The organism is Candidatus Auribacterota bacterium (assembly GCA_026392035.1).
Lineage (GTDB): Bacteria > Auribacterota > Tritonobacteria > UBA1439 > UBA1439 > JAPLCX01.
The window spans coordinates 1-57671 of record JAPLCX010000013.1; the positions used below are offsets into that span (position 1 = coordinate 1).

Here is a 57671-nt window from a genome sequence, read left to right on the forward strand (position 1 = left end):
GCCCCATCACCCCCAACCTGTCCCGCTCCTTACGGCTCATCTCCAGTATCCCCTCTCTCATTTCCACCCCCTTGTCGGGGGCTATTATAGGGGACATTTCTACTTTGGCAGATAGGGGACATTATCATTTTGGTATGACATCAAGCTGGCGATATGATGGAGCCCCACGAGCGCGCGGTTCCTTACCTAATAGCGGCTTTCCACCACGCTCTTGCGCAGAGTAGACGTGATAGAATGCTCCGGGAAATTGTATTCCTATTCTCATTTGTAAAGAGGAAAGATTTGCCACCGATGTCATATTGAAAGTTTATTCCACATAGTATTTGATTTTCGTCTGCCTTTTTGTTTGAATGTCCCTTGCCCTTCGAAGGGGCTTATACACCGCAAAGGAGGTCGCAATGCTCAGAGAACCACCGGAGAAAGTATCACAGGAGAAAATCACATTTGACGTGCGCGAGCTCGAGCCGCTGCTCAGCCCGCCACCCTCCACGATGCCCCCCTACGAGCCGAGCTGCGTGAAACTCAAGGACGGTTCGGAGATGCTGATCCGCGAAGCCCGGCGGGAAGAGGTCCCAAAGATGCTTGAGTTCATCAAGAAGATGCTCGACGTTGACCACGACTTCTACGACATCGTCGGCGTGAGGGTCTACGCGGAGATTCTGGGCTGGTACAGGAACAGGCTGAAAGACCCCTATCAACTCCTCGGCCTCATCAACGGGGAGTGGGTCGGCTTCGCGAACGGGCGCATGTGGAATGATGATATCTCGATCAGCCTTCACTCCCTCGCCATGAAACGCGGTCTCAGGATAGGCGCCATCATGTACTACGCCAAGGCCGAGTATGCCTTTGAAGTCCTTGGGCAAAAAGAGTGGTGGGCGACGTATGAGAGCTACAACGGCTTCAAGCGCTGGGCAATCGGGATGGCACAGCCGTCGTACCCCTGGCCCGAGTACCAGCACGAGCTCGGCGGATCACGCGTCTTTTACATGACGAAGAAATACTGGGACACGGTCGTGAAAAAGTATCTCCTCGATCTCATCGGCGGGACGCTGAAGCGCCCCGTGGCGGCGAAGCTCCTCAAGGCGAACGAGAAGATGACGCTGCCGAAAGAGGTTGAGGTATAAGCCAGCCTGTAGTCCGGCAAGAAATCGCCCCTTCAGAGATGGAGGGGCAACTTTCTAAAATCCCAAATCCCAAGACCCAAATCCCAAAAAAGAGGATCCTATTTTCCGGCCCTATCCCTCGCGGCAATAATCCTGATCGCCTCGACAGCCGTCTTTATCATCTCCTCGATCCCTACCTTCTTGACAATCATCTCTCCCGTGATGGTGGAGCCGATGACCGCGAGGATTTCCGCTGCCCTGAGCCTTCTGAATGAGGAGATCACGAAGATTGCAGACGACTCCATCGAGCTCGCCAGCACGTTCGCCTTCTGCCAGGTTTTCCACCTGGCGCGGATCTCGTCGTACTGCGGCAGGCGCGGGTCGTCCTCCTCGGTGAAAAAGGCGTCCTTGGTCTGCGTGATGCCCAGGTGCGTCTTGTAGCCGAGCTTTTTGGCCGCTTCCCAGAGCGCCATGGTGAGTTGAAAATCGGCAACGGCGGGGTAGTTGAGCGGTACGTACTGGAGGGAGGTCCCGTCCTCCCGGACGGTGGCCGTGGAGATGACGAGGTCACCGAGGCCGACGTTCGTCTGGAGGCCGCCTGCCGTCCCGACCCTGATAAAGGTGTCAGCCCCGATGCGTGCGAGTTCCTCCACGGCGATCGCCGCGGAGGGGCAGCCGATCCCGGTGGACGTCACCGACACTTTGATGCCGCCCACCTCTCCCGTGTATGTGGTGTATTCCCTGTTCTGCGCCACCTTCTCGGCCCTATCCAGAAAACCCGCGATCAGGGGGACGCGCCCCGGGTCGCCGGGGAGCAGCACGTACCGCCCGACATCCCCCTTCGCCAGTTGTATGTGATATTGCTTTTCTGACATTGCTTCCCCCCTGCCTCGTGAGGCATTACATACATGGGCTTGATAAAACTTGTCCTGAGCGAAGCCGAAGGATCAAGCCCCTACATCAGCAAAAAATCCGCCCCATCCGCACAATCCGCGGTCATACACTCCTAGCTCATATCGAATGCCACGATCCGGCAAATTGATGACTCCCCCCCGACCCAGCGCCAGGGGAAGCAGCCGATGACCATCCGGCGGTTGAGCACCTTGTCGATGTCTCCCCCCAGATTTTCAGCGTGTATGATATCAAGCGGGAACAGGTCAATGTGCATGAGCTGGTAGTGGTCGGGAGGAAACATTTCGTCGATCGTCTTTTTGAACCTCTTTTTGAAATAAATCTCGCATTCTGCCGCTTGCTTCGGCATCCACTCGCGAATCTTCGTGTTCATCGGGTGGTCAGCGGAGCCGCAGTCAACGCCGATCCATTTGATCTTCATTTTCTTGCACCAGTTCGCAAACTCCCGCTGCGGTCCTGGGTGTTTAACCATGTAGCGCACCTCATCCGCCTCAGGCTGGTCCCATGAGTATTTGTGATAGCCGGTGTTGATGACGAGGATATCTCCCTCTTTTACCTCCACGCGGTTGGTGATATCCTTTGAGGTGTAAATGCCGTAGTCCTCGGCGATATCACTCAGGTCGACGATCGCCCCTTCGCTCACGAGCTCCTCGAGCGGGATGGACGCGACGTCGCGCCCGTGCGTGCAGAAGTGGAGCGACCCATCGAGGTGGGTGCCCACATGGTTGCTGTGCGTCACCAGCTGGCCGTTCGCGCCGTTCGGCGCCAGGCGCTTGAAGAACTTCACCTGGAGCGGCTCATACGTCGGCCATGCCGGAGTGAGATCGCTCAGCGGCTGCGTGAGATCGTACATTTTGAATTTCACAATTTACCTCCGTGACTCGTTTCCCGTGCCTCGTTTCTCGTGACCCGTCTAAGCTTACTGTGTCAATCTACGCGCCACGAGCGACAAGCGAGTCTTTGCAATTTCATATCCAAGGGCCATGCCATAAATCAGATCCACCCCCGACGTGGCGCCATATTCTAGCACCCGCTCGCTCGCTCTTTCCACCCTTTTCTCATCAATGGCGAAAATCGCTTCCAGCAGCTCCTTCACCCGCTCCGCGAACCGCCCGCGCCCCGCCGCAGAGAGGAAATGAGCCGATACCGGCGTCGTTCGCTCCGCCGGCGATTTCATCACCTCCCCGAGCCGGGTGATCATCCTCCGGGCATACGCCTCCAGGAATGGAACACGCCGCGCGCCACACAGGAAACCCACCAGCCCCACGAGCAGGTCGTCGCACGAGGGCGTGAGCCCCTCCCCCAGCCCGATGATCCGCTGCGCCGCTTCTCTAACTTTTATCTCGCAGCCCCTCGTGAGGGCGGCTGCGAGCGCGTACACCTTCTCATGTACCACGAGCGCGGTGTCAGATATCTGCGGGTTCTGTCTCTGGCGTCCATGGCTGCAGCGATCTTCGAGCCTGCCGATGAGCGAGCCGAGGACGCCGCGAGCGCGCGATTTAGCGATCTCACGTGCGATTTTCAAACAGGTTTCCAGTTCGCCCAAGCGATGCGTTCCCGTCGGCGCGAAGGAAGGATCCCATGTAGCCGCACGAACCGCCTCGACAATGATCCTCTCTTCCCCAATCTTCACCAGCCCCTTCTCGCATTCGAATCGCTCGTCGGGATAAAAAGATGGATATCCGTTCTTCAGGGAGCCCTCATGCTCAACGAGAATAAATCCCGGCCCATTGCCGACATCCATGTGTGCGATGACAAGCATTGCTCCCTTGAGCGTTCGTAGATATACCACGCGGTCATAGACCGCGAATGTCGCGCCCGTGACCCTTCCTCTGAGGAGCACGTCTCTGAGCTCTCTATCAATTGATAATGCTCTCAGGCGCATATGATCACCATGATAGCATATGGCTTCTCTCTCATCTTGTAAGAAGAGCGTGACCGGAGCGGACCCAGGATCTCACCTATGCCGGAGCGCACCCACGCCGCTGTTGACATGCCTACGCAACATGCTATCGTAATAGCAGTTTCAGACCTTCAACCGCAACAAGGAGGATTTTTATGAACGTGAAGAAGCTCATGGTTCTCCCTCTTGCGCTTCTCATCTTCGCGTGGGGGGCTCAGGGCCTTTCACCTGTCCTGGCGCAGGAGAGCGGTCAAAAAGTCAAGGTTGCCCCGGCAGCCGGGCAACCCAAACAGGAGAGTGTGACGGCACCCGCAGCAACGCAGGTTCAAGAGCGGGCGCCTATGGAAAAGGTCGGCCATGCCGGCGCGACATTCGGGAAGGGCACGGGAAACTTCTTCGCGAAATTCGGGAAGGGCTCCGGCAGATTCTTCAAGAACGCCGGTGTCGGAACGGGCCGCTTCTTCAAGCGGATCTTCGCCGGGAAATAATTTCTCAATTCTTCAGTCCAGAGCGCGGCACGCGTCTCGGATAACACCGGATCCTGTTCCACCGGAGCTCTGGGGTCAGGTACTATTGCTGTAGGCCCGCGAAAGTCGGGCCTCTTCGGCACATTGCCAAGGCCGGTACCCTTCCACTTCCAACTGCACAGCCATGCCGATGAAGGTACGAATCAGTACGATCAGGACGTTCTTCAGTGTGAGCGCAATGACAACCGTTCGAATAATATCGCCGGCGATGAGGAACTCAAGCCCCCGCAGGATGGCCCGTCCCCAATCTTACCGGTAGAACTGATACGATTTGCCGGTCTCCTCCTGCCGACGAACAAGGAAGCGGCCGGTGGCGAGGAGCGCGCCTTAACGCGTCGCCTTGAGCTCCTTGTTCGATTCCGTTTTCGTCAACATGATAGTGTGCCAGTTTTATCATTAGCTAAAAGGAGGTTGTAAACAGTTATGGGTTTGTCATGATGTTTACCTTCATATGTTAAACCGAATCCTTTGAAGGAGCCTTGATCAGATCTCCATTTTTTGAGAACCTTTAGAACCTCTTTAGAAGAACCAAGTTGATTGATAAATTGTGACGCATATTTTGAGGGTGGAATCCCTGTCTCAAGATGCGACTTTTTTATTGCATGTATCGCCAAACCGGTTTGATATTCACCTTTTTCATCTATATTCTCTTTCGTGATGAAACAACTGTAGATCCCTTTTTTGAATTCGCTCTTGAAATGCCAACCATCAGGTACAAGAAAGATGCCTTTGATATCCTCAATGTGCTTCCAGGAAAAACCCTTGGGGGCAGATGGCCGCTTGCTTTGTCCTGCAAGGCATAAAGATATGGGCACAATGACAAATAATGCCATGAATTTTCTGAACATTTTCGTACAAGTCCCCTTTCTTTATTAATGGATTTACTTTCTAACGACGGAATTGAGCGGCAATCCCGCTGAGCGGGACGCGGGGAGGAGCGAACGCCCGCGCATCCGCGCCGGCAAGGCGAAGCCCCGCAGGGGGCGCCCGCTCGAATGACTTGTTCGCGCCGCCAGGCGCGGCAAGTCATGAGAGCTTGCTCAATTTCGTCGTTCGCGCCGCTTTGGCGGCGCGCGAACGTGAAGCTCACCTGCCCCGCCTCTGCGGGGTCAGGTGCAGCGACTTGATAGGCTTTACCTAGTATTTCTGCCTGCCTTTTTGGTCTCTTTAGGTGCTTTAATAGTTGCAGACCATCTACCTGATTCTGGAGGAGCATATTCAGCTTCGAGGAACAAACTGCCATCAGTTTGTGGAGTCAATTTTACTTTGGAAAATTTTGACCAATCGAAATTCAAACCCTTTCTTTCAGTGAATGCACGAAGTTCCTCTTCGTTGTTAGGCCACCTATTGTTCTCTATCCAATAACGGTTGTTATGCAAAACAAGCGTAGTGAATTCGGTACCATGCTTAAAAATGTTACATGAAGTTAAAGCTAAACTAATCAAAAGTCCAATTGATATAAATAACATTCTAATGTCCTTCATTTCTTATCACCTCCTTAAGAAGTATAACATAAAGCTCACACATAAGTTTCCCAGGCGTTTTCGTTAATTCTTTCGCCAGCAGTAAGATGAGATGAAGAATGTCCAGGACATTCCCGGTTATAACTCTTTAGCATGGGAAAAATAAGGAAAATGTCTGCGATAGCACCCTTGTGTTATCCGATGGCCACTGGACGATACTCGCCGAAACCGGGCGGCATCCAGCGCATGCGGGTCGGGATGATTTCGATGAGCACGAACTCCGGGTTATTCTCGTCCGTGAAATGTTTTTTCACATTCGGGTTGAGAGCGAGCAGCTCGCGCTTCTTCTCCGGCCCTCCTGAGACGTCCGCGCGCCCCTCCACTCTCAATTGGTATTTGCGCCCGTCCACGAAACAGATCTCCACTCGCGGGTTCCGTGCGAGCTCTTGCACCTTGCCGCTCCGTTTGAAGGTGGAACTCAACAGCCTGAAATCATCGGTGACCACGAACGCCATCGGACGCACCCGCGGCTGCCCCTCAACGTCGGTGGCCAGAACCCCATAGCCCGCCCCTCTGATAATCTCCATCGCCTCACATGCCGTCATGTGCTCCCCCTCTTTCATTTAGTTTATTGTTATTTTTTATCTAATTTCTCTGTTAATAGTTCAAGTCATGGATTTCGGCCGTCATCCTCTCCGTGTCGAGAATGGCGACGGTGCACCGCCCCGTGAGCCAGCCGCCGCATTCTCCCGGATTGACCACGAGCGTCTTCCCTTTCCGGACCACCACTTCGTGCGTGTGACCGTACACGATGAGGTCATAGGCGCCGCTCGCCGCGAGGGCGTCAAGCATGTCGGGGACATGGATCAGCAGCACCCGCTTGCCGCCGAGCTCCCCCTCCCACTTCCGCTCGTGGATTTCGCCGATCCCCTTTAACTTCTCCCTCAGAAAGAACTTCTCGCCGTCGTTGTTCCCGAAGACGGCGATGAGCGGCATCTTTAACTTCGCGAACTCCTTCGCGGTGATCGGCGAGATGATATCACCCGCGTGCAGGACTACCGCCACCCCCTCACGGTTGAAAAGCTCAACCGCCTTCGCGATCGCAGGCATGTTCTCGTGTGAATCAGCCATCAACCCGAGCTTCATAATTACATCCCCATCAAAGCGCCACGCTAGAAGTCCAGGATGTTCTCAAACGACTTCTCATCATACTCGTGGATCATGGGTATGTTCGTCACGTCCCTCGCGAGCGGAGTGAGCGAGGCGAGGTCTTCTCTGCTTATCAGGTCGAGCCTGAACTTCTTGCAGCCCGCGATGAGCTGTTGGAGCCCCACCCTGATCCTGTCGAAGTAGGTATAGACGCCCACTGCGGCCCAGGGGAGCTCTTTGCCGATCGCCTTGCCGAATCGTGATTTCAACTCGGTCATGGTGATGAAGAATTTCGCCGGATCGTCGCTGTACCTATCCCTGAAGGCGTGCGGGAGATCCTCTGCCTCGGCGAGCTTGGTAAAATAGTCCGCTTTCATCGCCGCGGTAATCGGCGCCCGCGCCATTGCGACCCCCTTCACCACGGGTCCCTCACCGTAGTTGCTCATGGCGATGGCCTTAAAGATCTGGGTTTCGTTGATGAACCCGCCCGCGATGACGATATCCGGGATATACTTTTTCCGTTTCTTGAGAATCCGGACCGCGTCGAGCACAATGGATTCAAGATAGATCGTCGGCGTTGAGCACTCCTGCATCATCGGCACCGGTGACATCCCGGTGCCGCCGCCCGCGCCGTCAAGGGTGAGTAGATCGACCTTCGCCGCGGACGCGCACTTCAAAATGAACGCTATGGCATAGGGGTTCGGAGAACCTGTCTTCAAGAATACCTTTTTCGCGCCCTCGCTCCTGAGCCACTGGATGTCCTCGACAAACCCCTTCCACTCGGGCATCCCCACTCGCGAATGGCGCTCGAAGGTGTCGAACACCTTTTTCCTGAAGGCCTCCTCTACCGCCGGATCTTCCGGATCAGGGATGACCACATAGCCCCGCTTCTTGAGCAGGAGGGCCTTTTCGAGGCTGTGGATCCTCACCTCGCCGCCGATATTCTTCGCCCCCTGCCCCCACTTCCTTTCAATTATGTTCACCCCGAGCTTCCTGATCGCGTACAGCGCCACGCCGCACCGCTGGTCCTCAACGTTTGTCTGCACGCCGATGTCTCCAAACTCACCGTCCCAGAACACGCGATACTGGTCAATGCGGAACCGCAGCTGGGGAGAGTCAACGACCATCCCTTTGGAATCGAATGTGGCCTCCTCATCCATACCGCATACATTTTCCCCTATCACATCAATAACTCCCGAGATAGCCGCTCCCATGGAGAGGCCGAGCCAGTTCCGCCTCGCCACATCGGTCGACCCCAGGCCGGGAATGATCACGGGTATCTTTACCTTGATGCCGCCGAGAGTCTGGGCGACATCGACATTGGGGAAGAGCGCCTTGTCGGGATCTTCCGCAATCCCCTGCGCTCCCCTCACCTCAACCATTATCTGGAGGTCCCTCCAATGAAGGCCGTAATCCTTATTTGAAGCCGCGGTCGATTCTCCAAACCGTTCCGGCTCGGGATACAGGACATCCCTGCCACGGAAGGCGCTTTTCCCTATTTCACAGAGCACCTTGCACTCCCGTATACAGAGAGGGCACATCCCGCTTGATGGGGAAACGTCCCTCACCCTCGCGCTGGTCCCCGTTGTTGAACGCGCGTTTTCCTTCATTTTGTGTGGCTCCTTTCTCTCCTATGGCAAAATAACGTCACACATACTACAATAAGCCTTGTGTTCACGTAAGAATCATTATATCAGTTGGATGCGGTCTTTGGAAAAAATCCTACAGGAGGTATGAGCATGGCCAATCAATATCTTGCCGAATCAGCATGGGATGTAGCTCTCGAGCAGCTCGATGAAGTCGCAGAAAAGATCAATCTAGACCCCTACGTGCATGAACGGCTGCGCCACCCCCAGCGGGAACTCACCGTCTCCATACCCGTGCGCATGGACGATGGCACCCCGCGGGTCTTCACCGGCTACCGCGTGCAGCACAGCCTCATCAGGGGCCCCTCAAAGGGAGGCATACGCTACCATCCAGATGTCACCCTCGAGGAAATCCGTGCGCTCGCCATGTGGATGACCTGGAAATGTGCGGTGGTCAACATCCCCTATGGCGGCGCGAAGGGAGGGGTCATCTGCAACCCCAAAGAAATGTCGATGAGGGAATTGGAAAACCTCACCCGCCGATATGCCGTTGAGATCAGCATCATCATCGGCCCCACAAAGGACATCCCCGCCCCGGACGTGTACACGGACGCCCAGACCATGGCATGGATAATGGACACCATAAGCATGACTACCGGATGGTGCGTGACGGGTGTGGTGACGGGGAAGCCGGTCGACATCGGCGGTTCGCTGGGCCGCAAAGAGGCGACAGGGCGCGGGGTGATGGTGACCGCCATTGAGGCGATGAAGTACCAGGGCATTCCGGTCAACGGCGCACGTGTGGCAGTTCAGGGGTTCGGCAATGCCGGATCAATATCTGCCCTGCTCCTCCACGACGCAGGAGCGAAGATCATCGCGGTCTCCGACTCGAAGGGGGGTATCTTGAACACGAGGGGTCTCGATCCGCACAGCGTGCTCGAGCACAAAATGAAAACAGGTTCAGTCATCGGCTATGAAAACTCGGGCACAATAACTAATGCTGAGCTCCTTGAGCTCGAATGTGATGTCCTCATCCCCGCCGCTCTGGAAAACCAGATTACGGAGAGGAACGCGCCGCGAATAAAGGCCAAGATCATCGCTGAGGCAGCCAATGGGCCTACCACTCCATCAGCGGACAAGATTCTCCACGAGCGCGGAATATTTTGTGTTCCCGATATACTCGCGAACGCGGGCGGTGTCACGGTGTCGTACTTCGAATGGGTACAGGATTTGCAGGCCCTCTTCTGGAGCGAAAATGATATCAACGAGAAGCTGCGCACCATCATGGTCAATAGCTTCGACGCGGTGCTCAGAACCGCCGAGAAGCACAAGGTTGATATGCGCACCGCGGCGTTGATCCTCGCCGTGGGGCGCGTGGCCAGCGCCATGAAAATACGCGGACTGTGGCCTTAAAAGCAGTTACTGGTCACTAGTTACTGGTTTCTAGTGGTATTAAATGAGTTCGCATATAACCGCAACAGCTCGCCTCATGCGCACCCCCCAGAGATCAAAAGAGCGGTGTTTCAAGAAGCTCCTTGTGCGCTATAGGGGGAAGCAGGGGGCGCTGATCCCCCTCCTCCAGAAGACGCAGGAGCTCTTCGGCTACCTCCCTGAAAAGGCGCTGCGGCGCATCGCACAGCAGCTCGGCCTCTCCCCCGCCCAGGTGTACGGCGTGGCGACATTCTACGGGCAGTTTCGCCTCACGCCGGTCGGCAGGAACCTCATCACCGTCTGCCACGGCACCGCCTGCCACGTCGCAGGCGCCGAGCGGATATCCGAGGCGATCGAGCGCGCGCTCAAGATCCAGCCGGGCGGCACCACCCCCGACCGGCGCTTCACCCTGTGCAGCGTCGCCTGCCTCGGCTGCTGCAGCCTCTCCCCCGTCATGATGATCAATAAAACCGTCTACGGGAAGCTCACTCCCGCAGGGACTCCCGCCATTCTCAAGAAATACCGATGAAGAAGAATCCCGCCAAAAAGTTCCGGGTCACAATCGGCCTGAGCTCCTGCGGTGTCGCGGCGGGGGGCGAGACTGTTCTGGAAACATTCAAGGAGGAAATCCGCCGGAGGAAAATCCCCGCGGTTATCGGCACCACCGGCTGCCTCGGGATGTGTCACCGTGAAGTGCTGGTGGAGATCGCCTCCCCCGACGGGCGCTTCTCTCTCTACGGCGAGGTCACGCCGGAGCGCGTTCCACGGATCGTCAGCGAGCACCTCGTCAATGGCGCCCCCGTGGCGAAGTGGCTCGTGGCCGACAATGTTCCGGCGCTGGACTCACTCACCTACTTCGCGAAACAGAAGAAGATTGTGCTGGCGAACTGCGGTTTCATCGATCCCGAGGATATTGCCGACTACGTCGGGAGGGGCGGCTACAACGCGCTCCGCGCGGTCCTCACGCGCTACTCTCCCCGCGCGGTGATTGAAAGCATTTCCGCCTCGGGCCTCCGTGGCCGCGGCGGCGCGGGGTTCCCCACCGGCACAAAGTGGAAAACGACGAGCGAGGCGCCGGGCGCGGAGAAGTACATCATCTGCAACGCCGACGAGGGCGACCCCGGCGCCTTCATGGACCGGAGCGTCCTGGAGGGCGATCCCCACGCGGTGCTGGAGGGGATGGCGATCGCCGGCTACGCGATCGGGGCCACGCGCGGGGTCATCTACGTGAGAGCCGAGTACCCGCTCGCGGTAAAAAGGCTCTCGCTCGCCCTGGCACAAGCCGCAAAAAGCGGGTTCTTGGGGGGAAATATTTTCGGAATGGGCTTCGATTTTTCGATCTCCCTCATGGAGGGCGCGGGGGCGTTTGTGTGCGGCGAGGAAACCGCGCTTATAAAATCACTCGAGGGGGAGCGCGGGATGCCGCGGCTCAGGCCGCCGTTCCCCTCGACGAGGGGCCTCTGGGGGGAACCGACATGCATCAACAACGTGGAAACGCTCGCGAACGTCCCGTGGATCATCAGGAACGGCGCGGATGTGTACGCCGCGATCGGGACAGGGGGGAGCAAGGGGACAAAGGTGTTCGCGCTCGCCGGGAAGATCGCCCGGGGCGGCCTCGTCGAAGTCCCTATGGGTACCACGATCCGGGAGATTGTGGAGGAGATCGGCGGCGGCTCGGCGACCGGCCTCCCCATCAAGGCCGTCCAGATCGGCGGCCCCTCGGGGGGCTGTCTCCCCGCCAGCCTCTTCGACACGCCCATCGACTATGAGTCGCTCAAGGAGAGCGGCGCCATCATGGGGTCCGGGGGCATGATAGTCCTCGACAGCTCGAGCTGCATGGTTGACCTCGCACGGTACTTTCTCGCGTTCACACAGAACGAATCGTGCGGCAAGTGCACCTTCTGCCGCATCGGGACAAAGCGTATGCTCGAGATCCTGGACCGCATCACCAAAGGCCTCGGACGCACCGAAGATCTCGACCTGCTCGAGGAGCTCGCGGAGAAGGTGAAGGTCGCGTCGCTCTGCGGCCTCGGGCAGACGGCGCCCAACCCGGTCCTCACGACGCTCCGTTTCTTCCGGGAAGAATACATGGCCCACATATGCGAGAAGCGTTGCCCGGCAGGGAAATGCAGGGCCCTCATCAGCTACCGCGTCGATGAACTCCGCTGCACGGGGTGCGGCGCGTGCGCGCGCGTCTGCCCGGCGGGGGCGGCCGCGGGGGAGCGCAAGAAGGCGCACCGCATCGACGGGGAAAAGTGCACCCGCTGCGGGCTGTGCGTGGAAGCCTGCAAATTCGGGGCGATAGTGGTGGAATGATCGAGTGAAATCCCAAATCCCAAATCCCAAATCCAAAATAACGGCAGTGGATTACTGCACCTCGACACCGATTCACATCACCATTGACGGGAAACGGATTACGGCATACCGGGGTGACACCATCCTCCAGGCGGCACTCCGGGCGGGGGTCGCCATCCCCACGCTCTGCCACGACGAGAAGCTCGATCCTTACGCCTCCTGCTGGATCTGCGCGGTGAAGGTGAAGGGCGAGAGGCGTCTGAGGCCTGCGTGCGCGACCGTGGTATCCGCCGGCATGGAGATCGCGACTCATGACGAAGAGATTTTCGCCGCGCGCAGGCTCTGCATCGAGCTTTTGCTCTCCGATCACTGCGGCGAGTGTCTTCCACCCTGCCAGCTCGCGTGCCCCGCGGGCTGCGATGCCCGTGGGTATCTCAGCCTGCTCCTCAACAAGCGCTACGGCGAGGCGCTTCGCCTCATCATGGAAACGGTTCCGATGCCGGCGACTATCGGCAGGATCTGCCCCCACCCCTGCGAGGAGGCCTGCAGGCGCACTACTGTTGATGAGCCCGCCTCCATCTGCGCCCTCAAAAGATTCGCGGCCGAACGGGCCGCTCCGTCCACCCCGACGCCGGAGAAGAAAAAACCTTCCGGGAAGAAAGTGGCAATCATCGGCTCCGGCCCCGCGGGGCTCAGCGCCGCTTATTTCCTTGCCCTCAATGGCCACGCGGTGACTGTGTTCGAGGCGCGAGAGAAACCGGGCGGCATGCTGCGCTATGGAATCCCCGAATACCGCCTGCCGAAGGCAGTGCTCGATCGTGAGATAGACTTCATCAGGCGATGCGGCGTGACAATCAAATGCGCGGCGCCCGTCGGCGGCACAAGGACGATCGCCCGGCTGCTCGATAATGGATACGATGCCGTGCTCGTCGCCGTGGGGGCCCAGCGCAACCGGCGGATGGGAATTGAGGGCGAAGATAGTGAAGGGGTATTGGGTGGAATTGACTTTCTCGCGGAGGTGGCCTCCGGGAAGCGGCCTTCGCTCGGCAACACAGTCCTTGTCGTCGGCGGAGGCGACACGGCCATTGACGCCGCGCGAACGGCGCTCCGGCTCGGCGCGGCAACTGTCTCAATTGTCTATCGCAGGTCGCGCGAGGAGATGCCGGCGAGCAGCGCAGAAATAAAGGCTGCAGAGGAAGAGGGGATCGAGATCAGGCACCTCACGCTGCCGCTCGCAATTGCCCGGCGAAACAGCAGACTCGAGATAACCTGCTCACGCATGGCACTCGGCGAGCCCGACGAAAGCGGGAGACGGAAACCACTCCCCGTCCCCGGGAGCGAACATAGCATCGCGTGCGATTCGATAATAATGGCCATCGGTCAATCGGTTGACGCCTCCGTCCTGGATGGCTCGGGACTCGCTCCTGGCAGCAAGGGCAGAATCAGCGCCGCGGAAGATACACTCCGCACCGCGCGCGAGGGAGTTTTCGCCTGCGGCGACTGTGTCACCGGCCCTGATATCGCGATAGGCTCCGTCGCCGCTGGCCGCAGGGCTGCCCACGCCATAGATTCCTTCCTCCGCACCGGGAAACCATCTCCGCTCACCATGCCATTCAGCCCCGCCCGAAGGGAAAACAAGGAAATGGACACGCGTGAATATGCGCACGAGGAAAAGATACCGAGGATTCCGGCTGTGCGGATGAGTGTTAAGGATAGGATCGGCGGATTTTCCGAGGTCGAGCAGGCGTTCAAAGAAGAGGATGCCCTTAAAGAGGCCTACCGATGCCTGGAATGCGGTTGCGAGAAGTCAGCAGACTGCACCCTGCGGGATCTCGCGAGTCAATATGGCGTGGACGCAAACCGGTTCGGCTCACCCGGGAAACGCCGGGAGACTGACGCCAGGCATCCATACATCGTGCGCGACCCCGACAGGTGCATCAAGTGCGCCCGCTGCATACGCGTGTGCATCGAGGTCCAGGGAATCTGCGCATGGGGGTACATCGGGCGCGGTTTTAACATGCAGGTGGCGGCGCCCTTCGGTTGGCCGCTCCAGGACACCGACTGCGAGTCATGCGGGCAGTGCCTCACCGCGTGCCCCACCGGCGCGCTCCAGGAAAAAATTGCCATTCGAGGAGCTCTCCCCGGACTCACGGCAAAAACGGAAACAATCTGCGCCCACTGCGGCGTCGGCTGCCGGATCGCGCTCCACACGTTCGGCAATCAGCTGTTCAAGGTCACACCATCGGCGAACGGAAACCTCTGCGAGAAGGGGAAGTTCGGGTTTGAATATCTCAGCGGCGCGAACAGAGTCATACTCCCTTCTGTGCGAAAGGGTAACCGCTTCGTGAGAGCAGGCTGGGGCGAAGTCGCGGACAAAACTCGCGAAGGCCTCCACGGAATTCCTCCTCGCGACATCGCGTTCTTCGTCTCTCCCCGCCTCACCGACGAAGAGGCGTACGCTGCACAGAAGCTCGCGCGCGCCGTGCTGGGTACAAATAATATCTACCCGCTCGGCGGAAAGATCTTCTCACCCCTGGCCCACAGCAGACTCGGGCGTATTGTTTCGCCCTGCAGCATTGGTGACATCGAGAAGAGCGATTCAATCATCCTCATTAATCCGCTCATGGTAGAACTTAACGAGGTTGCCGCCCTGTCTGTGATCAAAGCCGTCAGGAGGGGCGCGAAACTCCTGATCATCGGGGGACAGAAAACGAAGCTGGACAGGCTCGCGTGGAAGAAGATCTCGGCTGACCCTGACTGTTTTAAGGACTATATGCAAGAGATTGATTTATCCATCAAGGGAGAACGTCATCCGACCACCGTGTATAACCGGGACTGCCTGGATGAGAAAACGATGCTTGCGCTGCACAATTATGCTGCGAAACGCGGCGTGCGGATCGTTTCCCTATGCACCCAGATCAACGAACAGGGTCTTCTCGACGCAGGGGTGTCGCCGTTCGCGCTGCCGGGACAGAAACTTATTAGCAATCGCGCGGCCCGGAAGAAATTGGAGAGGGAATGGAACTGCAGTCTGCCTGCACGGCCCGGGATGAGCTACAAGGAGGTCGTCAGTGCGATGATGCGTGGAAGGATTAAAGCCGCACTATTACTGGGGGGCACCCTGCCTGATAACAGGGAGCTGCACGGCGCTCTCCGAAAGGTGCCCTTTGTGGTAATGCAGGCGCTTGTCCCCTCTCCCCTCACCCGCATCGCAAACGTGCTTCTCCCCGCGGCAAGCTGGGCTGAAACTTCAGGGACATTCACCCATTATGACGGCGCGAAGCTCACGCTGCGGAAAGCCCTGCCTCCCCTCTGCGGTTTCAGTAATGCGGAAATATGGCAGCAGCTGATGGACAAGCTGGGGTGAGTCTACCTCGCAGGTGGAATAGGTGCGGTTCTACCGTGATTGAGCCTCGTTCAGGAATGCCTTGATCTTCTTCAGGTCCTCCTTTGCCTTGTCTTTATCCGCGGGATTTCTCAGGAGATAGGCGGGGTGAAAGGTGGGGAGTATTGTGACGCCGTGGTAGTCGTGGAAACGGCCGCGGAGCTTGCTGATCGCAGCTTCAGTTTTGAGGAGCGTCTGGGCGGCATGGCGGCCAAGGGCGCAGATGAGGCGCGGCTTCACCACTTCAAGCTGCGCGAGCAGGTATGGTTCACAACAGGCAACCTCATTCGGCAGCGGATCTCTGTTGCGCGGGGGGCGGCATTTGAGGACGTTCGTGATATACACATCCTCTCTTTTTAACCCGATATACGCGAGCATCTTCGTGAGGAGCTGGCCGGCCCTCCCGACGAAGGGGAGCCCCTGCCGGTCCTCATCCGCGCCCGGCGCTTCACCCACGAAGATCAGCGGCGCGCGGCATGCGCCCGTCCCGAATACGGTCCGAGTCCTCGTTTTCGAGAGCGCGCACTTCCGGCACGTTGAGACTGTTGTCTGTAACTCGTTGAGCGCACCGACAGGATCCACCGCCGGCCGTGCATCCGGTGTGAGTTCCCCATCGCCATCCTGCCCTTGAGCGGCAGGCTGCTCGATGGGAATATGCAGAATCCCCCCCTCGACGAGCTTCTCCACGTAGTTCCCCGTGAGCCGTACAATCTCGCTTAATTCGCTCAGTTTATCATTCATATTAAATAATATTCACCACGGAGGCACGGAGAACACGGAGGGGATTTAAGATAGCGACCACTGGATACACTGAAATTCACAGAAAACATACCATCCCTGTTTCAGTGCCTTCAGTGCCCTCAGTGGTTATTCCCAATAATCGAGGCGCTTACTCCGTGCCCCTGCCTGCCGGCAGGCAGGTCCGTGGTGAAAAACCCTATTTATAAAAATCCACCACCGCCTTCGCCACTTCCTCGATCTGCCCCTGGGCAAGCTCGGGGTGTATCGGAAGCGCCAGGGTTTCTTCGGCGGCCTTCTCGGACTCGGGCATGTCGCCCTTCTTATACCCCAGCGCCGTGAAGCACTCCTGGAGGTGGAGCGGCAGGGGGTAGTAGATCGCCGATCCTATCCCTCTGGACCCGAGGTAGTTCATGAGCTTATCGCGCGCGCTCACTCGCACCACGTACTGGTTGTACACATGGCGGACATAGGGGAGATCGTACGGGGTGACCACCGCGCTCCCCATAAAAAGCTCATTGTAGAGCCGCGCATTGGCCCGCCTTTTCTCGGTCCACTCCTCAAGATGCTTTGCCTTCACCAGGAGCACGGCAGCCTGGAGTTCGTCGAGCCTGCTGTTGTAGCCAACCACCTTATGGAAGTACCTCGGCTTCGCACCGTGCTCGCGGAGAATCCTGAGGTTTTCGGCAACCCTCTGGTCGTGGGTGAAGAGCATCCCCCCGTCTCCCATGCCGCTCAGATTTTTTGTCGGATAAAAGCTCAGGCAGCCGACGTCGCCCAGCGCCCCGACCCGCTTCCCCTTGTACTCGGCGCCGATGCTCTGGCAGGCGTCCTCGATTATCTTGACACCCCACTCCTTTGAGAGGGCGATGAGCGGCTCCATTTCAGCGGGTTGACCGTACAGGTGGACGGGAATGATCGCCCTGGTCCGCACGCTCAATTTCTTCTCAACCTTGCGGGCGTCAATATTGCAGGTGCGCGGGTCAATATCCACAAACACGGGCGTCGCTCCCACGAGCACGATCGCGCTCGCGGTGGCAAAAAAACTGTAGGCGGTGGTGATCACCTCGTGCCCGGGGCCCGTCCCCACTGCCCTGAGCGCCAGAATCAGCGCGTCTGTGCCGGACGCGCACCCGACGGCGCAGGGAACATCAAGGTACCGGGCGAGGGTCTTCTCCAGTGCGGCCACGCGCTCTCCCAGCACGTATTTCCCGCTGCGCGCGACATCGAGAATCGTCTTTTCCAACTCCGGCTGCAATTTTTTATACTGTGCGACAATATCTAAGAAAGGCACCGCCATGGCCATTCCCCTCCCCGAATAATTTTCTCACCCCTGAGCGGGCGCTCATCCCTTTAACTCGCCTTCGCGCTCGCGCGGTGCTGCGTATAGTATGCCGCCGCACGGCGCAACCCGTCTTTGAGGCTGACAGACGGCGTGAAGCCAAGCTTCTCCCGCGCCCTCGTGATATCGGCCAGGGAATGTCGCACATCCCCCGGCCTCGGCTTCCCGTAGCGCGGCGCCGCGTGAACCCCGAGGATCTCCTGTATGAGACGGAGGAGATCGTTGATCGAAATGGCCTCCCCGCACGCGATATTCATAACCTCGCCGCCCGGCAGCGCCGCCTCGCAGGCGAGCAGATTCGCCTCAGCGACATTTTTCACGAAGGTGAAATCCCTGCTCTGGTTACCGTCGCCGTCAATCACCGGCTCCCCACCCCCGCAGAGCGCGTTGAAGAAATTGGGGATCACCGCCGCGTACTGCGAGCGCGGATCCTGCCGCGGGCCAAACACGTTGAAATACCTGAGGGCGACACAGCTCAGTCCGTAGAGGCGGCTGAACACCGCGCAGTAGTACTCCCCGGCAAGCTTCCCCACCGCGTAGGGTGACAGCGGGCGCGGCGCCATGTCTTCCTGTTTCGGCAGCGCCGGGCTGTCCCCGTACACCGACGACGATGAGGCACAGACGACGCGCCCCACACCCGCATCCCTCGCCGCGAGGAGCAGGTTGAGCGTCCCATCCACGTTCACCTGATGGGCCGTGAGGGGATCGTCTATCGAGCGGACGACAGAAGGGAGGGCTGCCTGATGCAACACGCAGCCGCATCCGGATACGGCCCGGGCGACGGTATCGAAGTCCCTGATGTCGCCCTCAATGAGCTCGACCGCATCGGAAAGCCCTTCCAGGTTCTCCCTCCGTCCCGTGGAGAAATTATCGAGAACCCTGACGCGCTTGCCCGCATTGAGCAGGTGATCGACGATGTTCGAGCCGATGAAGCCGGCACCACCCGTGACCAGGTAGATATCGTTGCCCATGCAATCCCTAGCTTGATGTATTAATCAACCGCTGATAGCGCGCCTACTCGCCTTTAATGTTTTCTATCCACGGATTGCGCGGATTGCAACCACAACAAAAAGTTGAAAGCATACGGTTTAAAGCGTAACTGCATCCTTTTGCTTCCAGCTTTAAACTTTAGGCTGTTTTTGCATCCGTGAAAATCAGTGTAATCCGTGGATGCTAGATGCTCACCACTTTTTTCTTCCGCAGGCCCTTCGGTACCGCGCGCGTCGCGTTACGGGTATCAACCACAAGCGACGCGTGCCGCACAATCACATCATAGTCAAAGCAGCTGTGGTCAGTGACAATCACCACGCAGTCCTGCTGCCGGAGCACCCGGGGAGAAAGCCGCGTCGAGATGAAGCGCCTGCCGCCGAGATCGAGGGTGCGGACATACGGGTCTGCATATAAAACGCGGGCGCCATTCCTCACCAGGACGCGCATGATCACGAGCGCCGGCGACTCCCTCGTGTCGCCCACATTCCGCTTGTACGCCGCGCCGAGGATCATGATCTTCGCCCCCCTCAGGCACAATCCGCGACGGTTCAACGACTCGCTGATCACCCCGCAGACGTGTTCCGGCATGCGGGCATTGATCTCCGCCGCAACCTCGATCAGGCGCGCTTCAACGTCGTACACCCGTGCCTTCCAGGAGAGGTAGATCGGATCAATGGGCAGACAGTGGCCCCCCAGGCCGGGGCCCGGGTAAAAAGGCATGAACCCGAAGGGCTTTGTCGCCGCGGCCTCGATAACCTCCCACACGTCTATGCCCATCCTCTTGCAGATGAGCGCCATTTCGTTGACCATCGCAATATTCACGCTGCGGAAGGTGTTCTCAAGAAGTTTCGCCATCTCAGCAACGCGGGTGGATGAGACGGGGTGCACCCGTTCGAGCACCTGCCCGTAGAGCAGGCAGGCGAGCGCGGTGCACCGCCTCGTCACACCTCCGATGATCTTCGTGATATTCTTCGTCGTGTGGAGGGCGTTTCCGGGATCCACGCGCTCAGGTGAAAACGCGAGGAAAAAATCGCGCCCCACCCTCCCCCCGCCCCTCTCCAGCAAGGGGAGGACCAGCTCGTCGCAGGTGCCCGGATAAGTGGTGCTCTCGAGCACAATCAGCTGCTCCCGTCCCATCCGCGTTGATATTTCCTCGACCGCGCTCATGATGTAGGAGAGATCTGGATCTTTCGTTTTCCTCAGCGGCGTCGGGACGCAGATGATGATGGCATCAGCACGCTCAAGCGTCCCGCAATCACCAGTAACCCGGAGCCTCTGCCTCCTGATCAAGGGTTCCAGCTCCTCGCCCGGCACATCCTGAACGTAGGATTTACCCTTGCGGAGCATGGCGGCCTTCGAGCGGTCAACCTCGATCCCCGTCACCGGGAAGCCTGCCTTCGCGAACTCCACGGCGAGCGGCAGGCCGACGTACCCCAATCCAATGATGGCAACCCTGGCTCTCTTCTGCTCGATTTTCCTCTGCAGTGCCATTGCTCGGGATTTGGGCTTTGGGATTCCTTTGGGATCTGGGATTTGGGATTTGCCCTGTGGGATTTTGGCTTTGGGATTCCTTTGGGATTTGGGATTTGGGATTTGGGATTTCATACTACCTTCCTATGCTCTTATAGATAAACCCCTTCTCTTCCACCTTCTCCGGATCGAAGATATTGCGCCCATCTATGATGATCGGGTGCGTCATGAGCGCCCGGATCCTGTCGAGGCTCATCTGCCTGAACTCATCCCACTCCGTCACGATCACGAGGGCATCGCTCCCGCGGGCCGCCTCGTACGGATTTTTGCAAAATTTTACGCCTGCGAGCATCTTCCGCGCGACACCCATGGCCTTCGGGTCGTACGCCTTGATCGTCGCCCCCTCCCGCTGGAGCTCCGCAATGATATCCACGGATGGCGCGCTGCGCATGTCATCAGTGTTGGGCTTGAAGGCGAGGCCGAGGATGCCGATAACCTTATCCTTCACGATCCACAGGGCCTCCTCGATCTTCTTCACGAATCTGCTGCGCTGCTCCCTGTTGATCTTCTCAACGATCTTGAGCAGCTCAAAATTGTATCCCAACTCCTCGGTGATCTTGATGAACGCGGCCACATCCTTGGGGAAGCAGGAGCCGCCATACCCGATGCCCGCGCTGAGGAACGCCCTGCCGATCCTCTTGTCCAGCCCCATCCCCTCCACCACCTTCATCACATTCGCGCCCGACATCTCGCAGATATGGGCGAGGGCGTTGGCAAATGAAATCTTCAGGGCGAGAAATGAGTTCGATGCGTGCTTGATGATCTCAGCCGATTTTATGTCCGTCACGATCACGGGCGCCTTGAGCGGAGCGTAGAGCTCCTTGAGGAGCTTCGCCGCCCGCTTTGAGGAGACGCCGATCACGATCCTGTCGGGGTGCATGGTATCGTCCACCGCTGATCCCTCCCTGAGGAACTCAGGGTTTGACGCAATATCGAAATCCACGTTCTTTCTATTGTAGCGCTTGATCGTCTCGGCGACCTTCTCGCCGGTCTTCACGGGGACGGTGCTCTTGTCAACGATGAGCCTGTAGCCATCCATGTTTTCGGCAACCGTGCGCGCGACGATTGCCACCGAGCTCAGGTCAGCGGTCCCGTCCGCCTTCGGCGGAGTGCTCACCGCAATGAAGATGATTTCCGACGACTTCACCCCCTGGGGGATACTCGTGCTGAAGGAGAGCCTTCCCGCCCTGGCGTTGCGCCGTATGATCTCGTCCAACCCGGGCTCGTAAATCGGGACATTCCCTTTCTTGAGCATCTTTACCTTTTCCACGTCGCTGTCCACACAGACCACCTTGTTCTTCATGTCCGCGAGGCACGCGCCGGTGACGAGGCCGACGTAGCCCGCGCCGATAATGCACACTTTTTTCATTCTTTCCTCCAATCCATACGCTCGTTCACGCTCAACTCATTCGTCAGGGCCGACCACCGCCAAGGACAGACGAGCTGTCCCATTCGGCCAGGCTCCTCCAGGATGCACGCTGATGCGGGGGGTCAGAAACGGACATCGAGAGGAACATTTGGATAGGCGTCAAGGTAGAGGAGCACGAAGAAGCCCACGCTGGACTTCCTTCTCCCCTTGTACCTGACGGTAAATGCCGCTTCCCATTCATGGAGATCCCTGAAGAGGGACCACTCGCCCTCCTCAAAGGTGCCGTCGGCAGTTTCGAATCTCAGGTATGTCCTCGCCGCCCAGTCGTCATTCAGCTGAAGGTTGAACTCCGTAGTCCAGAGGTTGCTGTCATTCACGAGATACCGCTGGCCAAGGGCGAGGCTCACAAGGTCGTTCCGGTACACGTAGTAATCGGTATTGAACTCATCGAGCCGGCCCCTCACGGGGTTGATGTATGTTTCGAAATCCAGTTTCTGCCAGTCTATCGGGCGGAACTCGGCGTCAATGAAGATATCATTGAAGAGCTTCTCAAAGCCGTCCGCAACCTCCGCAGATGAGTAGTGATCGTCCGCGAACGCCCGGTGGTATTGCCCATCATAGCTGCTCTTGTTCGTCAGCATATCGAGGTATATCTTGATGTCAAAGAGATTGACATCCTCGCCCTCTCCCCGCTTGGTCTGTAACGCGTTCCGCAGCTCCAGCGTGAACATGCTCGTCTCGTTAAAGAAATCATACTCGTCGAACTGGTACACCTTGTGCGGGTAACTGCGGGTCGGCCTGCTGTAGTACTGGTAGGTCAGCGTGGGCTCAAACAGGTGCCGCAGCTTGTTGATCTTGAGCGTGCTGTTGTAGTAATCCCAGACCTTCCAGAACTTCGTGTCCGCCTGTGCGCCGAGGGTGAAGAGGCCGCGCCAGACGTTCTGGTTTTCCTCTGAGCGCACCAGCTCGGAAATTTCCTGGTCCGGGACACCGTCGCCATCGGAATCAAACAAGACCCCTGTCCCCTTATAGGCCGGATCGTCCGAGGGCGCCTTCGAATAGAATGTCTCGCGCAGTCCTGCCCACGGTTTGAAGTTGAGGAACTTGAAATATTTCTTCGGATACGAGATCTCATGGTACGTGTCGATACGGAGGCTCCGGATCGGATCGGGGATCGGATAGTTGTCAATCTCCTCTTGAGTCATGTTCTCCGCTTGATCCGCGTCGAGAGGGTCGTTTGAGAATACGTAGTTGAAGTTCGTGATCGCCGAGCGGCTCTGGTAGAAGAACGGCGTCTGGCCGATCCTCTGGTTCACCGCGTCAATGCTGAACTCGGGCAGGCGCTGCACCACCGTGTAGAATTTGTTGAAGCGGGGCTCGGCCCTCAGGCTCAGCTGGTATTTCTCCGCCGCTTTGGTTATGTCGATGTAGTTCTCCCGCTGGATATCGCCCTCGTACTCTTCCCTGAAGAAGTTGTCGATAAAATCCTCGTCGCTCTGCATATTGAAGTCGATCGTCATCTTCGTGTCTTCTGAGAAATCCTGCTGGTGCGTGAAGGTCGCGCGGTAGCGATTCTTGATGTCGAAGTCGGAGTTGAGAACCCAGTCCGGATCCTTGTCGTGCGCGAAGTAGAAGACGGTCTGGCCGCTCGCGCTGGCGCTCGGCAGGTTGTGGTCCATGGTGACACCGACGCCCAGGCCGTTTTTCGTCCGGTAATCGACGTGAGGGGTGATCCGTATGTTCTTCGTCTTGTACACGTCAAACGCGGTCAGCATGAAGAAGCCCCAGTCGCTGTTGAAGCCCGGGACGAAGTTGTAGGGGGACTCGTCGTCGGTGAGCGAATACTTCGCGTAGGGGCTCCAGAAGACCGGCGTCTCGTAGAGGTACATGACCGCATTGTGGGCGACCACGCTGTCGCCGGGGTAGATGTAGATATTCTTCGCCCGCATGCTCGTGTGGGGCTTCGAGTAATCGCAGGTGGTCACGTAGCCGTTCTCAATCTGGTACTCGCTCGCCGATATCCTGCGCACGACCTTGCCGTACCCGTACCACGGCTGGACGTAGGCGTGGCAGTCGGTGATGTTCCCCTGGCCGCTCTCGAAGTTATAGCGGAGGTTCTTCCCCGTGAGGAACTGGCCCTCTTGAAAGAGACTCACATTGCCCTCGGCGTACGCGTCACTCGTATCGAGGTACACGGTGATCTTGTCAGCGGTGAGCTTGGCATCCTTGTACTTTACCACCGCGTTGCCGGTCCCTGTGACGACGTTCTGTTCACGGTCGAACTCGACGCTGTCGGCGTCTGCGACGATCGGGAGCGCCTTCCCCTCGCGCTCAGCGGTCTCTTCCTCTTTCTCAACGGGGGCGAGTTTATCAATTACCGTCCTCCCCTCCGCTGATTCCCGCTTCATCCGCTCGACCTCCTCACGCTCTTCCCTGGCGGAATACGGCGGCGCTTCGGAGGCATCGCGCTCAGCTTCAACCGCACCCTCGTCCGCCGGCTCCGCAAACTCCTCCCCGCCCTCGAGACTCTTCACCTCTCCCGCAGCAGTGTCAGTGCCTGCTTCAGCCTCCTCGGGCGCTGCGGCAGATCCTTTCGCATCCGCCCGCGCGGCCTGCACCGCCCCACGCGCAGTCCCCTTCCCTTCCCCGCCGGTGACCGCAGCTGCTGCTTCGCCAGCCTGAACAGGCCCAGGCTCGACCGCGGGCGTGCTGCTCGCCGCAGCTGCGCGCTCCCTTTCCAGAACCTCCTGGCGCTCAAGCTGCTCCGCCTCGGGATTTCTTTTGAGATCCCCCTGGGCAAAGAGCGGAGTGGTGCTCATAAGAAAGGAAGATATGAGTAAAACGAGGGCACGCGCCATCACTCCTCCCATAGCGTCTTTGTATGCAGCTCTCGTGGCCGGGGATATTGATTGCGACGAATCCTGCACATGGTATCACACACCCACTTCATGGCCAACTCTTTTTTGCTCTTTTTGATAATACTTGCTACAATATATGTCAAGCATTTATCTTCTCAAATACTCGTGCCGCGGCGCCGATTACTCCTGCGTCTTCCCCTAAAGCCGCACGCACGATCCTGACATGCCGGGCAGGAACCTGGAGCGCTCTCTGGCGGACGATCCGGCGCGCGGGATTCAGCAACAGGTTCCCCGCGTTGGCGATGCCTCCGCCGACAACAATCACATCGGGATTGAGAAGGTTCACGATGCCTACCATGCACAAGCCGAGGTAGTAACCCGCCTTCTCCCATGCGGCCTTCGCCGCCGCATCCCCTCTCCTGGCCGCATCGGCAATGGCGATCGGCGTCAGCTCTCTCTGACGCGCGAGCATGCTCCGCTTCCCCCTCATGGCGATCCGGGCGAGACGTACAAGTCCCTCCCTCCCGATATACCGCTCGAGGCAGCCCCGGTTTCCACAGATGCAGGGCAACCCCTCAGGCTCTACCTGGATATGCCCCAACTCCCCCGCGCTCATGGACTCTCCGCGGTAGAGCTCGCCCTCAAACAACAGCCCGCCCCCCACCCCCGTTCCGACAGTGAGGCAGCACACGTTTCGCGCGCCGCGGGCGGCGCCATACCTCGATTCGGCGACTGCCATCATGTTCACGTCATTGTCCAGGATGCAGGGCAGCCGCAGCGATTCCTCCATGAAGGCCTTGAGCGGCACGGTCTTCCACAGGGGGAGATTTGGAGAGACGTGTACGACGCCCCTTGCCACGTCAATACAGCCCGCGCATCCGACGCCGACGCCGCGAATGGTGTTCTTGTCGCCCAGCCCCGTCGCGGCAGCGGCAATATTTTTGAGGAGCCTCCTCCACGGCAACCGCGGGTCACAGGGGGTGGAAGCCCGCGTGATGATTCTCGCATGGCGGTTCACCAGCGCGAGCTTGGCTGACGATCCGCCGATATCAACCCCGATAGCGTAGGGTTTCATACCATTTCCTTTCTTGATCACACATGCCGATTAATAAAGAAACTCGAAACTCGAAACCCGAAACAAACCCAAAACACAAAACTGATAAATCATATTCGCTTGTTTGGGATTTCGAGTTTTGGATTTGTTTAGAGTTTAGTATTTAGAGTTTCTATCCATACCTAATCCTCGGGTCGAGGTACGCGTAGGCGATGTCAACCATGAGATTAAACACAAGGAGCATCACGCAGTAGATGAGCGCCACGCCGAGGGCAACGGTGTGATCGCGGTTGAAGGCGCTGTTGACAAAGAAACGCCCCAGCCCCGGCAGGTTGAAGATCTTCTCCACCACCACCGAGCCGGTGAGGATCTGCGCGCTCGCCGGCCCGAGGAAGGTCACCACGGGAAGAATCGCGACCTTGAGGGCATGTTTGTAGATCACCGCAGCCTCCCCGACGCCCCTGGCGCGGGCGGCCCTGATAAACGGCTGGTTTAGGACATCGAGCATGCCCGCTCTCATGAGCCTCGCGATATACGCCGTGAAGGGCGCGGCGAGCGTGATCACCGGCATGACCAGGTGCGCGGGACCTCCCCACTGCGCCACGGGGAGGAGCCGGAGCACAAACACGAACACAATGATGAGCAGCGGGCCGATGACGAAGGTGGGGATGGAGATGCCCGCGAGGGCAACCAGCATGACGGCGTAATCAATCAGGCCGTTCTGATGCACCGCGGCGATCGTGCCGAAGAGGATCCCCAGGAAGAGCGCGAGGCAGAGGGCAAGCCCCCCGAGCGCGAGCGAGTACGGGAGCGCCTGCCAGATGATTTCATTGACGCTCCTCCCCTGAAGCTTGAGCGAAGGGCCGAGGTCGAGGCGGACGAGCCCCCACATATAGCGGAGGCACTGCCGGTGCAGCGGTTCATCGTAGTGATATTTCGCCTTCACATTCTTTTCAATGCTCGGGGGGAGCTTCCGCTCAGCGTCGAACGGCCCGCCCGGCGCCGCGCGCATAAGGAGGAAGGCGAGCGTCGCGACAATCCACAGCGTCGGAATCATCCAGAGTAGGCGCCTGATGATATATGCAATCATCTTATCTCCATCGTCGCGAAAGGGAGAAAGGGCGAATCGGCGAATCGGCGATGAAAAAGGCAATCGCCGATTCTCCGCCTCGCCGTCTCGCCGGCTCAGCGTTACGACTACCGTATGTAGATATACTTCAACGGGTGCTCGTCCAGCGGATTGGGATAGATGCCGCCGATCCGGTTAGCGTCGTAGAGGTTGATAGAGACATAGAAGTAGATCGGCATGATCGGCATTTCTTCAACCACGAGAATCCTCTCCGCCTCACGGAAGATCTCCATGCGCCTCTGCGGATTCCGCTCTCTCCCTGCCGCCGCAATCAGCTCGTCATAGCGGCCGCTGCCCCACCCGGTGCGGTTATTCCCGCCGCCGGTGATGAACATGTCGAGGAACGTGTTGGGATCGGGATAATCCGCCACCCATCCCGCTCGCGAGATAAAGTAATCCAGCTTGCTCTCGGTGTTCAAATAGGTTCCCCACTCCTGATTGTCCAGTTCGGCGTGGATGCCGAGATTCTCCTTCCAGATTGCCTGCATCTCAATGGCGATCTGCTTGTGGGCCTCGCTCGTGTTGAACAGGATGCTCACGCTCGGGAATCCCTTCCCGCCCGGGTAACCCGCCTCCGCGAGGAGCCTGCGCGCCTCCCCGGGATTATAGGCGGGCCCATCCGTGCCGCGATAGTGCGGCATTCCCGGCGGGACAAGCGTCGTCGCCGGAAGCTGCCCTGCGCGTAGAATCTTGTCCACGATCCGCTGCTTGTCGGCGGCGAGGTTGAGCGCCTTCCGCACGCGCACATCGCTGAGGGGCGGCCGGGTCACGTTGAACCGATAAAAGTACGTGACGAGGATTGTGGTTGTGTGAAAATCCGGCCGCGTCTTGAGTAGATCGATCAAGTGGAGCGGGATTCCCGCCCCGTCAACCCAATCAGCCTCGCCCGATGCGTACATGTTGAACGCCGTGCTCTCGTTTTCGGTGGGCAGCGCGTCAACCACTCCCAGCTTCACATTGTCTCTATCCCAGTAGAGAGGACTTTTAATCAGACGAATCCGCACACTCGGCATCCACTCTTTCAGAATATAGGGGCCGTTGCTCACAATATTCCCCGGCCTCGTCCAGAGGTCTCCGTAGTGCTCCACGCACGAGCGCTTGACTGGAAAGAGCGTGTAGAATGAGGTGAGGTAGAGGAAGAACGGAGTCGGCTGTTTGAGCTCAACCTCGATCGTCCTCTCGTCCAGAACCCTCACTCCCACTCGAGAAAAATCTTTGAGCTTCCCCGAGTTGAACTCCTCGGCGCCCCTGATATAGAAGAGCTGGTAGGCATAGTATGCCGCGCCCATCGCGGGGTCGAGCGCCCGCTTCCAGGAGTAGAGGAAGTCGTCAGCCGTTACCGGGGTCCCGTCACTCCAGACGCAGTCGCGCAGGTGGAAGGTGTAACGCATGCCATCATCCGATAGCTCCCATGATTTCGCCACGCCGGGCACTATATCCGTGCCGGTGGGACTCCGTGCCGTGAGCCCCTCGAAAATGGCACTCGCGATCCGGTGCTCCGGCTGCCCCGTCATGAGGGCGGGATCGAGGGTCTGCACATCGGCGCCGTTCTCGAAGGTATAGTCGGCCCGTGGCTCCTTTGTCCCACAGCCCGGCGTTGCGAGTGCGGCGAGGAGTGCCCATACATATACAATTGATCGATACATAATCCCTATCCCTTACGCAGTCTGAACCGGCGAGTGGGCGAATCGGGGAGCCGGCGATTATGGCTCTTTCGCCGTTTCGCCCATTCTCCGTCTCGCCGTTTCGTTAATCATACAGCCAGCATGCCACCGCATGGCCCACGGCAACCTCTTTCAAAAAAGGCTCCTCTTTGTCACAGACAGGCATTCGGTGGGGGCAACGGGGATGGAATCTACAGCCGGGCGGCGGCGCGACCGCCGAAGGCACCTCGCCCTTGATCTTTCCCCTCACCCGCTCAACCGTCTGGCCGATTTCAGGGACGGCCGCGAGCAGCGCCTGCGTGTAGGGGTGGAGCGGATCGCGGTAGAGCGCGTCCCTGTCCGTCCCCTCGATGAGCTTGCCCAGATACATGACCGCCACGCGGTCGGAGATGTGCTCAATGATGCGGAGGTCATGTGAGATGAAAAGATAGGCCAGCCCCATCTCTTCCTGGAGCTTCTCGAGCAGGTTGATGATCTGCGCCTGGATCGAGACGTCGAGCGCGGACACCGGCTCATCGCACACGAGCAGCTCCGGCTTGAGGGCGAGCGACCGGGCGATTCCAATCCTCTGCCGCTGCCCACCACTGAACTCATGGGGATAGCAGTTGAACGAGCGCGAAGGCAAGCCAACCCGCTCGAGGAGGGCCGCAACGGCCTCTTGGAGCTCACGCCCCCTGGCAATTCCATGAACCCGGAGCGGCTCGCCCACGCTCCCCCCCACCGTCATCCGCGGATCCAGCGATGATATCGGGTCCTGGAAGATGATCTGCATCCGGCGGCGTGCGCGACGGAGATCATCTTTCCCCATGTCTCTCACTGAAATCCCCTGAAAAAAAATGGCGCCCTCCGTCGCCTCGGTTAGCCTCAGCACCGTTTTGCCCACGGTGGTCTTCCCGCAGCCGCTCTCGCCCACCAATCCCAGCGTCTCTCCCCTGTCGAGCGCGAATGAGATATCATCCACCGCGCGGACCCATCCCCGCACCCGCGAAAACACGCCGCGGTAGACGGGGTAGTACTTCTTCAGATTTGAAACCTGTAACAGCATAATTCTCTCATCGCAGTGACCCGCCGCTCGCGTTTCTTCTTCCGGGGCTCGTCGTTCGCACTCCTCTGCACCCGCCACGAGTCACGGATCACTGTCCTTACTCACCTCGAGCATGCGCTCGAGGGACCTGGCGGCCCGGCCGCGGATCTCTTCGCTGACCGCGACCTGATGCTCCATTCGTTCCAGCGCCATGGCGACCGAATCGAGCGTGGTCATCTTCATGTTGGGGCAGAGCAACCGTCGGGAGGCGAGATAAAAACGCTTCCCCGGGTTCTCCTGTTTAAGCCGATGCAGGATCCCCGCCTCCGTAACGATGATGAACTCGCGCGCTTTCGACTCCCGCGCATAGGGGGACATCCCGGACGTGCTGCTGACATGATCGGCGCAGCGCACGACCTCCGGAACGCACTCGGGATGGGCGACAACCTTGGCCCTGGGGTGCTGCCTCCGAGCCTCGATGATCTCCTCGGGTGTGACCCACGCGTGGGTCGCGCAGTACCCCTTCCAGATAATCAGTCTCTTCAGCGTCCTCGCCTGCACGTAGGCCCCGAGGTTCATGTCGGGGCCGAAGAGCGCCTCATCCGATGTCAGTGAATCAACGACGCTGACGGCGTTCCCCGATGTGCAGCAGATATCGCTCTCCGCCTTGACCTCCGCGCTGGAATTGATGTAGGTGACGACCGGCCTCCCCGGGTACGCCCGCTTCCAGTCACGGAGCTGTTGCACGCCGAGCATGTCAGCGAGCGGGCAACCGGCCTCTCGCACCGGGAGGAGGACTATCTTTTCGGGGTTGAGTATCGAAGCACTCTCGGCCATGAAGTAGACACCGCAAAAAACGATCACTCGGGCGCGGGTGGCGGCGGCCTCCCTGCTGAGGCCGAGCGAATCGCCGACATAATCAGCGATCTCCTGCACCTCCCCGCGCTGGTAATTATGGGCGAGGATGATCGCCCGGCGCGCTTTTCTGAGATTGTCGATGTGTGCCACAAGTTCACAATGCGACTTCATAGTAAAGACCGCCGGCGTGCCATCACGCCCGACAAACCGTTGATGGTTGAGTGTTATGGGTTGAGGGCAAAAACGCAGGTATCATCCTCAGCCACTCGAGGTCAGGGTTCAACAAGGATGTTATCAATGAGGCGGGCCTTCCCCACCCGTGCGGCGACGGCAATGAGGGTGCGCGTATCGATCACCTTCACAGGCTCGAGCGTCTCCGGAGCAACGACCTCGACATACTCGACCATAACAAGGGGGGCGTGTGCAATACTGGCCTTCACCGCGTCAATGATCCTACGCGCGTCCCGCACACCTGACTTCACCAGCTCCTCCGCCTTCCGGAGCGAGGCGTAGAGCACGGCGGCTTCTTTCTTTTCGCGGGCGGTGAGGTATTTATTTCTCGAGCTGCAGGCGAGTCCGCTCTTCTCCCGTATCGTCGGTATCACGACAATATGCACCGGATAGTTGAGATCCTCGACCATTTTCCTTATGATCGCGACCTGCTGGGCGTCTTTCTGGCCGAACACCGCTGTGTGCGGGCGCACAATATTGAACAGTTTCGCGACAACTGTGGCAACCCCCCTGAAATGTCCGGGCCGGAACTGGCCGCACAGCTTCTTTGAGAGCCTCTCCTCGCCGACGAAGGTGGAGTAGCCCACCGGATAGAGCTCATCGCTGCTCGGAGCGAACACGACGTTGACCCTGCGCTGCCGCGCGATCGAGAGATCGTTCTTCATATCCCGTGGATATGAAGCGAAGTCCTCTCCCCTGCCGAACTGGAGGGGATTGACGAAGACGCTCACGACAAGCCTGTCGCAGAGCTTTCGTGCCGCTCCGATGAGGATCGAGTGACCGTCATGGAAATACCCCATGGTGGGCACCAGGCCGATCTTGCGCCCCTTCCTGTAGTTGTGCTTCACGTACTTCTGCATCTCTTTGACGGTGGTGATGATTTTCATCTATCATTTCCTCGCGGTGAACGAATCGCCGCACGGGCAAAACAGCGAAAAAACTATAATCGCCGTTTCTCCGTTTCGCCCTCTCGCCGTTTCATCTGTGTCAGGGTCACTGATACGAGTGCTCGCTATTCGGATAGCTGCCTGAACGCACCTCTGCCGCGTACCTCGCAACGCCCTCGCGCATCGCCGTGCCCAGATCCGCATAGACCTTCACAAAGCGCGCCCTGCGCCCCTCGTACATCCCGACGATATCGTTGAACACAAGAATCTGACCGTCGCAGGCCGGCCCTGCGCCGATTCCGATCGTCGGTACGTCCACCGATTCGGTTACCCTCGCCGCGAGGGCCGCGGGCATGCACTCCAGCACGAGGGCGAATATCCCCCTGCCCTGGAGGTCACACGCATCGTCCACGAGCTTCTGAGCGGCCTCGTCGCTCCTGCCCTGCACTTTGTAGCCACCGAGCACCAGCACGTCCTGCGGCGTCAACCCTATGTGGCCGAGGACGGGGACCCCCGCGCGCACGACTGCTTCCACGTGCGCTCCGATCTCCGCTCCCCCCTCCAGCTTGACGGCCTCCGCGCCCGCCTCCTTGACGAATCTCCCCGCATTGCGCACGGTCTCTTCAATGCTCACGCCCGTCGACATGAATGGCATATCGGCGACAAGGATCGCCCTGCGGTTGCCGCGCGAAACGGCGCGGGTGTGGTGAATCATCTCTTCCATTGTCACGGGGAGCGTCGTCTGATAGCCCAGGACCACCATCCCGAGCGAGTCGCCCACCAGTATCATATCAACGCCCGTTTCGTTGAGGACGCGCGACGTGTAGTAATCATAGGCGGTGAGGGCCACAATCTTCTCACCTCGCTTTTTCATCTCTCTGAGCACCACGGTCGTTACCTTGTCAACGCTCATGGAACGGTCCTTTCCTGAAAACCTTGTGCGTGTCGGTGAGCCTCCTCACCAGTTCTTCCACGGTACCGCCCGCGCCAGGGCACACAATATCCTTTGAGATCTCAGCGAGAGGATCGAGGACGAAACGCCGCCCGGGCAACCGCGGGTGAGGCACCGTCAGCAGATCGCTCCGGATGACGCGGGCGCCGAAAAGCAGAATATCCAGGTCAATGATCCTGGGGGCGTTGCGCGCTCCCCTCGTCCTCCCCATAGCCGCTTCTATCCCCTGGAGCTCCCTGAACAGCTCGTCGGGGACCAGGGCGGTTTCAACCTCCTGTACGGCGTTGAAATACCATGGTTGCGGCTCGCCGCCGACGGGTTCCGTGTAGTAGAGTGAGGAAGCCCTGCGCAGCTCAATGCCCCTGATCCTGCCCATGCGGGATGCGGCCTCGCGCAGGTTTTTCTCCCTGTCGCCGAGGTTAGATCCTATACTGATGTAGGCTGTCTCAATCATAAAGCGCTTTTATCTCACAGCTCTCCCTCCCCCCTTGCGGGGGAGGATCGAGGTGGGGGGTATTCTATTCCAGATTGCCTGCTTTACACCCTCGATATTGCTTAAAACTTCGTTATCCAAAAAACGAATTATATTAAACCCTTACTTTTAAACCATTCAGTCCGATGTGCATCATAGGTAACGCGCTTGGCGTGTTGTCCACCGTCTAATTCTATTATGAGCCTCTTATCAAAGGAAACGAAGTCGACAATATAATAACCTGTCGGCTGTTGTCTCCGAAACTTAAATCCAGCCATCTGCCGGAGACGAAGATGTCTCCAAAGCGCACGTTCGGCATCCGTGAGATTTTTTCTTAAGCGTCTAGCCCTGTCTCTTATGTTATTCCCCATTCTCACCTTCCCCACAAAGGGGTGAAGGGAAATATCCATTCCCCGAGGGAATGCTCTTTCTGATCTGCTGCATATTACAGCAATGGCAACATTATCATTTGATAATCGGGTACTGACATAATCTTCATCCCCACCCTGCCCTCCCCCCTCAAAGGGGGAGGGGATAATTGCTTTACCGGTTCTCTATCTTCCCGATCCTCTCCACTGCCTCGCGCAGGCGGTCCTCGTTGACCGTGAGCGTCATGCGGACGTATCCCTCACCGCTGGGGCCGAGGCCGTTGCCCGGGGTTACCACGATGCCGGCCTTCTGGAGGAGCATTCTGGCGACTCCCTCCGAGGTGAAACCGGAAGGCACATGCGCCCAGACGTAAAAGGTCGCCTTCGGCCTGGCGACATTCCAGCCGAGCGCCCTGAGGCCATCCACGAGGATATCCCTGCGGCGCTGGTAGATCTCCAGATATTCTGTGAGGAAATCCTGCGGCCCCCTCAGTGCGGCCACCCCCGCGAGTTGAATAGCCTGAAAAATACCCGAATCGAGATTCGACTTGATCTTACCGAGCCCCGCAATAATTTCCGCACGCCCGACGGCGAAACCGACCCTCCAGCCGGTCATGCTGTATGTCTTGGAGAGCGAATGGAATTCGATCCCAACCTCTTTTGCGCCCTCCACCTCGAGGAAACTGGGAGACCTCAAGCCGTCAAAGGCGAGCTCCGTGTACGCCGCGTCGTGGCAGATGATCACGCCGTGCCGGCGCGCAAACTCGACCACGGAGGTGAAAAATTCTTTCCCGCACACTGCGGCAGTAGGGTTGTTCGGATAGTTGATGAACATGAGCGTGGATGCGCGACAGATATCGCGTGGAATCCGATCGAGATCAGGGAGGAAACCGTGCTCCTCCTTGAGCGGCATGTAGCGCGGCTCGCCCCCGGCGAGTATCGTCGTCGCCTGGTAGACCGGGTATCCGGGATCAGGAACGAGCACCGCATCGCCCGGATTCACGAATGCGAAGGGGATATGACCGATCCCCTCTTTGGAGCCGATGAGGGGCAGCACCTCCGTCGCGGGATCGAGCGCCACGCCAAACCGGTGCGCGTACCACTCCGCAATCGCCTGCCTCAGAACCGGCATTCCGAGGTCAAGCGCGTACCGGTGGTTTTCGGGATCGAGCGCCGCCCGGTGGAGAGCGTCAACAATGTGCGGCGGCGTGGGGAGGTCGGGATCGCCCACACCGAGGTCTATGACATCCCGGCCCGCCCGGATCAGCTCCCGCTTCACCCTGTCTATTTCAGCGAATAGATAGGGGGGGAGTTTTTTCAACCGCTCGGCCAGCTCAATTTTGATCCTCTTTTCTGAATTCAAATCCTACCTCTTTCTAACCGCGGATTGTACGGATTAAACTCACTGGCAATTCAGCTGGCCGATTTGAAGTAATCCTCGCAGATTATCCTTCTCCATTCCAAGCTCTCCTTGCAGAAATTAACAAGCAATCCAACTTTTTTACCGGTGGCTTTCAAGTAATTGAAAACCTGAGCTTCATCAATTCCGGTGAGTTCAGAAGTGGCTTTTGTTTCGACAATTATCCTATCCTCAACTATTAAGTCGGCCCGGTACATTTGGTTTAAAACAACGTCCTTATAAGAAATCCTGAGCTCTTTCTGCTTGGCAAAGTCGAGTCCCCTTCTCTCAAGCTCGATGCACAGTGCTTCTTCATACACCGCTTCCAAGAACCCGGGGCCGAGAATCCTGTGAACTTCAATAGCAGCCCCAATGATCTTCTCTGTGATATCAGCATAGAGAAGAATTTTTCCCATATAATCCGCTTAATCCGCACAATCCGCGGTTACTTCCATTTTGCGTCAAATAAAACATTCGCCATGTCATACAATCCGGGAGGTTTTCCCACGATCCACTTCGCGGCACGCAGCGCACCGCGGGCAAACGCATCCCTCGAATGCGCTCGGTGGACGAGCTCCAGGCGTTCGCCGAGAGAGGCAAAGCTCACCGTGTGCTCGCCGACGACATCCCCCTGCCGGACCGCGTGGATCCCGATCTGTCCCCTCGGGCGCTCGCCTGTTTCGCCTGACCTGCCGTGGCACGCGAGCTCGCCGAGGTCTTTCCCCAGCGCATCCGCGACCGCCGCTGCCAGGCGCTTCGCCGTTCCGCTCGGGGCATCCTTTTTGAACCGGTGGTGCACCTCGACAATTTCCACGTCGTACTCCTCCCCGAGCGACCGCGCCACTTCAGCAGCGATCCTGAACAGCAGGTTCACCCCCAGGCTCATGTTCGGCGCGACGAGGCACGCGACCGTTCGCGAGGCGTTCTCTATCGCCTGCATCTCGCGCCCCCCCAACCCAGTGGTGCCTATGACAACCGGCTTCTTGAGAGCGCTCGCGGTTGCCGCATTCCGTGCGCTCGCCTCGTGCTGGGAGAAATCAACAACCACATCACCCGCAGATGCGGCGGCGGTGAGATCCGCGGTCACGGGGACACCGAGCCTCCCGGCGCCCGCGACCTCACCGGCATCCCTGCCCAGGCAGGGGTGCCCCTCCCGCTCGATCGCGCCCGCGAGGGTGATCTCCCCATCCTCGGCCGCGCACGCGATGATTCTTCTGCCCATCCGGCCGCACGCGCCGCACACGATCATCTTTATCATCGTTACCCCCTTGATAACTAATGACTTTAGAACAAGTTAAAAGTTAAAACACAAAACTCAAAACTACAATTCAAAACGTAAAACCTTCACGTGCTTTTTAGTTTTGATTTTGGTTTTGCCTTTTTACTTTTGACTTTTTACTTTCTATACCAGCTTATAATCCTTGAGAATCCTCTCCAGCCTCGACCGGTTCTCATCGCTCATCTGGCAGAGGGGGAGGCGATACTCCTCCTTGATCTTCCCCATCATGGCGAGTGCCGCCTTCACCGGGATTGGATTCGTCTCAACGAAGAGGATCCTGCTCATCTGGTAGAGCTCATAGTGGAGCGTCCGCGCCCCCTTGATATCCTTCTCGGAAAAGCCGGACACCATCTCCGCAACGGGGCCCGGCAGGATATTGGCTACCACGGAGACCACACCCTTGCCGCCGAGGGCCATGATCGGAAAGGTGAGGCTGTCGTCGCCGGAGAGCACGGCGATGTCACACTGTGAAATAATCTGGCTCACCTGCTCGAGGCTCCCGCTCGCCTCTTTGATGGCGACAATGTTCGGGAGCTTGGCAAGCGACGCCACCGTTTCGGGGGCTATGGAGATCCCCGTCCTCCCCGGGACATTATAGATGACTATCGGGATATCCACTTCTTTCGCGAGATGCTCGTAGTGATACTGGAGGCCCCTCTGCGTGGGTTTGTTGTAATACGGGGTGATCACGAGGGCGCCGTCCGCGCCCGCTTCCTTCGCGTGCCCCGTCAATCTGAGTGCTTCGCGGGTGCAGTTGGAGCCGCTGCCCGCGATCACGGGAACTCTCCCGGCGACCTTCCCGACGACAAACTCCACCACCTGGTCGTGCTCCTCGTGCGAGAGCGTCGCGGACTCTCCCGTAGTTCCGCACGGGAGGATGCCATTCGTTCCGCTGCGTATCTGGAACTCGATGAGTTCCGCGAGGGCCTCATAGTCAACCGCTCCTTTTTTGAACGGCGTCACCAGTGCCACGATTGATCCCGTGAACATATTGCACCCCCCCCTTTTAATTCTCTTTTAACCGCGGATTGGGCGGATTATGCGGATTAAAATATATCCTTAGTTATTTTGGCTCAACCCGGAATTTTGTGAATAATGCCCACTTCTCATAATGCATAACAGATTACTCTGGAACAAGATACTACTAGTCAGATCTCTACATATACCCTCTCCCCCTGGAGGGAGAGGGCAGGGTGAGGGGGTTTCTATAAAAACCCGTTTCTCACCCCCACCTTTCCTCCCCCTTCACAGGGGAAGGGATGTGCCGCATGCTCTTGGGCTCACAAAATTCTGGGTTAAGCCGTTATTTTATCTTATCCGTGCAATCCGTGTAATCCGCGGTTAATTTTTCTGTTTTATTCGTGTGTGAGTCGTTCGACTTCGATCTCACCGCAGAACACTTCGTCGGCAGGGCCGCTCATGAACACATGGTCGTCCGCAGCCCACCTGACCGTGATCTCTCCGCCACGGAGCCTCACGGTCACATCCCGCTGCGTCTTCGCGTTCAGGCAGCTCGCCACCGTCGCCGCGCAGGCCCCCGTTCCGCAGGCCATGGTCTCACCCGCGCCGCGCTCCCAGACCCGCATCGATATCAGCGCGGGCGAAAGGACCTTGACGAACTCCACGTTCACCCGCCGCGGGAAAAGCGAATCGGTTTCAATCTTGGGCCCGATATTCTCAACGGGACATCGCTCGAGATTTTCAACGTAGATCACGCAGTGCGGGTTCCCCATCGACACGCAGGTGATCCGCTGCCTACTCCCCCCCACCGTGACCTCGCGGTCTATGACGCGCCCCGAGAGGCGGACAGGGATCTCCTTCCCCTCCAGCACGGGGCACCCCATGTCAACCGTCACCAGGTCGCCTTCCACGCGAGGCCTGATGATGCCCGCGAGGGTCTCTATTGCCTGTCCGTCTTCCCCCGAGAAACCGCGGGATGCCAGGTACCGGGCGAGGCAGCGGATGCCGTTTCCACACATCTCCACCTCGCCCCCGTCCGCGTTGAATACCCTCATCCGGCAGTCAGCCTTTTTCGAGGGCACGAGCACGAGGAGCTGGTCAGCGCCGATGCCTTTTCGCCTGTCGCAGAGTATCCGGATCAATTCAGAATGTATGGGAACCTGATCTCTCATGCAGTCTATGAGTATGAAATCATTTCCGAGTGCCTGCATCTTGACAAATGGTATTTTCATTTTAGTTTAATCACAGATGAACACAGATACACACAGATAAAAAATTTTACTTTGTTTTTAACCACTGAAGTCACTGAAAAATTTTATTCTTTTTCAGTGTATTCAGCGCCCTCAGTGGTTATTCCCGACAATTTATACGCTTTCTTCGTGTCCTCCGTGCCCCTGCCTGCCGGCAGGCAGGTCCGTGGTGATAATATATTCAATCGCCTCACCGGAGAAACCGGGGGATCCGCTCGCCCCGCGTGAGATCGCGACAGCATTCCCGCTCCCTGATGAGCGCACACTCGCGCCCGTGGACGAGCACTTCCGCCGCGCGCGGCCTGGAATTATAGTTGGACGACATCGAAAAACCGTATGCCCCCGCACCCATGACGGCGAAGATGTCCCCCGGGCGGGGCTCCGGCATCGTTCTGTCCTTGCCGAGAAAATCCCCCGATTCGCACACCGGCCCCACGATATCGGCCATTACCCTCCCGCGCGTGCTCTTCCGGAGCGGCAGGATTTCGTGGTACGCGCCGTACAGGCTCGGCCGGATGAGGTCGTTCATGCCGGCATCTACAATGACGAAATTTTTCACCGTCCCCCTCTTGAGATACAGCACTCTCGTGAGCAGGACCCCCGCATTCCCGACGATAAATCGACCGGGCTCCAGGATGAGGTGCAGGCCAAGCCCCCTGACCTCAGGGAGGACCGCCGCCGCGAACTTCTTCGCGGTCGCGGGGGTTTCTCCACGGTACACGATCCCCAGCCCACCGCCGATATCGAAGAACCGCAGCGGCACGCCCATCCCCTGCAGCTGCTGCACGAGCGGCCGCACCTTCCGTATCGCCTTTACGTAGGGACCCGTCTCGGTGATCTGCGACCCGATGTGCGTCTGGACCGCGATGGGGATAACGTGCTTCATACCCATTGCCTTCTCATAGGCCGCACGCGCCTGTTCGAGGTCCAGGCCGAATTTATTCTCCGCCCTACCGGTCGTTATGTAGCGATGCGTGTGCGGGTCAACATCCGGATTGATGCGCAACGCCACGCTCGCGATCTTCCCGAGGCGCTTCGCAACCCGCTCGATCGCGTTGAGCTCGCCCAGCGACTCAACGGTGAGGAACAGAATCCCCCTCTCCAGCGCCCGGGCAATCTCCTCCTCGGTTTTGCCCGCCCCCGCGAACACGATTGTTCGAGGGTCCGCTCCCGCCATGAGCACCCGCGTGAGCTCTCCCCCCGACACCACGTCAAAACCCGCTCCGGCGCGCGAGAGCGCCCGGCAGATCGCGATATTGGAATTTGATTTAACCGAGTAGCAGATGAGGTGCGGGATGGATTCGAATGCGCCGTCGAGGCGCTGGTAGTGCCCCATCAGGGTCGCGTGGCTGTACACGTAGAGGGGGGTCCCGAACTCCCGCGCGATCCTGTCAAGGGGAGCATCCTCGCAGAAGAGCCGGCTGTTGCGGTACGTAAAATCATGCATTGCGCATCCCCAGTTTTTTCTTCCACATCCGTAGCGCCTTCGAAACCTCAGCCGGAGCGGTTGAACCATCCGACTTCTTCCGCGTCACGCCGGTTCCTGGGCAGAGCAGCTCGAGCGCGCCCCTGTCAAAAAGGGCGGAGCAGGAGCGGAGCTCGGTGAGGGTCAGCGCCTCGAGCCGCTTCCCCCTGTGGATACACTCTGCCACCAGCTTCCCGATGAGGCGGTGGGCCTCGCGGAACGGGCACCCTTTCGTGACAAGGTACTCGGCGAGGTCCGTCGCCTGGCTGAAGTCGCCCTCCAGCGATCGCCGGATCTCAGCGCGGCGGAACCTGATCCTCTCCCACAGCCCCGCCATGATCGCGAGGCATCCCCTGAGCGTCCCCGCGGCGTCGAAGAGCGGCTCCTTGTCCTCCTGCATGTCCCTGTTGTAGGAGAGCGGCAGCCCCTTCATCACGGTGAGGAGCGACACGAGCGAACCGAAGAGCCTCCCGCTCTTCCCGCGCACGAGCTCCGCGACATCGGGATTCACCTTCTGCGGCATAAGTGATGAACCGCTGCAGTACGATAGATCGATCTCAATAAAGGCGAACTCCCTGCTCGCCCACCGCACAATCTCTTCCGCCATCCGCGAGAGGTGGACGCCGATGATGGCCCCCGCCGCCAGGAACTCGAGCGCAAAATCCCTGTCGCTCACCGCGTCAATGCTGTTCGTGCAGAGAGAGTTAAAACCGAGGAGTTTCGCAACATACTTCCTGTCAATCGGCAGGCTCGTGCCCGCGAGCGCGCCGGCGCCGAGCGGCATCATGTTGACGCGCTCCCGGCAATCCAGGAGCCTGCCCGCGTCCCGCTGGAGCATCTCCACGTAGGCGAGCAGGTGGTGCGCGGCGATCACCGGCTGCGCGTGCTGGAGGTGCGTGAAGCCCGGCATGACGACATCTTTGTTCTCCCATGCGACATTCACGATATTCTTCTGGAGCAGCCTGATGCATGCGAGGATCGCGCCTATCTCGTCCCTGAGGAAGAGCCTCAGGTCAAGCGCCACCTGGTCATTCCTGCTCCGCGCGGTGTGGAGCTTGTCCGCGACCGGCCCGATGAGCTTTTTGAGTCTCGTTTCCACCGCCATGTGGATATCCTCATGCTCAGTCCCCGGTTTAAAGCTTCCTCTCCTGATCTCACCTCTCACCTTCTTCAAACCAGCGCTGATCTTCTTGCACTCTGCCGCTGAGATCAATCCCTGCCGCTGAAGCATCTCGACATGCGCGAGGCTCCCCCTGATATCATGCTCGAACAATTTTTGGTCAAAACCGATGGAGGCCGTGAACCGCTCCACCTCCGGCGCCATCTCCTTATCGAATCTCCCCGCCCAGAGTTTTTGGGTCATTTCTTGCCCTTTCCTAGTAAAACTAATGCATCCAACTTCTCACCTTCTTCTCACCTTAAAATGCGAGGCTATACTGATTCTATTTACCGTATTGTCTTTACCAAATACCACTCTCACTGTTCTTTCCTGTCTTCCCTGCTTTCTATAGTATGTCCATGAATTATCACGAGGCGCGTTATCGGGAACTCCCAATTTTGCTTGCACAGCCTTTGCCGTGTCTCCGATATAAATTCCCTCGACCTCCCCCCGGTATCTCTTTGTGACAGCGATTTCAAAAATTACATTCCTTATCAAGAAGAATGAAAGTCCCTTTTGATCGTAATACCAATATTCATTTCGAGTTCGGGGGTCATCGCGGAAACCAGGCCGTGGTTGATTTTTTGCGATCCGATCAGGGTTGCCATATACGCTTCGCGCCTGTGCAGATCGATCACCCAGGGATACCTTCAACCCTTCCGATGACTTGTCCTCTTTTACCCCTGCTTCAAGAAGACTCACGATCAGGCATAGAGAGAGCCAACCAAGAACTGCTCCAGCCGCTACGGGATACCTCATGGGCACATCTCTCACAACATGCTCCCGCTCAACGCAATTTGGTCGTCGCAGCGTCTCCGCTGGAAAAACAAACACACTATCTGCTTACTACTTAGCGCTTACTGCTTACCGCTATTTTTAAGCATCGCCTGTATCCTCAGCCTCAACGCGTTGAGCCGTATGAAGCCGGTCGCATCTCCCTGATTATACACCCTGCTGGCCTCGAAGGTGGCGTGCTCGTGGCTGTAGAGCGATTCGGGCGAGCTCCGTCCGACCACGATGCAGTTGCCCTTGTAGAGCTTCAGCCTGACGCGCCCGGTCACGTTGGCCTGGCTCTCCTCGATCGCGGCTGTGAGCATCCGCATCTCCGGCGAATACCAGAACCCATTGTAAATCAGCGATGCGAAGTACGGGATGAGCGAGTCTCGCAGGTGCATCACCTCGCGGTCCATGGTGATCGATTCGATCGCGCGATGGGCGACATGGAGGATCGTCCCGCCCGGCGTCTCATAAACGCCGCGGCACTTGATGCCGACGAAGCGGTTCTCAACGATATCCACCCTCCCGATCCCATTCCTGCCACCGAGCCCGTTGAGATGGGCGAGCAGTTTCGCGGGGGTCATCTTCTTCCCGTCAACGGACACCGGGACGCCGCGCGCGAATCCTATCTCGACGTACGTCGGCTTGCCGGGAGCCCGCTCCGGCGAAACGCTGAGCACAAACATCCGCTCATCCGGCTCCCGGTCCGGGTCCTCGAGAATTCCTCCCTCGAAGCTTATGTGCATGAGGTTGCGGTCGCTGCTGTACGGTTTCTCCTTCGTCACCGGGACGGGGATACCGTGTTTCCGCGCGTACTCGATCAGCTCCTGGCGCGAACCGAGACTCCACTCGCGCCAGGGCGCGATGACCCTGAGCTCGGGGGCGAGCGCCGCGTAGGTGAGCTCGAAGCGGACCTGGTCATTCCCCTTGCCGGTGGCGCCATGGGCCACGGCGGATGCCTTCTCCCTCCTCGCGATCTCCACCTGTTTTTTCGCGATGAGGGGCCTCGCGATGGACGTCCCCATGAGGTATGACCCCTCGTACACCGCATTTGCCTTGAGGACGGGGAACACGAAATCCCGCACGAACTCCTCGCGCAGATCCTCGACGTACACCTTGCCCGCGCCGGTGTTCAGCGCCTTCTGTTTAATGCCGTCCAGCTCCTCTTCCTGCCCGAGATCCGCCACGTAGGCGATCACGTCCAGCCCCTTCTCCTGCTGGAGCCACTTGAGTATCACCGAGGTATCGAGCCCTCCCGAATAGGCGAGCACCACCTTGTCCATGTATCCTCCTATATATTAATAATCCCAGCGTGACACATAAAAACAAAGTTAGCTAAAGCAACTCTTTAGCACCTGGTTTCTCTGATTAACCTGAAAGATCAGAGTAATCAGATTATTCAGGTGCCAAATATTTAAACTCCTACACAGTAAATCACCGGCCTGCGCGCACAATTGCAGCGAACACCTCATCCACAATCTTTATCGCGCGGTCTATCTCCTGTTTCTTCACGGTCATGGCGGGCATAAGGCGGAGGACGTTATCACCGGTTGAATTGGTGAGCATCCCCCGCTTCAGGCACTCCGCTACCACCATTGTGCCGTCGATGCCGAGGCGCATGCCCAGCATCAGTCCCTCGCCGCGGACCTCCTTGATAAAAGGGTATCGCCCGGCCAGGCGCTCCATCCGCGCGCGGAGGTAGCGCCCCATCCGCCTCACATTCTTGAGGATCCCCTCCTTCTCAATCGCCTCGAATGTCGCGATCCCCGCGGCGCAGGCCAGCGGGTTCCCGCCGAATGTCGAGGCGTGCGTGCCCGGCTGGAGTATATCGGCGTACCTAGCCGCCGCGAGCATCGCCCCTATCGCCACACCCCCGCCCAGCGTTTTGGCGAGCGTCATTACGTCCGGCGTGATACCAAAGTGCTGGTAGGCGAAATACTCCCCCGTCCGCCCCATCCCCGTCTGCACCTCGTCCATGATCAGGAGGATCCCCCGCTCGTCGCAGAGGCGCCTGAGCGCCACGAAGTGCCCAGAGGGAGCCACGACGATTCCTCCTTCTCCCTGGATCGGCTCGATCATCACGGCACAGGTTTTTTCGCTCACCGCGCGGGAGAGCGCCCCGATATCCCCGAAGGGCACGTGGCGGATGCCGGGCAGGAGCGGGCCGAATCCCTGCTGGTATTTGGTCTGGCCCGTCACGGTCACGGTCGCGATCGTGCGGCCGTGGAACGAATTCAGCATCGAGATGATCTCATAGCGCCCGCGCTTCTCCCCCGCCTTCCGGGCGAGCTTCAGGGCGGCCTCGTTCGCCTCCGCGCCGCTGTTGCAGAAGAAGCACTTGCCCGGGAACGCATGCTCGACGATGAGCTCCGCCAGGCGTCCCTGCCGAGGATTAAAGTAGATATTGGGCACGTGAAGGAGCTCCCGCGCCTGCTCCACCACGGCGCGCACCACACGGGGATGGCAGTGCCCGAGGCCGCTCACGGCATAACCAGGGAAAAAATCGAGGTACTTCTTCCCCTCGCTGTCCCAGAGCCACGAACCTCGACCGCGGACAAGGACAAGGGGGGTTCTCCCATACGAGGGGATCACGTAGCGCGCGTAGGCGCCCAGTGTCGCATCGGACGCCGAACGGCGCGCGCGTTTCCCGGCCGTAGCCACTTTCCGCCCTGTGATTTTTTTTCGCATACCGATCCTCAATCCCGCGAAATCTCGGTCCCAATCCCACGATCGGTGAAAATTTCCAGAAGCATGGAGTGAGGCAACCGGCCGTCAATGATATGCGTCTTCCTCACCCCCGCCTGCACTGATCTCACCCCCGCGCGGACCTTGGGCAGCATTCCCTCTTTGATCACCCCGGCGCTGATCAGCGTGTCCACGTCGCTCACGCGGAGCGCCCCGATGAGTGAGTTCTCGTCGTCATGGTTCCTCAGGATTCCGCGGACATCGGTGAGGAGTATGAGCTTCTGGGCTTTCAGGGCGACCGCCACCTCCCCGGCCGCGGTATCGGCATTGATATTGTAAAGGTGCTGCTCCTCGTCCACGCCGAGAGGCGCGATGACTGGGATCACACCCCTCCGGCACAGCGCTCTCAGATGACCCGTCTCGATCTTCGCCACATCCCCCACGAATCCGATATCTATCGCCTCTCGCCTCCCATCCTTCTCGACATCGACGATCTGTTTCCTGGCATGGATGACGTGATCCTTGCCGGTGAGTCCCCGGGCGCGCGCCCCAAGCTCCTCAAGCTTCGCCACGATCCCGCGGTTCACCTCCTCGATCACCTCCTCCACGATCTTCATCGTGTCCGCATCGGTGACCCTGAGCCCTGCCACGAAGCGCGGCGTGATGCCGCGCTCCTGGAGGCGCGTGCTGATCGCGCTGCCGCCGCCGTGAACCACGATCGGCCGCATCCCGACGCACTCCATGAACACGATATCGCGGAGAATGCTGCCGGGGTCTCCCGTCTCCATGGTGCTCCCGCCATATTTCACCACCACGACCTTCCCCCTGAATCCCTGAATATACGGGAGCGCTTCAATGAGGACATCGGCCTTCTCTATCAGCTCCCTCATAATCTCTTCTCACTTCTTACGTCGTAACTACTCAGGTAGTCAGAAGCCAGGAGCCAGAATCCAGAATGGATCGCGCATAAGCTTCCAGGAGCTTACTGACCTCTTCGAGTAACTGCATTAACTCGGAAACATCGCCGTATCCCAAGTCCTCAAATGTCGCCGCCGGCGTCCTCATTCCAACTCCTGGCTCCTGACTCCTGAATTCTGGCTCCTGAGCAGTTACCTTACGTCTTACGTTTTGTTCAACTCCACATACCCAGGCGTCAGATCACAGGTGAGAATCCTCTCCTCGTCCCTGCCCCTCTCCAGAGTAATGACTACGCTGATACACTTCGCCCTCATGCGCGTGCGCAGCGCCCCTTCATCTGCCCCGGCGGGGGCGCCCCGCCTGAACACGCACTCGCCCTGAAGCGCCACACTGACCCGCTCCGGACTGAGCGCCACATCCGCCCCTCCGAGGGCGGAGAGGATCCGTCCCCAGTTGGGTTCCTCACCATACATGGCCGTTTTGAAGAGGGGCGAGTTCGCGATCGCGAACCCGAGCCTCTTCGCCTCGCCCCGGTCGCGGGCCCCGCGCACCATGATCTCTATGAACTTTGAAGCCCCCTCGCCGTCACGGACGACCTTCTCCGCGAGCGTCGCGGTGATCTCGTCCAGCGCGCCGGAGAACAACCGCCCGTCTTTTGAATCCTTTCGTTCGATCACGGGGTTTCCCGCGAGGCCGCTCGCGAGGATAAAAACCGAATCGTTCGTGCTCCGGTCACCGTCAACCGAAATGCGGTTGAAGCTCTTCTCCACGCTCTCGCGAAGGAGCTCCTTGAGGCAACGCGGGGTGACGGCGGCGTCTGTAGTGATGAAGGCGAGCATGGTCGCCATCTTCGGATGGATCATGCCCGCGCCCTTGGCCATACCCCCCACGGTGATCTCCCTGCGGCCGATGACCCTGCGCGCGAGCGCCTCTTTGGGGCAGGTATCGGTGGTGAGGATTGCGCGCGCTGCATCGCGCCCCCCCGCCACGCTCAGGCGTCCGATGAGCTCGCCGAGCCCCGACCGTATCTTGTCAATGGGGAGGCGCCGGCCTATGCGCCCGGTGGATGCGGCGAGCACATCCGCGCGATCGATCGAGAGCAACCTCGCCACGTCGCGCGTGACCACTTCCGCATCGCGCATCCCCGCCCGGCCCGTGGCGGCGTTCGCGCAGCCGCTGTTGACGACGATCGCCCGGGCCCGCCCGGACCGCAGGCGCTCGCGGCTCAGGATGACCGGGGCCGCGCAAAAGCTGTTCGTCGTGAATGTCCCCGCTGCTGCCGCACGGGCCTCAGAAACGAGGAGGGCGAGATCCCTCACTCCCGCCTTTATGCCGCAGCAGATTCCCGCCGCCCGGAATCCCCTGGCCGCAGTGATATGCCCGAACGCCTTTTGCATCAGTGCTCCCTGTCTGGAGAGACTTTCGCGCGCGCCCACCGGTGAGTGGCCGGTGTTCACTCTCACTGCCTGCCGCGGGGCGAGTTCCTAATTCCTGCCGTGTCGTGAGTGCGCCTGCCGGGATAACCGACTTTGCCCCGGGTGGCATCCCGCGGACAGCTGCGAAGCCTCGAGGCGCCGAACCGGGCGCGGTGGTTTACACAAGGCCCATGGTTTCCGGGAAACCGCAGATGAGATTCATGTTCTGGACTGCCTGCCCCGCGGCCCCCTTCACGAGATTGTCAATCGCAGAGAGGATGACAATTCTGTCCGTGCGGCTGTCAACGACAACTGAGATGTCGCAATAGTTCAGCCCGCGCACATTTTTCGTGTCCACCAGTTTCCCGCTCTCCATCACCCTCACGAACGGCGCGCGCGCGTAGAACTTCGCGTAGAGAGCGATGATATCCTCTGCGGAGATACTCTTGAGCGGCTTCAGGTACGCGGTGGTGAGGATCCCCCTGTTCATCGGCACCAGGTGAGGGGTAAAGAGAATATGGATGGGGGCGCCTGAGATCCTGCTGAGCTCCCCCTCTATCTCGGGGGTATGCTGGTGCCGCCCCACCCGGTACGCCCTGAAGCTCTCGCTGCACTCTCCGAAGCTCAACGCGAGGGAGGCCTTCCTCCCCGCTCCCGTGACACCTGACTTTGAGTCGACGATCACGTCATCCAGCGCGACCAGCCGATGGTGGAAGAGCGGCGCGAGGGCGAGGATCGCACCGGTGGGATAGCAGCCCGGGTTCGCGATCAGCCGGGACTTCCTGATCTCCTCCGCGTGCAGCTCGGGGAGGCCGTACACCGCCTCGCTCAGAAGTTCCTTTACCTCATGGTTCACTCCGTACCACTCTTCAAATATGGCGGGATCGGTGAAGCGAAAATCAGCGCTGAGATCGATGATCTTCTTCCCCTCCCGGTGGAACGAGAGCGCGAATTTCATAGATACGCCGTGGGGGAGGGAGAGGAACACGAGATCCGCCTTCTCGCAGACATCGGCGACCTCAAGCGGCGTACAAGGCAGATCAACGCGCCCCTTGAAGCGCGGGAACTCGTCGTCAATCGGGACCGCTTTATCGAGCTTTGCCGTGAGAGACGTCACCTTCACCCGGGGGTGCCTGATCAGAATGTCAAGCAGCTCCCCTCCCGTATATCCGGTTGCGCCGACAATCGCCACACGTGTCATCTGTACACCTCGCTTATAGAATTATATAGTTGTTAGAACTGCTGTCAAACAAATAAACGCACCCGCAGTAATGCCGCAGTTACATGGGGGTAGCGGATTCATGCAAATAGTTTTGCTTTATCCACGGATGACACGGATTAACACTGATTCGAAAACCGCAAAAATCCCTTCCAATAAAATCCGTGAGGATCAGTGAAATCCGTGGATAACCTTTTCATCCCCTCCGCCTCTCATGAAATAAAAACGGCAGGGCCGAACCCTCGGCCCTGCCTGTCTCACGCTCCCGCGCGCACTGACTTACACATGAAGCATTACACTTTAGACTTTACACTTTCAACTTTAGGCTGTCGTTGCTATCTCTTTGAGAATTGGAATCTCTTTCGTGCTCCAGCCCTGCCGTATTTTTTCCTCTCCTTCATGCGCTGGTCCCGGGTGAGCAGGCCCGCCTGTTTCAAGGTTTGCCTCATCCCCTCATCCATCCGGGAAATCGCGCGGGCCAGACCATGCCTCATCGCCCCCGCCTGCCCCACAAGGCCGCCGCCTGTCACCTTCGCGGAGATATCATACTTCCCCTGACTCCCCGTCAGTACGAGGGGCTCGGAAATGACCACCCGCAGCTCCTCTGTCCGAAAATACTGATCCAGGGGTTTGTCATTTACCCTGAAAAGCCCGGTGCCCGGCGCGAGGACCACAGTGGCAACCGCCGTTTTCCGTCTCCCCGTGGCTCTCAGGCCGGCTTCTTGAGCACCCATCTCTCCCTCCGTTATCTATTCCTTACTCTCTCAGTTCCAACCAGTTCACAGCTTAACCGCCACCGGATTCTGGGCCGCGTGCGGGTGAACGGGGCCCGCGTATATCTTGAGCTTCTTGAGCATCGTCCTCCCGAGGCGGCTTTTCGGTATCATGCCCGCCACGGCATACTCAACGATGCGCTCCGGAATGCGCGCGCGCATCCGCTTCAACGGTTCAACCCTCAACCCGCCAGGATAGCCGGTATACCGTGTGTAGATCTTTTGCTCCTCTTTCTTGCCGGTGAGCTTCACCTTTTCAGCATTGATCACAATGACGAAATCGCCCGTATCCACGTGCGGCGTAAAGATCGCTTTCTCCTTCCCTCTCAAGATATCAGCGATTCTGGTGGCCATGCGGCCCAGGATTTTGCCCTCGGCGTCAATGAGGTACCACTTCTGCTCTATCTGGCCCTTCTTCGCCATAAATGTTTTCACTAATACATTCCCCCATTCACGTGATAGAGCGCACACTCTATCATCTCGTTGATTGAACGTCAATGAGGAAGTTGCTGGACTATCCCCAGTTTTTAGAAAAGCAGCTTTGATGTTTTACCACGGACATGCCCGTGGCACTTAAAACAATTCAAGCCTATCGAACCCCACAAAAGCCCACCCTTTAATTTAGATCAAGCTTTGATCCCGCAGCAGCAATGGGCTTGAAGTCATATCCCTTCTTTGTTAAACTTCTTTGCGTAATGATAACGGCGGCGTAGCCAAGTGGCCAAGGCGGAGGTCTGCAAAACCTCTATTCGTCGGTTCAACTCCGACCGCCGCCTCCAGAATTGGGAGAATCATACATGACCGGAATTTTTAATTGCAGGACAATCGCTCTCTGTGTCCTCATCACAGGCTTATTTCTATTAGTTGGCTGCGTGCCCAATGTCATGGCTCCAAGGATTCCCGTTATGAAATACGGGGAAAAGGCGCCCTTCGGGCCGGAGACCGGGGCTGCACCGATCAGGGAAGTTCCAGAAGAGATAAAGCCATCTGAAATCGTTAAATGATCAGCAGACGCGCCAGGCGCTGAGGGCAGGAATGGATAGAAGAATCCTGTCTGTAATGCTTTATGCCCTTCTCTTCCTCCTCGCTCATGTAACCTATCTTACAGCCTGCACGCTCTGGGGTGCGACAGGGGCAAGAACCAAAGATGGCGGAACTCTCATCGCCAAAAACAGGGACAAGGAGCCGAGTCAGCATGGCGAACTGCGCGTCGTCGCCCGCAAGGGGCACTGCTTCCTCGGCCTCTACTACACTGATGCAGACGAGCGGCGCAGCATCGCGGGAGGGATCAATGACAGGGGACTCTGCATACTCGGCGCGAGCGCCGGGAGCGTGCCTCGCGAGGAAAGGAATAAAGGCGGACAGGGACTCAGCGAGCATATCCTCATATCTTTTAACAGCGTGGATGCCGTGCTCAAAAACCAAAATATATTCGCCGGCACCCATCCCGTTTTTTACATAATCGGGGATAGATCCAAAATCGCAACTGTAGAAGTAGCTCCCGGGGGTAAGTTTCGGGTAAGAAGTACTGATAACGGAATCCTGTGCCACACAAACCATTACCTTGACGAAAAATTCCTGCGGGCCAACGATAAAATCGGCAAGAGCAGCCTCGCCCGGCTGAAGCGCATCCAGGAACTCATGACGACTCACGCATCCCCGCTCACATTTGAGGATTTCAAAACGTTCAGCCAAAACAGGCACGACGGCCCGGATCGCAGCATCTGGAGAACGGGCGGCACACATGAGAAGGAACGGACGCTCGCGACATGGATCGCGTCAATCCCCAAGAACGGCTCCCCCACCATCTACGTCAAACTCGCAAATACCGACGAACCGGAACGGATTTACAACCTGAAGCTCGACTCCTCCTTCTGGGCTACACACACCAGGTCGGATCCTCTGCATAGTAACCTACCGGCCGGGAAAACACGGTGATATATTACGGGATGCGAACTCGCAGCAGCTGGAATCTCATAACCTTGCCACTGGAGAGGTGAGCGATGGCTAAAAAATTCCATAAAATTGTTCTGATCATATTCGCACTGCTCTTCATTTTGATAATGATCCTCTATTGTATCCAAACCTCATAGGTGGAGAATGGCTAGAGAGGCATAGCGGTGCTGAACGAGCTACGCAAAGCTAGGGACACTTTACATATCTTCTTGAAATCGGGGAAATCGGGGTCGCACCACGTTATCTCTTTCATTTGGAGATAGATATGTATTTTTTGACCCGATAATAAGGCCTTAGAAGCTGTTTTTTGGTCAATTTCTAGCCTCTAAGGAATATAATAGTCTGCGCAATAAGGAGTTCACCATGCCACGCGCCTACAGATATTTCCTGCCAGGGTATGTGTACCACATCACCCACCGGTGTCATAACTGCGCTTTTCTTCTCCGTTTCGCAAAAGATCGTGACGCATACCAAGAGTGGCTTCGAAAGGGTGCCTTGAGATATAGGGTTTCTATATTTGGTTACTGTATAACCTGCAACCATGTTCATTTAATTCTGTTCCAACATAATGATGGCGATTTAAGTAAATTCATGCAACTCATTGAAGGTCGCACGGCGCAGCAATATAATCTAAGAAAAGGGAGAAAAGGGGCATTCTGGCAAGACCGGTACCACTGTACAATTATAGACAGCGGTCTTCATTTGTGGAACTGCCTGCAATATGTAGATCTCAATATGGTGCGCGCAGGTAGAGTAAAGAATCCAGAACAATGGAAATGGTGCGGCTATGGCGAGTTTATAGGCTTGCGGAAAAGATATCGACTCCTGGATATGGAAACGATTCTTGATAAAATGGGTTATGATGATCTGGAAAGAACAAGAAAGCACTACAAAGAAGAAATGGAAAGACGCTTATCTTCAGGAGTATTCGAGCGCGATCCATTATGGACCGAAAGCCTCGCGGTAGGTGAGAAGTTATTCGTAGACTCATTGCAAAAACAATTTCCCCGCGTTAGGCTCTACATAAATGAAGAAAAAACCGCAGATGGCAAAAACGAATGGAGTATCAGGGAAGCACCGACAGCTTACAGTCACTTTTGGGGGGTAAAAAGCGCTCCTAAGGCCATAAAAAAGGCATAAAATATACGTAACATTTTAGCTGGGAAAGAGATAACGTGGTGCGACCCCAACTTCAACTTCAGGTTTCGGCTCGCGAGTTGCCGGAGTGGCGGAATGGCAGACGCAAGGGACTTAAAATCCCTCGGCCATTATATGGCCGTGCCGGTTCGAGTCCGGCCTCCGGCACCAGCACTACAGCAACTACAGTCGCTGGTTTCTGGTTACTGGTAATAGGCGAGATCAACTGGCAGGGGAACTATAAAGGTCAAGGCAGCGCCGGATAATTATTCTGGCGAGCGCGTCCTTCCTCATCCGTGCCAGTCGTGTGACATTCCCATCGCGGTCTATAATAACCGCCCTGTTATAATCGCTCGCGAAACCGGCATCCGGCCGGAAAACATCGTTCGCGACAATCATGTCGAGATCCTTCTCCCTGAGCTTGCGCCTGGCTTCCCGTACGAGAGCACCCGTCTCCGCGGCGAACCCCACGAGAATCCTGTTCCCCTTTTTCCGGCCGAGCTCCGCGAGAATGTCCCCCGTCCTCGCCATCGGCACGTTGATCTGCCGCGACCCTTTTTTCATCTTCCGCGAGAGGCGCTTCTCCGGCCTGTAATCCGCCACGGCCGCGGCCATGATGACGACATCGGCACGCCTGCGCATGACTTCCCGGCGCATCTCGTTGGCGCTCTCAACCCTGACCAGCCGCACCCCTCCGGGGGCGCGCAACGCAACCGGTCCGCTCACGAGAATGACCTTTGCTCCCCTATCCCGTGCCGTGCGTGCAAGGGCATACCCCATCTTGCCGGTGGAGGGATTTGAAAAAAAGCGTACAGGATCGAGATACTCACGGGTGGGTCCAGCGGTGATGAGAAAGACGGGTTTCAATTTAGACAATTTCCCCCTCACCCTACCCTCTCCCCTGCCTGCCGGCAGGCAGGCACAAGGGGAGAGGGAAAAAATAATTTATGCGGGTCAAATGAGCCGCAACTCAGACAAGCCTCTCAATCGCCGCGATGATCTCATCGGTGGAGGCGAGGCGGCCGATCCCCTCGCCGCCGCAGGCGAGATACCCACTGTCGGGCCCCACGAAGCGATAGCCCCGTTTCTTCAATTTCTTGATATTTTCCTGCACGATCTTGTTCTCGTACATGGCCGTGTTCATCGCAGGAGCGATGAGGACAGGGGCCTTTGTGGCCATCACGGCGCAGGTGAGGAGGTCGTCCGCGACACCGCAGGCGATCTTCCCGATCACGTTGGCCGTCGCGGGAGCGATCACCGCAATATCCGCCCATTCAGCGAGGCTCACATGCACCGGATCAAATTCCCGGGGCGAGTCGAACATCTCCGTGAACACCGGCCCCCGCGAGAGGGTCCTCAGCGCGAGGGGCGTGACAAACTCGCACGCCTCCCGCGTCATGACCACGCGCACTTCGGCCCCCCCCTGCGTGAGACTGCTCACCAGGTCGCATGACTTGTACGCCGCGATACAGCCGGTAACACCGAGCAAAATCTTCTTGCCATTCACCGGTGAGGCAGATTTCTTTTTCATGAATCGCTATCCTCTGGTAATTTTCTCTATTTCTTCCACATTCCTCGCCACGCGCAGCTGCTCCACGAGGATAATCGCCTTCAGTCCCTCGAACGCGGCCTGGAGGTCGTCGTTCACCACCACGTAGTCGTAGCGCCCCGCATACCCCATCTCCTCGCGCGCCAGGGAGAGGCGCTTCCGGATGACCTCCTCGGAATCGGTCTTTCTCCCCCGCAGCCTTTTCTCGAGTTCCTTCATGGAGGGGGCCATGATGTACACATACACCGCCGGGTATTTCTTCTCCATTATCTGGAGCGCGCCCCTCGCATCGATGTCGAGGATGATATCCTTGCCCGCGGAGAGCGCTCTCTCGATGACGCTCCGCCGCGTGCCGTAGTAATTATCGTAGACGACTGCGTGCTCGAGAAATTCCCCCTCGGCGAGCAGCTTTTCGAACTCGGCGCGCGTGGTGAACCAGTATGATGTGCCGTCCACCTCGCCCTTCCTGGGATGCCGCGTGGTGACCGACACAGAATACTCCAGCTGCGGCGCCGATTTCATAATCATGTTCAGCAAGGTGGTCTTCCCAGCGCCCGAAGGAGCAGTAAGAACGAACAGGATGCCTTTACGCATGATACCACCTCTATGGAATGACAAATGACAAAATTCAAATGACAAAACAGCATGAATAAATTTTAATCCTCAACTCCTCCTTATACTGATTGCAGCAAAAATTCTGGATAATTGCAATGCCTCATCAATAAACACATCGATGCTGCCAGTCAAATCGGAGTTTGCATGTCGGAGCAATTCAAGCCAATACTTTGTTTCCTTGGCTTCTTTTCTACAGATTCCTATGCGATAATAAAATTCCTTTTTCGTACCTGCATCATTGCCTTCCCTATAATTTGCTCCCACCGATCCTGCCGCACGAACCAACTGACCAACCAACTGTGCATTAATCGAATTCTTTGATGCCTGCTTACATAGGTCAATACATCTTTGGGCAAAGTTTAGATCGTACGCGGCTCCAGATCAAATTACCGCTCTGCGATTGCATATTCCCTCGCACTTAATTTGACAGGGTACTTTATTCCTGTGATTTTTCGTCTATTACGTGCCATATTTTTGCCATTTGGCATTTGCTAATTTTGTTTTGTCATTTGTCATTTGGTATTTGTCATTTTCTTCACTGCACGTTCTGCAGCTGCTCCCTGATCTTCTCCATCTCGGCCTTTATCTCGATGGCGAGGCGGGAGATGAGGGCGTCGTTGGCCTTGTTGGCAGCGGTGTTCACCTCGCGGAGGATTTCCTGCATGGTGAAATCCAGTTTCTTCCCCACCTCCCCCCCGGCGGAAAGGAGCCGGCGGAAATGCTTCAGATGGCTCCTGAGCCGGACGATCTCCTCCGTGATGTCGACCCGGTCAGCGAAAATGCTGACCTCCGCGAGCAGACGACCCTCATCATAGTGGGCCCCCTCGAGTATCGTGCGCACCTTCTTGCGGATCTTCTCCTCATAGCGACGCGAGCTCTGCGGCCTCGCCCCGTCAATTCGCCCGAGGAACGATTCCACTCTCCTCCACCGCGCGATGAAATCCCGAGTGATCATACGGCCTTCCATGGCCTGGTTCTTTTCGAGGTCATCGCACGCCGCCTCGAATCCCTTCCGCACCAGGCCCCAGACCGGCCCCTTTGAGAAATTCGCCATTTCACTTTTTACAATGGCACCGGTGCGGACGAGCGTCGCCAGATCAAGCCCGCCCTCGAGGCCGAGCCACGATCCGACCTTTTTCAGCTGCCCCGCGAGCTCCTTGCACGCCTTCCTGTCAATCGCCACGCGCTCCAGGCCGCCCTCAGCCGGCGTGAAGAGGACATAGGCGGTGACCTGGCCGCGCCCGACTCTCCCCTGGAGGTACCTCCTCACCGCCGGTTCAAGCGAGGCGATCTCTCTCGGCAGGTTCACGGTCAACTTGAAATACCTGCTGTTCACGCTCTGTATCTGCACCGTACAATGGCCGTACGCCCCCCCGGCCTCACCCTCACCGAATCCGGTCATGCTCTTCATCTCATGGTACCTCCGTTTCCAACAGATTGCATCCATGCGTCCCCGCGTGCACCCTGTAGCTCCCGAGCGCGGCCGGAAGCAGGAGAGTATCGCCCCCGCCCAGCTCGAGCCGCCCGACAGAATCGCCATACTCAAGAACGCCGCTCCCTCCCACAACGGAAATAATGCTGAACCGGTCCCCCGCGCGCGTCGAACCCCAGCGGCCGCTGATCTCAAGTTGAACCGTTCTGAAATAGCGGCACCTCACAAGATGCGCCCGGCGGAAACCCTCTCCTTCTTCCCATGTCTTTGAGATCCGAGGATCCGCGTGGTCCGCGAAATCTATCACTTCCACCGCCCTCTCCCTGTGAAGCGGGCGTCCGCCCCCCTTTGCCGCCGCCCGATCCCAGTCGTACAGCCGGTAGGTGAGATCCGAGTTCTCCTCGATCTCAAGGATCAGATTACCCGCACCAATGCTGTGGACGCGCCCCGCAGGGACAAAGACGGCATCGCCCGCCCTCGAGGCCAGGCGCCCGAGCAAACCCATGAGCGCCCCCTCTTCAAGTGCCCGCGCGAATGATTCCCTGTCGGCGGCCTCGCGAAAACCGCAGATCAGCTCAGCCCCCTCATCCGCCTGCACGACGTACCACAGCTCTGTTTTGCCCCACTCCCCTCCCTCGTGTTCAGCCGCGTAGTCGTCCGGGGGATGAACCTGTACCGAGAGGTGCGCCGAGGAGTCAATCAGCTTGACCAGGAGTGGGAACCTGTCCGGGCGGCGGGTTGCGAGGGCTCCGCCGAGAATCTCCAGGGGTTTCTCGTCAATCAACTCCCGGAGAGATCGCCCCGCCCAGGCCCCCGACTCAACGCGGCTCACATCCTCCCCGTGATCCGAAATCTCCCATGACTCGCCGATCCGGCTTCCCTCGGGCAGCGCCCGTCCGTAGACGCTCATCAGCCGATGGCCGCCCCATATCTTTTCCTTGTAGATCGGCGCGAATTTCAATGGGTAGAGATTCATGTCTGTTTTTCAGCGCGTAGACAGTTGAGCACGCGCTCGATATCCTCCGGCAGGGGGGCTTCCACGTGAACGGCCACACCCGTGCGCGGGTGCGTGAAACCGATCCTCCAGGCATGCAGCATCGGGCGCTCGATACCCATTTCCCCGATCACCCGCGACCTCCTCCTGCCGTACACGGCGTCTCCCACAACGGGGTGACCGAGGTGCGCCATATGCACCCTGATCTGGTGTGTCCGTCCGGTCTGCAGAAAGATTTTTGCGAGCGTGAAACCGCCGATGCGCTCGATAACCTCGAAGCGCGTCACGGCAGATCGCCCCCTGTCGCGGCAAACGGCCATCCTCTTCCGCTCAACGGGATGTCTCCCGATGAGCCCCTCCACCGTCCCCCGCTCCCCGGGCAGGCTGCCGTGCAGCAGCGCCAGGTACTCCTTGCGCACCGCTCTGCGCGCGAACTGGTTTGAGAGGGACTGGTGGGCCTCGTCGTTCTTCGCGACGATGATGCAGCCGCTCGTCCCCTTGTCCAAACGGTGAACGATCCCCGGCTTGAGCTCACCACCGATCCCCGACAGGTCTCCACATCGCGCGAGGAGCGCGTTGACCAGCGTCCCGCTCAAGATGCGCCCCGCGGGATGGACAATCATCCCCGCGGGCTTGTTGACCACGAGGAGGTCGGCATCGTCGTAGAGCACATGGAGGGGAATCTCCTCCGCGAGTATACTGGATTCGACGGGCGGCGGAAATGAAACCTCCACCTCGTCGCCCCGCCGGACCCTGTGGTGGGGCTTGACGCCCCTGCCGTTCAGCCGGATATGGGCGCCTTCGATCAGACGCTGAATCTCGGCGCGAGAACGCCCCTCCAATCGATCGACGAGGAACTTATCCAGGCGTGCGCCGTCGCGCCCCTCGTCGACTAGGTATTTCCCTTCCTGTGCGTGGATGCCGGGCTGCACCTCGCCCCCCTTTTTCTTTGTTGCTCTCCCGCCCATACAAGCACGGCAGCCGAGACAACCAACGCCGCCAGGCTCATCAGTTGCGGAACGTTCATCGCCGTTCTTCCCAAGAACGCCACGGCTGGATTATCCGCGCGGAGGAATTCCAGGAGGAATCTCCCCGCGCCGTACAGCACGAAGTAGAGGAGAAAGACCTGCCCGTTAAATTTCTTCCTGGGCAGAAAGAGCGAGAGGGCGACAAAGATGCCGAGCTCAAGGAGCGCCTCATAGAGCTGTGTGGGATACACCGGGAGGCTGTACGCGCTGCCCGGCGCTAAGATGCCCAGCTCGTAGAGCTGATACGAGCAGGCGAGGCTCCCCGCAGGGAATACCACCGCCAATGGCGGTGCGCACACCCTGCCGAAGCAGCAGCCGTTGAAAAAACAGCCGATCCTTCCTATGGCGTGTCCGAGCGCTACTGACGGGATGAGCAGATCAAATCCCTCGGCGACACTGAGCCGTTGTATTCTCAGATAGACCGCACCCGCGATGACTGCT

54 protein-coding genes and 2 tRNA genes (1 of these 56 running past the window's edge) are annotated in these 57671 nt (G+C 58.3%); 11 read left to right on the top strand and 45 right to left on the bottom strand.

Annotation, left to right across the window (positions count from 1 at the left end):
* Nucleotides 1-398: 398 nt before the first annotated feature.
* Complete coding sequence (locus NTX71_00850) at nt 399-1124, top strand: N-acetyltransferase (GenBank protein ID MCX6338454.1); 726 nt, start codon at nt 399-401, stop codon at nt 1122-1124.
* Between the two features lie 98 nt (nt 1125-1222).
* On the opposite strand, the gene udp is transcribed toward NTX71_00850, so the two are convergent.
* From udp to NTX71_00865, 3 genes are all read right to left on the bottom strand, one after another.
* A complete protein-coding gene (udp, locus tag NTX71_00855) occupies nt 1223-1978 on the bottom strand; it encodes a uridine phosphorylase (GenBank protein ID MCX6338455.1) in 756 nt (251 codons plus the stop codon).
* A gap of 131 nt (nt 1979-2109) precedes the next feature.
* Nucleotides 2110-2868: a cyclase family protein gene (locus NTX71_00860; protein ID MCX6338456.1), complete on the bottom strand. Its 759-nt coding sequence runs from the start codon at nt 2866-2868 to the stop codon at nt 2110-2112.
* A gap of 66 nt (nt 2869-2934) precedes the next feature.
* Nucleotides 2935-3900 (bottom strand): DUF2877 domain-containing protein, encoded by a 966-nt coding sequence (locus NTX71_00865; protein MCX6338457.1) that lies wholly within the window; start codon nt 3898-3900, stop codon nt 2935-2937.
* Nucleotides 3901-4073: 173 nt separating this feature from the next.
* Here NTX71_00865 and NTX71_00870 point away from each other — a divergent pair, with 173 nt between their 5' ends.
* Nucleotides 4074-4406 carry a hypothetical protein gene (locus tag NTX71_00870; protein ID MCX6338458.1) on the top strand — a complete coding sequence of 111 codons (333 nt, stop codon included), beginning with the start codon at nt 4074-4076 and terminating at the stop codon, nt 4404-4406.
* A 407-nt stretch (nt 4407-4813) separates the two neighbouring features.
* Here NTX71_00870 and NTX71_00875 read toward each other — a convergent pair whose 3' ends face one another.
* The 5 genes from NTX71_00875 to NTX71_00895 form a co-directional block, all read right to left on the bottom strand.
* Nucleotides 4814-5293: a hypothetical protein gene (locus NTX71_00875; protein ID MCX6338459.1), complete on the bottom strand. Its 480-nt coding sequence runs from the start codon at nt 5291-5293 to the stop codon at nt 4814-4816.
* 285 nt (nt 5294-5578) lie between these two features.
* Nucleotides 5579-5929: a hypothetical protein gene (locus NTX71_00880; protein MCX6338460.1), complete on the bottom strand. Its 351-nt coding sequence runs from the start codon at nt 5927-5929 to the stop codon at nt 5579-5581.
* Nucleotides 5930-6102: 173 nt separating this feature from the next.
* Nucleotides 6103-6513, bottom strand: a complete 411-nt coding sequence (locus tag NTX71_00885; GenBank protein MCX6338461.1) for a pyridoxamine 5'-phosphate oxidase family protein — start codon at nt 6511-6513, stop codon at nt 6103-6105.
* Between the two features lie 52 nt (nt 6514-6565).
* Nucleotides 6566-7054 carry a metallophosphoesterase gene (locus NTX71_00890; GenBank protein MCX6338462.1) on the bottom strand — a complete coding sequence of 163 codons (489 nt, stop codon included), beginning with the start codon at nt 7052-7054 and terminating at the stop codon, nt 6566-6568.
* 26 nt (nt 7055-7080) lie between these two features.
* Entirely contained in the window at nt 7081-8667 is a 1587-nt protein-coding gene (locus tag NTX71_00895; GenBank protein ID MCX6338463.1) for a glutamate synthase-related protein, read from the bottom strand.
* A gap of 129 nt (nt 8668-8796) precedes the next feature.
* Between NTX71_00895 and NTX71_00900 the strand changes: the two genes are divergently transcribed.
* From NTX71_00900 to NTX71_00915, 4 genes are read left to right on the top strand one after another with little or no spacing between them, the layout of a single operon-like run.
* Nucleotides 8797-10056, top strand: coding sequence for a Glu/Leu/Phe/Val dehydrogenase (locus NTX71_00900; GenBank protein ID MCX6338464.1), 1260 nt, complete (start codon nt 8797-8799; stop codon nt 10054-10056).
* A gap of 43 nt (nt 10057-10099) precedes the next feature.
* The gene (gene nuoE / locus NTX71_00905) at nt 10100-10603 is read left to right on the top strand and encodes an NADH-quinone oxidoreductase subunit NuoE (GenBank protein ID MCX6338465.1); all 504 of its coding nucleotides are present in this window, start codon (nt 10100-10102) and stop codon (nt 10601-10603) included.
* On the top strand, nt 10600-12390 hold the full coding sequence (locus NTX71_00910) for an NADH-quinone oxidoreductase subunit NuoF (protein MCX6338466.1): 1791 nt from the start codon (nt 10600-10602) through the stop codon (nt 12388-12390). The genes nuoE and NTX71_00910 overlap by 4 nt, the downstream gene beginning before the upstream one ends.
* Before the next feature lie 4 nt (nt 12391-12394).
* The gene (locus NTX71_00915; GenBank protein MCX6338467.1) at nt 12395-15736 is read left to right on the top strand and encodes an FAD-dependent oxidoreductase; all 3342 of its coding nucleotides are present in this window, start codon (nt 12395-12397) and stop codon (nt 15734-15736) included.
* Between the two features lie 30 nt (nt 15737-15766).
* On the opposite strand, the gene NTX71_00920 is transcribed toward NTX71_00915, so the two are convergent.
* The 30 genes from NTX71_00920 to rplM form a co-directional block, all read right to left on the bottom strand.
* The gene (locus NTX71_00920; protein MCX6338468.1) at nt 15767-16495 is read right to left on the bottom strand and encodes a uracil-DNA glycosylase; all 729 of its coding nucleotides are present in this window, start codon (nt 16493-16495) and stop codon (nt 15767-15769) included.
* Between the two features lie 196 nt (nt 16496-16691).
* The gene (locus NTX71_00925; GenBank protein ID MCX6338469.1) at nt 16692-17792 is read right to left on the bottom strand and encodes a DegT/DnrJ/EryC1/StrS family aminotransferase; all 1101 of its coding nucleotides are present in this window, start codon (nt 17790-17792) and stop codon (nt 16692-16694) included.
* Nucleotides 17793-17845: 53 nt separating this feature from the next.
* Entirely contained in the window at nt 17846-18805 is a 960-nt protein-coding gene (locus NTX71_00930) for an SDR family oxidoreductase (GenBank protein ID MCX6338470.1), read from the bottom strand.
* A gap of 202 nt (nt 18806-19007) precedes the next feature.
* A complete protein-coding gene (locus NTX71_00935; GenBank protein ID MCX6338471.1) occupies nt 19008-20315 on the bottom strand; it encodes a nucleotide sugar dehydrogenase in 1308 nt (435 codons plus the stop codon).
* A gap of 115 nt (nt 20316-20430) precedes the next feature.
* Complete coding sequence (locus NTX71_00940) at nt 20431-21723, bottom strand: UDP-glucose/GDP-mannose dehydrogenase family protein (GenBank protein ID MCX6338472.1); 1293 nt, start codon at nt 21721-21723, stop codon at nt 20431-20433.
* A 122-nt stretch (nt 21724-21845) separates the two neighbouring features.
* A complete protein-coding gene (locus tag NTX71_00945; GenBank protein ID MCX6338473.1) occupies nt 21846-24581 on the bottom strand; it encodes a hypothetical protein in 2736 nt (911 codons plus the stop codon).
* 139 nt (nt 24582-24720) lie between these two features.
* A complete protein-coding gene (locus NTX71_00950) occupies nt 24721-25656 on the bottom strand; it encodes an ROK family protein (protein ID MCX6338474.1) in 936 nt (311 codons plus the stop codon).
* Nucleotides 25657-25807: 151 nt separating this feature from the next.
* Nucleotides 25808-26725 carry an ABC transporter permease gene (locus NTX71_00955; GenBank protein MCX6338475.1) on the bottom strand — a complete coding sequence of 306 codons (918 nt, stop codon included), beginning with the start codon at nt 26723-26725 and terminating at the stop codon, nt 25808-25810.
* A gap of 107 nt (nt 26726-26832) precedes the next feature.
* A complete protein-coding gene (locus tag NTX71_00960; GenBank protein MCX6338476.1) occupies nt 26833-28410 on the bottom strand; it encodes a peptide ABC transporter substrate-binding protein in 1578 nt (525 codons plus the stop codon).
* A gap of 103 nt (nt 28411-28513) precedes the next feature.
* Nucleotides 28514-29473, bottom strand: coding sequence for an ABC transporter ATP-binding protein (locus NTX71_00965; GenBank protein ID MCX6338477.1), 960 nt, complete (start codon nt 29471-29473; stop codon nt 28514-28516).
* Between the two features lie 81 nt (nt 29474-29554).
* Nucleotides 29555-30481, bottom strand: a complete 927-nt coding sequence (nadA, locus tag NTX71_00970) for a quinolinate synthase NadA (protein ID MCX6338478.1) — start codon at nt 30479-30481, stop codon at nt 29555-29557.
* Between the two features lie 101 nt (nt 30482-30582).
* Entirely contained in the window at nt 30583-31428 is an 846-nt protein-coding gene (panC, locus tag NTX71_00975) for a pantoate--beta-alanine ligase (protein MCX6338479.1), read from the bottom strand.
* 106 nt (nt 31429-31534) lie between these two features.
* Nucleotides 31535-32341: a 3-methyl-2-oxobutanoate hydroxymethyltransferase gene (panB, locus tag NTX71_00980; GenBank protein MCX6338480.1), complete on the bottom strand. Its 807-nt coding sequence runs from the start codon at nt 32339-32341 to the stop codon at nt 31535-31537.
* Nucleotides 32331-32834 carry a 2-amino-4-hydroxy-6-hydroxymethyldihydropteridine diphosphokinase gene (gene folK / locus NTX71_00985; GenBank protein MCX6338481.1) on the bottom strand — a complete coding sequence of 168 codons (504 nt, stop codon included), beginning with the start codon at nt 32832-32834 and terminating at the stop codon, nt 32331-32333. The genes panB and folK overlap by 11 nt, the downstream gene beginning before the upstream one ends.
* Before the next feature lie 128 nt (nt 32835-32962).
* Nucleotides 32963-33223, bottom strand: coding sequence for a DUF559 domain-containing protein (locus tag NTX71_00990; GenBank protein ID MCX6338482.1), 261 nt, complete (start codon nt 33221-33223; stop codon nt 32963-32965).
* A 172-nt stretch (nt 33224-33395) separates the two neighbouring features.
* Entirely contained in the window at nt 33396-34559 is a 1164-nt protein-coding gene (locus NTX71_00995; protein ID MCX6338483.1) for an LL-diaminopimelate aminotransferase, read from the bottom strand.
* A gap of 74 nt (nt 34560-34633) precedes the next feature.
* On the bottom strand, nt 34634-35035 hold the full coding sequence (locus NTX71_01000; protein ID MCX6338484.1) for a GxxExxY protein: 402 nt from the start codon (nt 35033-35035) through the stop codon (nt 34634-34636).
* Between the two features lie 29 nt (nt 35036-35064).
* Nucleotides 35065-35877 (bottom strand): 4-hydroxy-tetrahydrodipicolinate reductase, encoded by an 813-nt coding sequence (dapB, locus tag NTX71_01005; GenBank protein MCX6338485.1) that lies wholly within the window; start codon nt 35875-35877, stop codon nt 35065-35067.
* A 144-nt stretch (nt 35878-36021) separates the two neighbouring features.
* Nucleotides 36022-36888, bottom strand: a complete 867-nt coding sequence (dapA, locus tag NTX71_01010; protein ID MCX6338486.1) for a 4-hydroxy-tetrahydrodipicolinate synthase — start codon at nt 36886-36888, stop codon at nt 36022-36024.
* 365 nt (nt 36889-37253) lie between these two features.
* The gene (dapF, locus tag NTX71_01015; GenBank protein ID MCX6338487.1) at nt 37254-38090 is read right to left on the bottom strand and encodes a diaminopimelate epimerase; all 837 of its coding nucleotides are present in this window, start codon (nt 38088-38090) and stop codon (nt 37254-37256) included.
* 208 nt (nt 38091-38298) lie between these two features.
* A complete protein-coding gene (gene lysA / locus NTX71_01020) occupies nt 38299-39555 on the bottom strand; it encodes a diaminopimelate decarboxylase (GenBank protein ID MCX6338488.1) in 1257 nt (418 codons plus the stop codon).
* The gene (gene argH / locus NTX71_01025) at nt 39548-40936 is read right to left on the bottom strand and encodes an argininosuccinate lyase (protein ID MCX6338489.1); all 1389 of its coding nucleotides are present in this window, start codon (nt 40934-40936) and stop codon (nt 39548-39550) included. The genes lysA and argH overlap by 8 nt, the downstream gene beginning before the upstream one ends.
* A gap of 39 nt (nt 40937-40975) precedes the next feature.
* Nucleotides 40976-41506: a hypothetical protein gene (locus NTX71_01030; protein ID MCX6338490.1), complete on the bottom strand. Its 531-nt coding sequence runs from the start codon at nt 41504-41506 to the stop codon at nt 40976-40978.
* An 83-nt stretch (nt 41507-41589) separates the two neighbouring features.
* On the bottom strand, nt 41590-42792 hold the full coding sequence (locus tag NTX71_01035) for an argininosuccinate synthase (GenBank protein ID MCX6338491.1): 1203 nt from the start codon (nt 42790-42792) through the stop codon (nt 41590-41592).
* Between the two features lie 151 nt (nt 42793-42943).
* Nucleotides 42944-44197 carry an acetylornithine transaminase gene (locus NTX71_01040; GenBank protein ID MCX6338492.1) on the bottom strand — a complete coding sequence of 418 codons (1254 nt, stop codon included), beginning with the start codon at nt 44195-44197 and terminating at the stop codon, nt 42944-42946.
* 8 nt (nt 44198-44205) lie between these two features.
* The gene (argB, locus tag NTX71_01045; GenBank protein MCX6338493.1) at nt 44206-45084 is read right to left on the bottom strand and encodes an acetylglutamate kinase; all 879 of its coding nucleotides are present in this window, start codon (nt 45082-45084) and stop codon (nt 44206-44208) included.
* Between the two features lie 231 nt (nt 45085-45315).
* A complete protein-coding gene (gene argJ, locus NTX71_01050; GenBank protein ID MCX6338494.1) occupies nt 45316-46509 on the bottom strand; it encodes a bifunctional glutamate N-acetyltransferase/amino-acid acetyltransferase ArgJ in 1194 nt (397 codons plus the stop codon).
* Between the two features lie 196 nt (nt 46510-46705).
* On the bottom strand, nt 46706-47728 hold the full coding sequence (gene argC, locus NTX71_01055; protein MCX6338495.1) for an N-acetyl-gamma-glutamyl-phosphate reductase: 1023 nt from the start codon (nt 47726-47728) through the stop codon (nt 46706-46708).
* A gap of 353 nt (nt 47729-48081) precedes the next feature.
* Nucleotides 48082-48480 carry a 30S ribosomal protein S9 gene (gene rpsI / locus NTX71_01060; GenBank protein MCX6338496.1) on the bottom strand — a complete coding sequence of 133 codons (399 nt, stop codon included), beginning with the start codon at nt 48478-48480 and terminating at the stop codon, nt 48082-48084.
* 45 nt (nt 48481-48525) lie between these two features.
* Nucleotides 48526-48954, bottom strand: a complete 429-nt coding sequence (gene rplM, locus NTX71_01065; protein MCX6338497.1) for a 50S ribosomal protein L13 — start codon at nt 48952-48954, stop codon at nt 48526-48528.
* Nucleotides 48955-49222: 268 nt separating this feature from the next.
* On the opposite strand from rplM, the gene NTX71_01070 reads away from it, so the two are divergent.
* From NTX71_01070 to NTX71_01090, 5 genes are all read left to right on the top strand, one after another.
* Nucleotides 49223-49298, top strand: a tRNA-Cys gene (locus NTX71_01070).
* An 18-nt stretch (nt 49299-49316) separates the two neighbouring features.
* Entirely contained in the window at nt 49317-49523 is a 207-nt protein-coding gene (locus NTX71_01075) for a hypothetical protein (GenBank protein MCX6338498.1), read from the top strand.
* Nucleotides 49524-49554: 31 nt separating this feature from the next.
* Nucleotides 49555-50457 carry a carcinine hydrolase/isopenicillin-N N-acyltransferase family protein gene (locus NTX71_01080; protein ID MCX6338499.1) on the top strand — a complete coding sequence of 301 codons (903 nt, stop codon included), beginning with the start codon at nt 49555-49557 and terminating at the stop codon, nt 50455-50457.
* Between the two features lie 381 nt (nt 50458-50838).
* The gene (locus tag NTX71_01085) at nt 50839-51615 is read left to right on the top strand and encodes a transposase (protein ID MCX6338500.1); all 777 of its coding nucleotides are present in this window, start codon (nt 50839-50841) and stop codon (nt 51613-51615) included.
* A 79-nt stretch (nt 51616-51694) separates the two neighbouring features.
* Nucleotides 51695-51783, top strand: a tRNA-Leu gene (locus NTX71_01090).
* Nucleotides 51784-51834: 51 nt separating this feature from the next.
* Here the strand turns inward: NTX71_01090 and NTX71_01095 are convergent.
* The 7 genes from NTX71_01095 to lgt all read right to left on the bottom strand — a co-directional run.
* Entirely contained in the window at nt 51835-52488 is a 654-nt protein-coding gene (locus NTX71_01095; protein ID MCX6338501.1) for a hypothetical protein, read from the bottom strand.
* Between the two features lie 94 nt (nt 52489-52582).
* Nucleotides 52583-53143 carry a bifunctional phosphopantothenoylcysteine decarboxylase/phosphopantothenate--cysteine ligase CoaBC gene (gene coaBC / locus NTX71_01100; GenBank protein MCX6338502.1) on the bottom strand — a complete coding sequence of 187 codons (561 nt, stop codon included), beginning with the start codon at nt 53141-53143 and terminating at the stop codon, nt 52583-52585.
* A gap of 6 nt (nt 53144-53149) precedes the next feature.
* A complete protein-coding gene (gene gmk / locus NTX71_01105; protein ID MCX6338503.1) occupies nt 53150-53755 on the bottom strand; it encodes a guanylate kinase in 606 nt (201 codons plus the stop codon).
* Between the two features lie 556 nt (nt 53756-54311).
* Nucleotides 54312-55223, bottom strand: a complete 912-nt coding sequence (locus NTX71_01110; GenBank protein MCX6338504.1) for a YicC family protein — start codon at nt 55221-55223, stop codon at nt 54312-54314.
* Nucleotides 55189-56184: a mannose-6-phosphate isomerase gene (locus NTX71_01115; protein MCX6338505.1), complete on the bottom strand. Its 996-nt coding sequence runs from the start codon at nt 56182-56184 to the stop codon at nt 55189-55191. Before NTX71_01115 ends, NTX71_01110 begins: the two co-directional genes overlap by 35 nt.
* Entirely contained in the window at nt 56181-57170 is a 990-nt protein-coding gene (locus tag NTX71_01120; GenBank protein MCX6338506.1) for an RluA family pseudouridine synthase, read from the bottom strand. Before NTX71_01120 ends, NTX71_01115 begins: the two co-directional genes overlap by 4 nt.
* On the bottom strand, nt 57095-57671 hold the 3' portion of the coding sequence (lgt, locus tag NTX71_01125; GenBank protein MCX6338507.1) for a prolipoprotein diacylglyceryl transferase. The gene runs 284 nt beyond the window's last position; only the last 577 of its 861 coding nucleotides appear in the window; the start codon falls outside the window, past its right edge; its stop codon occupies nt 57095-57097. The genes NTX71_01120 and lgt overlap by 76 nt, the downstream gene beginning before the upstream one ends.

What these genes read in the sequence shown, in the direction of transcription:
- NTX71_00850 (MCX6338454.1), top strand. Translation starts at nt 399, where the DNA reads ATGCTCAGAGAACCACCGGAGAAAGTATCACAGGAGAAAATCACATTT.
- udp (MCX6338455.1), bottom strand. Translation starts at nt 1,978, where the DNA reads ATGTCAGAAAAGCAATATCACATACAACTGGCGAAGGGGGATGTCGGG.
- NTX71_00860 (MCX6338456.1), bottom strand. Translation starts at nt 2,868, where the DNA reads ATGTACGATCTCACGCAGCCGCTGAGCGATCTCACTCCGGCATGGCCG.
- NTX71_00865 (MCX6338457.1), bottom strand. Translation starts at nt 3,900, where the DNA reads ATGCGCCTGAGAGCATTATCAATTGATAGAGAGCTCAGAGACGTGCTC.
- NTX71_00870 (MCX6338458.1), top strand. Translation starts at nt 4,074, where the DNA reads ATGAACGTGAAGAAGCTCATGGTTCTCCCTCTTGCGCTTCTCATCTTC.
- NTX71_00875 (MCX6338459.1), bottom strand. Translation starts at nt 5,293, where the DNA reads ATGTTCAGAAAATTCATGGCATTATTTGTCATTGTGCCCATATCTTTA.
- NTX71_00880 (MCX6338460.1), bottom strand. Translation starts at nt 5,929, where the DNA reads ATGAAGGACATTAGAATGTTATTTATATCAATTGGACTTTTGATTAGT.
- NTX71_00885 (MCX6338461.1), bottom strand. Translation starts at nt 6,513, where the DNA reads ATGACGGCATGTGAGGCGATGGAGATTATCAGAGGGGCGGGCTATGGG.
- NTX71_00890 (MCX6338462.1), bottom strand. Translation starts at nt 7,054, where the DNA reads ATGAAGCTCGGGTTGATGGCTGATTCACACGAGAACATGCCTGCGATC.
- NTX71_00895 (MCX6338463.1), bottom strand. Translation starts at nt 8,667, where the DNA reads ATGAAGGAAAACGCGCGTTCAACAACGGGGACCAGCGCGAGGGTGAGG.
- NTX71_00900 (MCX6338464.1), top strand. Translation starts at nt 8,797, where the DNA reads ATGGCCAATCAATATCTTGCCGAATCAGCATGGGATGTAGCTCTCGAG.
- nuoE (MCX6338465.1), top strand. Translation starts at nt 10,100, where the DNA reads ATGAGTTCGCATATAACCGCAACAGCTCGCCTCATGCGCACCCCCCAG.
- NTX71_00910 (MCX6338466.1), top strand. Translation starts at nt 10,600, where the DNA reads ATGAAGAAGAATCCCGCCAAAAAGTTCCGGGTCACAATCGGCCTGAGC.
- NTX71_00920 (MCX6338468.1), bottom strand. Translation starts at nt 16,495, where the DNA reads ATGAATGATAAACTGAGCGAATTAAGCGAGATTGTACGGCTCACGGGG.
- NTX71_00925 (MCX6338469.1), bottom strand. Translation starts at nt 17,792, where the DNA reads ATGGCGGTGCCTTTCTTAGATATTGTCGCACAGTATAAAAAATTGCAG.
- NTX71_00930 (MCX6338470.1), bottom strand. Translation starts at nt 18,805, where the DNA reads ATGGGCAACGATATCTACCTGGTCACGGGTGGTGCCGGCTTCATCGGC.
- NTX71_00935 (MCX6338471.1), bottom strand. Translation starts at nt 20,315, where the DNA reads ATGGCACTGCAGAGGAAAATCGAGCAGAAGAGAGCCAGGGTTGCCATC.
- NTX71_00940 (MCX6338472.1), bottom strand. Translation starts at nt 21,723, where the DNA reads ATGAAAAAAGTGTGCATTATCGGCGCGGGCTACGTCGGCCTCGTCACC.
- NTX71_00945 (MCX6338473.1), bottom strand. Translation starts at nt 24,581, where the DNA reads ATGGCGCGTGCCCTCGTTTTACTCATATCTTCCTTTCTTATGAGCACC.
- NTX71_00950 (MCX6338474.1), bottom strand. Translation starts at nt 25,656, where the DNA reads ATGAAACCCTACGCTATCGGGGTTGATATCGGCGGATCGTCAGCCAAG.
- NTX71_00955 (MCX6338475.1), bottom strand. Translation starts at nt 26,725, where the DNA reads ATGATTGCATATATCATCAGGCGCCTACTCTGGATGATTCCGACGCTG.
- NTX71_00960 (MCX6338476.1), bottom strand. Translation starts at nt 28,410, where the DNA reads ATGTATCGATCAATTGTATATGTATGGGCACTCCTCGCCGCACTCGCA.
- NTX71_00965 (MCX6338477.1), bottom strand. Translation starts at nt 29,473, where the DNA reads ATGCTGTTACAGGTTTCAAATCTGAAGAAGTACTACCCCGTCTACCGC.
- nadA (MCX6338478.1), bottom strand. Translation starts at nt 30,481, where the DNA reads ATGAAGTCGCATTGTGAACTTGTGGCACACATCGACAATCTCAGAAAA.
- panC (MCX6338479.1), bottom strand. Translation starts at nt 31,428, where the DNA reads ATGAAAATCATCACCACCGTCAAAGAGATGCAGAAGTACGTGAAGCAC.
- panB (MCX6338480.1), bottom strand. Translation starts at nt 32,341, where the DNA reads ATGAGCGTTGACAAGGTAACGACCGTGGTGCTCAGAGAGATGAAAAAG.
- folK (MCX6338481.1), bottom strand. Translation starts at nt 32,834, where the DNA reads ATGATTGAGACAGCCTACATCAGTATAGGATCTAACCTCGGCGACAGG.
- NTX71_00990 (MCX6338482.1), bottom strand. Translation starts at nt 33,223, where the DNA reads ATGGGGAATAACATAAGAGACAGGGCTAGACGCTTAAGAAAAAATCTC.
- NTX71_01000 (MCX6338484.1), bottom strand. Translation starts at nt 35,035, where the DNA reads ATGGGAAAAATTCTTCTCTATGCTGATATCACAGAGAAGATCATTGGG.
- dapB (MCX6338485.1), bottom strand. Translation starts at nt 35,877, where the DNA reads ATGATAAAGATGATCGTGTGCGGCGCGTGCGGCCGGATGGGCAGAAGA.
- dapA (MCX6338486.1), bottom strand. Translation starts at nt 36,888, where the DNA reads ATGTTCACGGGATCAATCGTGGCACTGGTGACGCCGTTCAAAAAAGGA.
- dapF (MCX6338487.1), bottom strand. Translation starts at nt 38,090, where the DNA reads ATGAAAATACCATTTGTCAAGATGCAGGCACTCGGAAATGATTTCATA.
- lysA (MCX6338488.1), bottom strand. Translation starts at nt 39,555, where the DNA reads ATGCATGATTTTACGTACCGCAACAGCCGGCTCTTCTGCGAGGATGCT.
- argH (MCX6338489.1), bottom strand. Translation starts at nt 40,936, where the DNA reads ATGACCCAAAAACTCTGGGCGGGGAGATTCGATAAGGAGATGGCGCCG.
- NTX71_01035 (MCX6338491.1), bottom strand. Translation starts at nt 42,792, where the DNA reads ATGGACAAGGTGGTGCTCGCCTATTCGGGAGGGCTCGATACCTCGGTG.
- NTX71_01040 (MCX6338492.1), bottom strand. Translation starts at nt 44,197, where the DNA reads ATGCGAAAAAAAATCACAGGGCGGAAAGTGGCTACGGCCGGGAAACGC.
- argB (MCX6338493.1), bottom strand. Translation starts at nt 45,084, where the DNA reads ATGAGGGAGCTGATAGAGAAGGCCGATGTCCTCATTGAAGCGCTCCCG.
- argJ (MCX6338494.1), bottom strand. Translation starts at nt 46,509, where the DNA reads ATGCAAAAGGCGTTCGGGCATATCACTGCGGCCAGGGGATTCCGGGCG.
- argC (MCX6338495.1), bottom strand. Translation starts at nt 47,728, where the DNA reads ATGACACGTGTGGCGATTGTCGGCGCAACCGGATATACGGGAGGGGAG.
- rpsI (MCX6338496.1), bottom strand. Translation starts at nt 48,480, where the DNA reads ATGGGTGCTCAAGAAGCCGGCCTGAGAGCCACGGGGAGACGGAAAACG.
- NTX71_01075 (MCX6338498.1), top strand. Translation starts at nt 49,317, where the DNA reads ATGACCGGAATTTTTAATTGCAGGACAATCGCTCTCTGTGTCCTCATC.
- NTX71_01080 (MCX6338499.1), top strand. Translation starts at nt 49,555, where the DNA reads ATGGATAGAAGAATCCTGTCTGTAATGCTTTATGCCCTTCTCTTCCTC.
- NTX71_01085 (MCX6338500.1), top strand. Translation starts at nt 50,839, where the DNA reads ATGCCACGCGCCTACAGATATTTCCTGCCAGGGTATGTGTACCACATC.
- coaBC (MCX6338502.1), bottom strand. Translation starts at nt 53,143, where the DNA reads ATGAAAAAGAAATCTGCCTCACCGGTGAATGGCAAGAAGATTTTGCTC.
- gmk (MCX6338503.1), bottom strand. Translation starts at nt 53,755, where the DNA reads ATGCGTAAAGGCATCCTGTTCGTTCTTACTGCTCCTTCGGGCGCTGGG.
- NTX71_01110 (MCX6338504.1), bottom strand. Translation starts at nt 55,223, where the DNA reads ATGGATGCAATCTGTTGGAAACGGAGGTACCATGAGATGAAGAGCATG.
- NTX71_01115 (MCX6338505.1), bottom strand. Translation starts at nt 56,184, where the DNA reads ATGAATCTCTACCCATTGAAATTCGCGCCGATCTACAAGGAAAAGATA.
- NTX71_01120 (MCX6338506.1), bottom strand. Translation starts at nt 57,170, where the DNA reads ATGGGCGGGAGAGCAACAAAGAAAAAGGGGGGCGAGGTGCAGCCCGGC.